A 57,671-nucleotide genomic window follows, 5' to 3' on the forward strand; every position below is an offset into this window, starting at 1 on the left:
TCGCCAACGACGACGGCGCCACCGATGACCGTATGGAGATTGCGGAGGATTCCGCTGCGGTACTGATCGATGTGCTGGCCAATGACGACGCCTTTGGCGCGGATGGCCCGGCGGCGGTGGGCTCCGTGGTGATCAGCAGCCAGGCGGGCAAAGGTGTTGCGGTCTGGGATGCGGTGGAAGGCCAGGTGAGCTACACCCCGAACCAGGGGGCGGAAGGCAACGACCAGTTCTCCTACACCATTACCGATGCGGACGGCGACCAGTCCACGGCGACGGTGTACCTGGATATTGCTGCAGACTCGGTGCCGACGGTGTCTGTGGTCGACAGCCAGGTGGACGAGGAAGGCCTGGCCGATGGCAGCAACCCGAACCCGGCGCTGCTGACCACGTCGGGCGACTTTGGCATCGCGACCGGCAACGACACGCTGCAGTCCCTGGTGATAGACGGCGTTGACGTGACCGCGGCGGACAATGTCACCGGCATCGACGTGGTGGGTGACTACGGCACCCTGAACGTGACGTTCGACGGCTCGACCTACCGCTGGGCCTACACCCTGGCGGACAATACCCTGGACCACCCGACCAACCCGGGCGACAGCACGGCGGAGGGTATCTTCGACGACTTCAACGTGGTGGTGACNGTATCTTCGACGACTTCAACGTGGTGGTGACCGACAGCGATGGCGATGCCACTGACGATGACGGCATCCAGGCGAGTGAGATCCTGTCGATTGCCATTCTCGATGACGGCCCCTCGGCCGTGGACGATGGCGCGTATTCGGTCGGTGAAGACACGGCCACCGACATCAGCTTTGCGTCCGTGCTGGCCAATGACACCGAGGGTGCTGACAAGGCCATCACGGTCAGCCTGGGCAGCACGGCGCCAAGCAACGGCAGCGTGCAGATCGTGGGCGACAAGTTCGTCTACACCCCGGACCCCGGTTACGCCGGTGGCGACAGCTTCAGCTATGTGATCACCGATGCGGACGGCGACTACTCCGAGGCGACGGTGACCTTGAACGTTGCTGCGGACTCGGTGCCAGCGGTGTCTGTGGTCGACAGCCAGGTGGACGAGGAAGGCCTGGCCGATGGCAGCAACCCGAATCCGGCGCTGCTGACCACGTCGGGCGACTTCAGCATCGCGACCGGCAATGACACGCTGCAGTCCCTGGTGATTGACGGCGTTGACGTGACAGCGGCGGACAATGTCACCGGCATCGATGTGGTGGGTGACTACGGCACCCTGAACGTGACGTTCGACGGCTCGACCTACCGCTGGGCCTACACCCTGGCGGACAATACCCTGGACCACCCGACCAACCCGGGCGACAGCACGGCGGAGGGTATCTTCGACGACTTCAACGTGGTGGTGACCGACAGCGATGGCGATGCCACTGACGATGACGGCATCCAGGCGAGTGAGATCCTGTCGATTGCCATTCTCGATGACGGCCCGACGGCGATAACCCCCGATGCAGCCAGCCTGGTTAATAAGGTTGATCCCATCGAGGGAGTTGCTGCCGGGGTGTCTTTAGATGGATTGCTTGGCGGGAACGACGCCGATATTGACGACAATTATGGTGCCGACCAGGGCGGCACGCTCAAGTTTGACTACAACGATGGGGATCCACTGTATGAACTGGGTGGATCGCAAGCGTTGCAGTCGGGCGGCCTGGATGTATTTGCAGATGTTTCGGCTGACGGCACTGTCCTCACTGGTTACACCGACGATGGTGGTGTCCGAACCGAGGTCTTTACCGTTACCCTGAATCTGGCCGAGCCAGGCGCGGATACATATGATTTTATGCTCTTACAGCCACTGGATGGGGAGGTTTCTTTCAATTCCGGTGATGAAGCATACGATTTCAAGGGTGGTAACGGACCCTATGGGTATTTCACCACCGAGAGCCTCAGCCCTGACATTTTGCTGACCCCGATTGAAAACGGCGTTTTGAGCGGCTCAATTAATGAGTCAGCCAATACTGTCGGTGTATCTGATGGTCAAAGTGTCGGCGACACTGAAGCAATTCGGGTAGATTTCCTGCTGGATATCGATGTCCTGAATAGCGATCCTGCGGCGACCGATGGCGGCCAGGGCTATTCATCCCTGGCCAACCAGGACCATACCTTTAATCGTGATGGCGTTGGTAACGCTCATCAACTGGTGAACGGGGCAGAAGCTACCTTTTCCAAGGTGACGGGCTCCACGACGGTGAAGATCAGCGCATACAACACCGCGGAATCTGATGCGAATCTGAATATCGATGGAGATCAATTACATCCCAATTCGCCGAGTGAACAACAGGCGATAGACGCGGTAGTGATTTCAAATGGCGGTGCCCCGGTTACGGTATATCGGTCTGACTATGCCGGAATCGCGTTAGTTGCCGCGTTTGGCGTAACGGTTGATTTCAGTGACCCTCATTCAGTGCTGGTCAACGGTATACCCCAGGGTGTTACTGTAGGGGTGATTTCAGGGGCTGAGGCTTCAACGCCGCTGTTCGATAGTGTCGAGTACGAATGGGTCAGTGGCTCTACCTTCAAGCTCGGCGATTTTGGGGCTCTTTTCCCGAGCTCTGCCGGGGAGGTCGATTTTGCACTCGATCTTGCCATTACCGACGCCGATGGCGATGCGCTGGCTTTGCCTGGCAGCCTTGTGATCAACGTGGCCGAGAACCCCGACCCGGCTATCCAGATGCTTGACAATGAGGTTAAGCAGAATATCCAGGCGGAGCCCTTGTTGGCGTCTACCGATGAGGACGTCGACGAGGTAGAGCAGTTGCTTGCTTCTGAGGGTGATGATGTATTTGTCTTCACGCTGGCTGAGCATGGCGGCGCCGATACCGATGTGTCCGTCACCGGCTTTGGTGATTCCGGGGAAGACGCCATCGATCTGCGCGACCTGCTGGTTGGCGAGGAGGCCGAGAGCGCGGACCTGACCAGCTACCTCAATGTGACCTTCGATGGGGCCGCTACGGTGATTGAGGTGAGTAGTGCCGGTGAGTTTGTCAATGGTAATACCACTGGCGTTACTGTGGACCAGACCATTACCCTGGAGGGCGTAGACCTGGTCGGCAGCGACGAACTGTCGATGGTTATTCAGAATATGTTGGAAAGCGGACAGTTGATTACCGACTGACCAAGTTTGGGAGTATGATCAATCCCTGTCATCGCGAGGTGGCGGGGATTTTTTTATGGAGGTAGGAAGTGCCTTATATCAAGCGTGACGACAAGGGGCTGGTCGTGGCCATGAGTGCAATCGCGGCCGATGGTTTTGAAGAAGAACTGCCCGGCGACTCGCCCGATATCGCCCGGTTCCTGGCCAGCCAGCAGGCGGCCAATTCACTGGATGCCACCGACCAGGACTTTGTCCGGGTACTCGAGGACCTGGTGGAGCTATTGATCGATAAAGGCATCATTCTATTTACTGAGCTGCCCGAGTCCGCCCAGCAGAAGATTATGCGCCGCCAGCAGTTGCGTGAGGAAATGGCCGGAAAGCTGGATTTGATTGGGGATGATTGAGGGGGCTTTGCCAAACACAAGATAAGTGGATCCCGGCTTGCCCCAGGGCACCCTCTCTTGCGCTTACAGCGCAATTCACCTTGTACCCCAGGGCACCCTCTCTTGCGCTTACAGCGCAATTCACCTTGTACCCCAGGGCACCTTCTCTTGCGCCTCTGGCGCAATTCACCTCGTTCGCGGGGATGAGCTGATAAAGGGAATGACGCTGGGGGAAAGAGTTACTCAGGGAGCGAAATGCCCGGCCCGGTCGCGCCATCGGCGCCCAGTTCCTGCAGGGTTTTCCATTCCTCTTCGCTGCGCACGCCTTCTGCATAGACCTTCACGCCAATCGAATGACCCACGGTACACAGGGTGCGCAGCAGGGTCTGGTTGGCGACGTTGTTGTCGATGTCGCGGACGAAGCTGGCGTCGACCTTCAGGTAGTCGACGCCGATGTCGCTGATATTGCCCAGCTCGGAAAGCTGGTGGCCCATGTGCTCGATGCCTATCTGGCACCCGGCGGACTTGACCCGGTTGCACAGCAGTTTGAAGGCGGGCAGGTGACGGAAGGCCATGGCCTCGGGAATCTCCAGCCACAGGTTTTTTGCCGCTTCACTTCTGGTGGTCAGGCGCTCGCTGATCCAGCTCAGGAAGCCGGGTTCAACCACCGCCGCCACCGACAGGTTTGCCGCGGTAGGGTGGCCGCTGCTTTCAATGGACTTGAGCGCCAGGTCGACGACCTCCTTGTCCAGCTCCAGCGACAGCTGCAGGCGGTTAATCCAGGGCAGGAACTGGCCGGCGGATAGCTTCTCACCCTTCCAGTTCAGGCGCGCGGGCGCCTCGTAGTGCAGCAACTCCCGCTTCAGGCCGATCACCGGGAAGTAATCCAGGGTAAAGTTGTGCTCGCGGAAAGACTGCACCAGCACGTTGCGCCACTGGTCCATTTGCTGGCGCACCGGTTGCATCTGGATGTCGCCATCGTAGGCGATGCTGATGGCTGAATCGCCCTCGCGCTCATTGGCCAGCAGGGCGCCGTCGATACGGGTCATGATGCTGCTGATGGTATCGCCGTGGCGGTAAATGGTGCTTGCCGTGGGCAGCAACACCTTACTGTCCATGCTGTGGCTGACCAGAACCTCGCGGATGCTGTCCTGCATTTGTTTGGCTGCGTCTTTAGGGTCAATGGCCCGCGGCGCCAGGATGGCGAAGTCGGAACCGTTCAGCCGCGATGCCGCCCAGCGGCTGTGCTGCATGACGATGCGGTTGAGTTCCTTGCCGATTTCTTTCAGCACCCCGTCCATATTGCCGCGGCCGTACAGCTGGTTCATTTGCGCCAGGCCGGCGATTCTCACCAGGCTCAGGCTGCCGGTCGCGTTGACATCGTCGCTTTCCAGTGCCGCCTCGACGGACTTCATGAAGGGTTCGCGGTTGTTGAGCCCGGTAATCTTGTCCACGTGGGCATCGCGCTGCCACTTCTGCAGGCGTTTGGCCTCGGCATTGAGCACATGCTTGATGCGCCCGGACATTTCGTTCATGGCGCTTACCACCTGCCTGAACTCCAGCGTGCTGGGTTCGGGAATGGTGATGAACTTGCGCTTGCCAATGGCCTGGGCCTGTTCGACCACGTCGTCCAGTGGTTTGAGGATGCGCTTGAGCACCTGGCCGCCGACGAATCCGGAGACCAGCATCGCTGCGAGGAAAATTAACAGCAATAACTGGGTGCTCTGCCACAGGCGCTCATAGGCAAACCGGGAGTGGCTGCGCAGGGTGAGTGTCCCCACCTGTTGCCAGCCGTCCTGCACGTTGGCGATACCGTCTTCCACGTTGATGGGGAACAGACTGATAAACCAGTCCGGTGCACCGTTGGTGGGCTGGTCGTCCTGGCGCAGAATCATCAGCTTGCCGTCCGGTGCACGCAACTCGATCAGTTCATAGAATCCGGTATCGAACTGGGCCGAGAGTGTCAGCTCCAGCAGCACTTCATCTGCCCCCTGCTGGCTCAATGACAGGGCCAGTGCCGCGGCGTTGTCGGCATTTTTCATCGAGATCTGCTGCTGCAGGTAGGACTTGGCGGATAGCGTGGTCACCAGAAAGCTGCCGCTGAATACCAGCAGCAGCAGCCCGATAATGGCCAGCCAGAGTTTCTTGTGTAGTGTCATTTCAGGCTCCGTTACTTATTCCGCTTAACCCATGCCCTCGGCAGCGGCGCGCTGCAGCAGGTCGCGCCAGCGGGACAGTTTAGCACCGGGGTTGGTGGTCGCTGGCGTTGCCGCGCCGCCCACCCACAGGCCCCGGCTGTTGAAACCGTAGACCGGCGTCAGGTCGGTGCGCTTGTTTGCCGGGTAGATGTCAGTGATCACATTGTCGAGAATTTCGGGCACGGCGGTGGGGGAGGGGTAGTAGGCCAGCACCATATGAGCGGCGTGGACCGGGCTGTTGGGCCCGCCCATTTGCGCCTTGACGTAGGTGATACGCAGCTTGTTGATGTCCATGCCGGCCAGCACCAGCATGGAGTACTTGGCGATGGCAAAGTCCTCGCAGTCCCCCATGCCCTTGCCCATGGTTTCCAGCGGCGTGGCCCAGTAGTCTTTCTGGCCCCAGGCCTCCGGGTCCTGCACCCAGCGAATACGGCGGTTGAAGAATTTGTTGGCGGTATCGAGTTGTTGTGCATCGGACATGTCACGCATGCTTTCGATAGTGGCGTACCACTCGTCCACCAGGTTGGCGGTATCCTGCCCATAGCGCTGCAGGGCCAGGGTATGCATGCGCTGCAGGTCGAGCTGGCCCCAGACCAGGGTTGTGCACGTGAGACACACGAATACCAGCAGGAAAATGTGCCGGAGGAATAGTGTCGTCTGCCCCTGCCCCGAGTCGGTAATCATTGTCATTTTTACTGCTGTTGAGCTGGCGCGTCTGGCGCCGCTGGTCGGTCCAGCGTCAATAGTAGACTACTTCCACCTGCACTGAGGGAACAATTATCCCGATTGGGCCACCAAGGTGGTCTGAACTGTGACTTGGTTCATAGTTTTCCTTGGAAAATCATGGATTAATCTACACATCGCTTATAGTAGGCACCGTGGAAATGCGGCCACATGGAACGTGAGTGTCGTTGCGCCTGTGGCGTGGCGAAATTAGAGGTAGGCCAACAAGGATTAGCACAATGGGACGGAAAAAAAATGGGCTGACTGCAATCGCGGCAGCCATGGGGATTTCAGCAACGCTTGCGCAGGCCCAGAGCCAGGCCCCGGTGGGTCTGGATACGGTTACAGACTTCAAATCGGCGGTAACCCAGGGTGTTCTCACCAACCCCCGAGTGGTTTCGCAATGGTATAACTTCGAAGCTACCCGCGAAGCTGAACGCGGTGCCCGTGGCGGCTATCTGCCAAGCGTGGACCTGTACTCTGAGTGGGGCCGGGAGGAGCGGGAGACTCCGCTGATCGATCTGGGGGATTATTCCCGCGACGCCACCCGGTTCACCATCACCCAGATGTTGTTCGACGGTTTCGCCACCCGTGACCAGGTCGCCAGTCTGGGCTATGCCAAGCTGTCACGCTACTACGATTTCAAGCGCGCCTCCGAGGAGATCGCCCTGGAAGCCGCTGTCGCCTACCTGGATACGGTAAAGTTCCAGAACCTGGTGAAATTCGCCGAGGATAACTACATCGTACACAAGAACGTGTACGATAAAATTGAAGAGCGCACCGGCGGCGGAGTCAGCCAGGGCGTGGACCTGGAGCAGGCGGCCGCCCGTGTCGCCCTCGCCGAGTCCAACCTGGTTACCGAGATTACCAACCTGCACGATGTGATGACCCGCTTCCACCGGGTAGTGGGTAGCCTGCCTGGCGAGAACCTGGCCATGCCCTCGGTGCCCGCCGGCGAGATTCCCGAGCTGCGGGAAACTGCCCTGGAAATGGCCTACCAGCGCAGCCCGGTGATCAATGCCGCCATCGAGAACCTGCGTTCCTCCCAGGAGTCCCTGAACGCCACCAATGCGCCGATGATGCCACGCCTGGACCTGCGCTACCGCAACGAGGTAGAGCATGATACCGACGGTATTGACGGTCGTTTCGACGAGGAGGCCATCGAAGTGGTGGTGTCCTACAACCTGTTCCGCGGCGGCTCCGACAGCGCCCGCAAGCGCGAGTACTACAACCTGTACAACGCGGCTATCGAGGAGCGCAAGCAGGCCTGCCTCAATGTGCGCCAGGAAGTGACTATTGCCTTCAACGATGTGGAAGCCCTGGAGCGCCAGGTGGAAGTGCTGCAACGCAACCTGATTGCCCAGGACAAGACCCGCCGCGCTTATCGTGACCAGTTCGATATCGGCCAGCGCACCCTGCTTGACCTGCTGGACTCACAAAACGAGTACTTCGACACCCAGCGGGCCCACACCAGTGCGGTAACTGACCTGGCAGCGGCCCAGGCGCGCACCCTGGCCAATATGGGGCTGCTGTTGGCGGCTATGGACATGGACGGGCTGAACGCGGAAAAAATCGCTGAACTGGATCTGGATTTCTCCCGAGACGGCGACGATGAGAACGCCCAGGCCCTGTGCCCCCAGGGCGCGCCCCTGCCGGCTTCGGTTGATCGCGACGCGCTGTTCGCACGCCTGAATGCCAGTGCGGACCCAGCCGCCAGTGCGGCCTCGGCGGCAGCGCTGGCTGGCCTCGCGGCGGGCAGCGATCGCTATCGCACCGTGGGCGAAGACATGGTGTCCCTGGAGGTAGACGTACAGTTCGAGTTTAACTCCTCGGTAATTTCATCAGCCTATGACGACGAAATTGCCCGGGCAGCTGAAGCCCTGCGCGATAATGCAGGTATCCGCGCCACTGTTGAGGGACATACCGACTCCAGCGGCGAAGACAACTACAACCAGTGGCTGTCAGAACGCCGGGCCAATGCCGTGCGGGATATGCTGATCAATGAACACGGCATTTCAGCTGACCAGCTGGTGGCCATCGGCCGCGGTGAGGGTTCCCCCATCGCCAGCAATGCCACCGCCGAGGGCCGCGCCCGGAACCGCCGGGTGGAACTGGTACTGGATGTGGCGCAGTAACACAGAATACGTCACCCCGGCCCCTCGCGGCCGGCCTGGCTCCTGGCCGTCATGGCCAGGCCTTGTCGCCAGTAGCAGCCGATGCGCCAGTGCTTTTTGCCAGGGCTGGCAGCAGAGTAAAAATCCTTCCGGCCATGGCTCCCATGGGGCGATAGCAAAGCAGGCTCAGGGCAGGGCGATCAAACCCCGGAAAGTGATCGCAGGTGCATGGACGTTCATGGAAGTTGCGCCGGGGACCTACTCCAGCGAGAAGGCGCAGGTCCTGCTGAGGTGGCTGTAGGGCAGGGAAGACTGTTCATGCCACGTATTGAAAGCGGTCTGTACCAGCCTCATCTCCCGCTGGCTGGTGGGGTTGTCCCCGATCTCAACACCGGCCCGGCGCAAACAGCGAACCACGTCCATGGTCAGCACAAAGGTATCCTTGCCCATATTGCGCAGCACCCGCTGGCCGGTCATGCCGCCCAGTCGGCTACCGCCTTTTTTCATGTGCTGGAACAGGCCGATCAGGTCCTCCTGCGGCCAGCGGGTGACAAACTTGCCAAAGCTGCCGTGATCCCTGCTCACGTCGAGAATGTACTGGGCGTTGGCCTGGATGCTGAGCACTTTCTGCCGGTTGCGGATGATGCGGGGGTTCCGGGCGAAGCGGTCGATCTGGTCGGGGCTGAGCATGAGGATTTTTTCCGGCGGGAAGCCGAAGAAAACGTCCTCAAAGTCGTCCCATTTGTTGTCCACCACCCGCCAGACAAAACCCGCCTGGAAGATACAGCGGGTCATCTCGGCCAGCCAGCGGTCATTTTTGCTACCCGCCAGCGCCCGGCTGCTGCGCACCTTCGGCAGCAGCCGTTGCAGGGCAGTCTCACCGCCCTTGCGTTCGCAGGCGCGTTGGTAGATGGCGTCAAAATTTTCCATGATGCGCAGTGTACGGGATAGGTCGCGGGGCAGCCAGATATGCGGCACGGGTTCCACGGACGCAGGAGGGAGATGACCGCGCCCCGCTACCGGGCAGCGCGGGATGGCAACCAGAATAGAGTGCCCGAGGTCATTCCCTGGCGGGGGCGCCAGAGGAGGACAGGCCCGCCTGTGGCCGGTCCGCCGGCAGCCGGTAAGCCAGCAACACGTTGCCCGGTAACTGGCCGAACATGGCATAGCCGGACTGCACGTAGAGCCAGTCCCCGGCCAGCACCTGCCCGTCCACGTCGATGGCGCCGCCGTGGCCGCTGACGCCGTTCACGGTATCCACCGCGACGGCGGTCGCGGTTTGCCAGAGCTGCTCACCGCTAATCACGTCATAAGCCCTGAGCACGCCGTTAAGCCCGCCGCTGAATACCAGCTCGGCGGTGGCGGTGGCCGCCGCCGACAGCCCGTAGTAGAACGAGCAGGCGTACTGTTCTTCCAGAGGCCGGTTCTTGCCGGCGCGCATGTTCTGCAGCCCGATCAGCGGTTTGTCCTCGTCCGCCAGGTAGCAACCCCGCTCCACGCCCTGGAACCAGAGCGGGTCGCCGCTGCGCACATCCAGGGCGTGAATGCCCGGGCGCGGGTCGTAGCCGGGGCGCGGCCGTTCCGGGTCGGCGGCGGGCACCAGCAGGCGCTCGCCAGACAGGGCCATGCCCCAGTGGATGCCGCCGTTGGTGGTGGTCTGGTGCAGGTCGGGGCCGATGGCGGCGTTGCTGACCCGGGTTTTCCACAGCAGCTGGCCGTCCATGTCCAGGGCCATGGCATCGCCGGATTTCTGTCCCACCAGCAACAGCTCGGTGCCGTCAGCGAGTTGGGCGTGAATCACCGAGGCGCCGATATCGAAATCGCCGCCGGCGTTTTCCGGGCAATTGCTGCCGCCGCTGAGGCAGGCCGCGTTCCAGATGTCGCCCGCCGTGGCCTGGAATACCCACAGCTGCTCACCGCTGTCCAGATCCAGGGCGACCACTGCGTCGGAGGTCTCGGTGGCGGGATGGGAGAGATTCTCCCCGGTGCCCACGTAGAGCCGGTTGCGGGCCACGTCGATGGTGGGGGTGCTCCACACCGAGGCGCCCGAGGGACCCAGCAGGGGTTTGTTGTCGCTGGTCGTGCCCCGGGGCACCGCGTCGTCGGTCGCGTGCCAGGTCCACAGGCGCTCGCCGCTGGCGGCGTCCAGGGCAATCACCCCGCCGTGGGATTCACAGCAAACGTGTTCGGGATTGCCCGCCGCGGCCACCTCGTAGGAGGAAATCGGCACAAACAGGCGGCCGTCGTGGTGGCTGATCGAGCCGGTGATGGTGGAGGTGCTGAACAGGCGCATGTCCGCGCTCCACCGGACCTCGAGGCTGTGGCGGTCAACCGCGTACACCACCGCCATGGAGTCGGCGAACACCAGGGTGTCCCGGTCTATGGCGGTAATTGCCGAGCGGATACCGCTGGCCACCTTGGTGTGCGCCAACAGGCAGCCGCGGGTGCGGTCCAGGGCGTAGAGGCGGCCGGTCTTGTCGCCGAAGTACAGGCTGTCGCCGATAATGGCCGGCTGTGAGCGCATGTCGGTGACCTTGGGGAAGGCCAGGGCCCAGGCCAGTTCCAGGCTGTCGACATTGTCGCGGGTGATGTTGCTGCGACCGGCATCGACAAAGCGCCGGTTGCCCTCCGCCTGGCCCCAGCTACTGACATAGATGGTCTGGTCGTCGCTGACCGGACGGTCGCAGCTGTTCGAGGCTATCCAGTTGAAGGCCTCGCTGTCGGAGCCAGAGAGGTAGATCGCCACCAGCCCGCGCTCTATGTCACTCAGGTGGGCAGCCATCGGCTGCATCTTGCCGAACTTCATTGCCACCATCACCGTGTCCAGGGAAAAGCCCGCCAGGGCCTCGCGGCCGGGGGCGTGCATCTGCGGGTTGTCGTGGCAGCTGGCGCAGTGCTCGTTGAAGAGTCTTTCGCCAAAGTAGGCCAGGGGCAGCTTGTCGGCGTGCTGTATGGCCAGTGACTCCAGGGTTTTCAGCGGCGAGTCCAGGGTGGCCACATAGGCGGCGGAGCCGGCAACCAGGATTGCCAGTGTGAGCAGGAACTTTTTCATGGCGCCTTACGGTTGTCGGGCAGGGCGAAGGCGTACAGGTAGTCGCCCGCCTCGCGGTTAAACATGAAGTGGCCGCCAGCGTTGATCACCAGGTACTGGCGGCCCCGGTAGGTGTAGGTCATCGGCGTCGCGGTGGCATCCACCGGCAGGGTATAGCGCCACAGGGTTTCGCCGCTGGCCAGGTCGAAGGCCCGCAGCTGGCGGTCCATGGTGGCGGCAATAAAAAACAGGCCCCCGGCGGTGGCAATGCCGCCGCCCAGGTTGGGCGTACCCCAGTCGATGTGGAAGGGCAGGGGGAAGGGGCCCAGCTCGTGCACCGAGCCCAGGGCCGTCTCCCACAGGATCTCGCCCGCCACCAGGTCCACCGCCACCAACTTGCCCCAGGGCGGGGCGTTGCAGGGAATGCCCAGGGGCGAGACCAGGGCATTGATTTCCACGGTATAGGGCGTGCCCTTCATGGGCACCACAAAGCGCTGGCCGTCCGTGGGGTGGTCCTTGCCGTCCTGGCTGGTGTCTATTTGTTCGTTGGGCACAAGTCGCCCGGTAAAGGGCGCAGCGTTGACGTTCAGCACCAGCACACCGCTGCCGGGTGTGATAGCCCCGCCGCCCCAGTTGGCACCGCCCAGGCTACCCGGGAACATCAGCGTGGTTTTTTCGCTCAGGGGGGTGAACAGGCCCAGGTTATCCAGCTCCGCCAGCTGCCGGGCGCAGTCGCCCCGGTCCCAGGGCGTCAGGCCCCAGGCCTGCTCCGGCATCAGGAAGGGGTCCAGCAGCGGCGGCGGGGCGATGGGTTTGGGCTGGGTGGGGGCGGATTTTTCGCCGCGGATTTGCGAGGACGGTACCGGCTGCTCGGTGATCTCCCACAGGGACTCGCCGCTGCGCCGGTCGAGCACAAACACAAAGCCCTGCTTGGTGGGCTGGGCCAGGGCGGGCACGGTTTCGCCGTCCTTCTGCCACTCGAACAGGATGGGCTGTGCCGGGGTATCGTAGTCCCACAGGTCGTGGCGGACATGCTGGAAGTGCCAGCGGACCTTGCCGGTGGCCAGCTCCAGGGCCACCACGCTGTTGGCGTAGCGGGTGTCATCGGGGCGGTTCACGCCATAGTAATCCGGTGACGGCGTGCCGGTGGGCAGGTAAACCAGCCCCAGCGACTGGTCTACCGAGATCGGCGCCCAGACGTTGGCGGCGCCGCTGCCGGCCTGGCCCTGCAGCGGGTCGAAACTCCAGCGCAGTTCGCCGCTCAGGCTGTCGAAGGCCTGGACGATGCCTTTTGGCGCTTCCGCCAGGCGAAAATCGATCACTGCCGAGCCGTTGATCACCAGCCCGTCCGCCACCACCGGCGGCGAGGAGTTGCTGATCTCGTCGGCCGCTTTGTCCCGCCCGAACTGGCTGACCTCGCCGTGGTTACCGAAGTCCCGGCACAACTCGCCAGTGATGGCGTCCAGCGCCAGCAGCCGGCGGTCGTAGGTGTTGGCGAATATCCGGTGACGGCAGCTTGCATCCTCGGCGACCCGGACTTCCTCGTAATAGGCCACACCGCGGCAGCGGAAGGGCCGCAGGCTGGCGGTGTCCACCTGCGGATCGTGGGACCAGCGCCGTTCTCCGCTGCCCGGGTCCAGGGCGATCACCTCACTGAAGGGGGTGCAGTACACCAGCGACTCGCCGGCCGCCGCTGGCAGCAGGATGGGCGTTGCCTGCGCGGAACTGTTTTTGAGCAGTTCCGCGGAGCGTTCAAGGTCGCCGCTGCGATGCACCCAGGCGACCTCCAGCTGGTCGACATTGTCGCGGTTGAGCTGGGCGGCGGCGGAATAGTGGCTGCCACCGGCGTCGCCGCCGTAGTGGCGCCAGTCCTGGCCCCAGGCGCTGCTCGCGTACAGCAGCGCGGCAATGGTCGCAATCCGGCGCACCGTCCTTATTCCTTTATCGGGGTAATGCGCAGCAGGGTGGGGGTCGCGCTTTCCGACTGCCAGGTGGGGAAGTGGGAATTGGAGGTATACACCGCGCCGTCTTCTTCCGAGATCTCGATATCGCGGGTGAAGAAGCGCTGTCGCGGCATCGGGTAAACCTTCCAGGACTCGCTGGCGATATCAAAACTGAGGATGGTATCCGACTGGTTGCCGTTCACCCACACCATGCCGCGGTCGCGGTCCACATTGAGGGCGTAGGGCAGTTCGTTGACCACCGGCAGCTCGTATTCGGTGAAGGTCTTGCGGCGCGGGTCGTACTTCACCAGCAGGCCGACCTGGAAGGCCACTACCCAGATATTGCCATCGGCGTCCGCCCGCAGGCGACGGGGGCCACTGTAGGGAAAGTCGATCATGGTGACCTCGCCGCTGTCCGGGTCGATATGGGCCAGGTCGTTGGCGTACAGCCGGGCCACCCACACGCCGCCGTCAGGGGCCACGTCGATACCGTAGGGCATGGGCAGGCCGGTGGACTCCCGGTCCGGGGAGGGCAGGGGGCGGTCCTCGGGGTCGAGGCTGAACAGCAGCGGCAGGAATTTGAAGAACAACCATTCCTTGATGCTGCGCGCGGGCAGGTCGAAGAGGGTGAACTCTTCTGTTTTGCGATCAAACATCGCTACCTGCGACGACAGCGCCATGGTGAACCAGACCCGGTCGGCGTCATCGGTGCGGATGGTGTGGGGATAGAGGCCGCCGGGCATCTGGTGAGTGATGAACTTCCTGGTCTCGATATCGAACTCCAGCAGGCTTTGCTGCATGGAGGGGGTGATAAAGATGTTGCCATCCTGCTTCGAGTAGGCGAAGGAGTGCACCCCCATATAGTTGTACATCTTGGGGAACACTTCAAAACGATTGCCGAGGATGCCGCCGAGGCGGGCGTCATCGGCGTGGGGCACCTTGTATACCGTGTACTCCCCGGTGTCGGTATCGATCTCGTAAATACGGTCGAACAGGTTGTCACCCACGTAAACGTAGCCGTTGGGGTGCAGCAGGAAGTCGTGCATTTGCGAGAAGCCGTCGCCGATCGGCCATTCGGTCATTTCAACCGCGGACAGGTGGCTTTCCCAGCGGCGCGGCTCGGGCACGGTTTCGGGGTTTTCGCGCAATTCCCGGTATTCCTGTTGCAACAATTCCGCCGTCGGGCGAATGTCATCGCTGGGCATGCGCGCGCCGTAGGTGTTCATGCGCTCGATGATGCTGACCCACTGCTCCACGGTGCGCTCGTTGCGCATGAATGGCGAGGCCTGCTGGTGGCAGAAGGCGCAGTTGAGCTGGAAGGTTTCCTTGAGTTCCCGGTCGCCACCAAAGTCGAGCTGTGACAGCCAGACGTTGGAGGGGTAGCTGGCAATGTACTGCTCCTGGTTCATCGGCGTCAGCTGCAGCGTGCCTTCGGCCACATCTGAATACAGGTCCTGGTAGCCCTGGGCGCGCACCCGGTAGAAAAACTCGCCCTCAGCGGCGATATCGACCACGCCCCGGGGGTCGGTAAAGCGGGTGATTGTCACCGCGGCGGTGTTGGTCACGCCGTGGGGGGCGTAGCCGTCGTCGCTAAGGTCTTCGGCAGGTACCTCCAGTGGTGTGCGGGTCACCATGGCCTGGGCAATGGGCTTGCCCTGCGGGTCGGTCACCAGCAGCGGCTCGGCCGCAGCGATGGCGGTGAAAAAAAACAGCAAAAGGGGCAGGTAGCGCATGATCGGGTCTCCTGTGGAGCGGCGGGATTATCCCAGCTCGATTTCTCAAGTCCATGTGCGTTGCGGCCACTTTTTTGTGCATAGTTGGGGTCAGGCGCAGTGGGTGCGCAGCAGCAGGCGCTGGAACACGATGGCGTTGTGGTCGCTGGGATCGCGCTCCGGTTCTTCTGCCATTTCGATGTTGGGGAAGCGCTGGTAAAGCTCCGACACGGTGAGGTATAGCTGGCGCCTGGCCAGTGCCGCGCCGATGCAGTAGCGCGGGCCGTAGCCGAACATCACATCGGGATCAAAGCGGCGGGTGACATCGAAGGTCTCGGGCTTGTCGTAGTAGTCCGGGTTGTGGTCCTTCAGGTGGGGCATCATCAGCACCATCACCCCCTCGCGCAGGTGCTGGCCCATGAACTCCATTTCTTCGGGCGCGTAGCGGGCGAAGCCCATTTTCGAGGAAACGCCCCAGCGGTTGATCTCGGAAAAGGCGTTGGCAAACGCCTCCGGTGACGCCAGGGCCGCTTCAATCTGGTCCTTGTGGCGCAGCAGGGAGTACACCGTCCACTGCTGGGCGACCAGGGTGGTGTCGGCGCCGGCGCCGATCAGCGCCAGGATCAGGGTGATGATGTCCCCTTCCTTAAAGCCTTCGTTCTCCGCCTCGATACGCAGCAGGGTGGAGAGAAAGTCATCCTGCTCAGGCGCCTGCCGGCGCTCGGCGATCACCTCCCTGATAATGTCGATGGCGCGGTTGCTGTCCTGGCGCGCCGCTTCCCGCTGTTCGTCGGATATGGTCGGGTTCCAGGTTTCGGTAAAGGTCAGGATGACCTGCTTGATCTGCGGCCAGTACTTCTCGGGAATGCCGACCATGCGGGTGATGGAGATAAACGGGATGTGGTTGGCGATTTCGGCGATATAGTCGAAGGTCTCGGGTGTCCCCAGGTTGTCGAACAGCTTTTTCACTTCCGGCTCGATTTTGGCCTGGATATTGTCCACCACGTTGCGGGAGAAGGCCGGCGCGGTGACCCGTCGCACCAGCCGGTGATGGCTCTGGTCCGCCAGCAGGCTGTGGCCGATCATGGCCCGCTCGAAGTTACTCCACTCATCCTCCGGGGGGCGCGGGGGAGCGAACTCCCAGTCATAGAAGTCAGAGGACAGGGGCTCCTCTTTCCAGCACTGCATGATGTCTTCTATGCGGGTCATGATCCAGGCCTGCCAGGGCTCGTACCAGACCAGCGGCCCGCGCTCGGCCAGCGCAAGGCACTGGGGCACCGGGTCGTTCATGTACTCCGCTGACTGGGGGTTGAAGATGTCCGCAACAGGGAGCAGGGCTTCCGTGATTTCGGCCATGATGATCTCCACGGTAGGTACCAGTGGCAAAAGTATACATCTGTATACATTTGCCGCAAGTGACAAATCGGTTAACAGCCCGGCAGCGTGGTAGCATGTGAGCTTCTGGTACAGGGGACATCGGGGGATCAATGGGCGGGATTCTGCGGAACCGGGGCGGTCGGGTGCTGTTGTTGCTGGCAGTGGCGACGATGCTGCCAGCGGTGGTGCTGGCAGCCGGGGTCAGCGAGAGCTTCAGTCGCACTTCCCTGACGCTGATCCTCATGATCACCCTGGCCGACGCCAGCGGCTACCTGTTCGAGCGCCTGGGTATGCCTGAACTGGTCGGCGAAATCTGCGCCGGCATCCTGCTCGGTAACCTCGCCCTGCTGGGCATCGATTTCAATTTTTCCGCGCTGCTGCGCAGCAGTGATTTCATGTCCTATGCGGCGGAACTGGCGCTGGTCTTGCTGTTATTCCTGGTCGGACTGGAATCGGACATGCGGGACCTGCTCAAGGTGGGGCGCAACGCCGCTGCCGTGGCCTGCGCCGGGGTGCTGCTGCCGGTAGCGCTGGGACTGGGCGCCGCGGTACTGCTGGGCATGAATGGCGGTATGCAGGGCTGGTTTGTCGGCGCTACCCTGGCAGCCACCTCGGTGGGTATCACCGCCAGGCTGCTGATCGCCCAGAACAAGCTCAAGTCCGCCTCCGGTGAGGTAATCCTGGGCGCGGCAGTGATAGATGACATTCTGGGCATCCTGTTGCTGGCGGTGCTGGCCAGTGTTGCCGCCAGTGGCGAGTTCGCCTGGGCAACGCTGCTGCTGATCGTGGCCAAGGCCCTGCTGTTCTTCGCCGCCGCGGTGCTTATCGGGCAGCGGTTGATGCCGGAGATCGTCCATATGGTCTCCGTTACCAAGCACGCCAGTATCTGGACCGGGTTTGCCTTCTGTCTGGCCCTGGCCTTTGCCGAACTGGCCTCGCAGGCGGGCCTGGCGCCGCTGATCGGCGCCTTTGTCGCCGGCCTGTTGCTGGACGATGTTAACTTCCGGGTCGGTGACACCCTGCAAAAGCATACCCTGGAAGAACTGATTCGCCCCATCACCGATATTTTTATCTGCATATTTTTCGTGTACATCGGCGCCCAGGTGCAGCTGCAGGTGCTGACCGACCCTGCGATCCTGCTGGCTATCGTGGTGCTGACGCTGGTTGCAGTGGTCTCCAAGGCCGCTGCCGGTTACCTGGTGACCGGGCCGGGATTCGACCGTTTGGGGGTGGGCCTGGGTATGGTGCCGCGGGGCGAGGTGGGGCTGGTGTTCGCGTCCTTCGCCTTTGCCCACGGTATCTTCACACCGACTGTTTACGCCACCCTGGTGATGGTGGTGCTGCTGACTACAGTGATTGGTCCGGCCCTGCTCAAGCCGCGGTTGGTGCGCTTTTAGCCGCGTTTCAGGTTTCGCCCAACATGGCCTTGAGGTGTGCCTCGACGCAACGGGCCAGGGCGTGCAGGTCGTAACCACCCTCCAGCGATGACACGATCCTTCCCCCAGCGCTCTGCCCGGCCTGTTCGCACAGTCGGCGGGTGATCCAGGCGAAATCCTCGTCCACCAGGTTGAAGTCCGCCAGCGGGTCCGCCTGGTGGCCGTCGAAGCCGGCGGAGATGAATATCAGCTGCGGGGCGAATTCGGCCAGCCGCGGCAGCCACAGTTCGCTCACCGCCGCCCGGTACTCCTCCCCCCCGCAGCCCGCCGGCAGGGGCAGGTTGATCACGTTGGCGGCGTCGCAGTCGTCGCCGCTGTGCGGGTAAAACGGGTGCTGGAAGCTGGAGCAGAACAGGACCCGCTGGTCGCCCTTGACGATGTTTTCGGTGCCGTTGCCGTGATGCACGTCGAAATCGATGATCGCCACCCGCTCCAGGCCGTGCTGGTTGAGGGCATGATAGGCGCCCACGGCGATACTGTTGAACAGGCAGAAGCCCATGGCCTTGTCCCGTTCGGCGTGGTGCCCGGGCGGGCGAACCCCGCAGAATACCTGGTTGAGTTCAGCGGCCATCACCAGGTCCACAGCCTGGATCACGGCTCCCGCCGCCAGGCGGGCCGCCTGCAGCGAGAAAGGATTCATGCTGGTGTCGCCGTCCAGTGACACGGTGCCGTGCTCCGGGGACTTGCGATAAACCGTGTCGACATAGGCGCTGTCGTGGGCGGCCAGCAGCTGGGACTTTTCCGCTGGTATGGCATCGTACTGGCGCAGCACCATATCCAGCCCGGTGGCGATCAGGCGGTCATTAATGGCCGTCAGCCGCGCCGGCTGTTCCGGGTGATAGCTGCCCATATCATGCAGCTGGCACTGGTGATGGGTGATGTAGCCGATGCTCATGGTTTGACTCCGGTTTTTAGCTGATCTTGCCCGCTGGGTGGATTACAAGCAACAATAGCAGTAGTGAATTGGCTTCCATACATAATGCTCGCAGAGTTTAGCCAGATACATGCGGGCGCCAGTACCGGTTTGAGGCAGCCTTTTCCCCGCCAGAAACGTGAGAGAGGCATTATGCGCTTGGCAGCAGTCAGCAGCTTGGTAGTAGTGATCCTTGGGGCGTATCCCCTTGCGCTCTTTGCCGAGCCGGTGCTGGAGCACGACTTTCAAACGACGGTCACGGCTGGAAAGCACACGGCGTTGAGGTTGGAAAACGTACAGGTTGGGACCCAGCTTGAGCTTCAGTTCAAGGTGGAAAAGCCCTTGCAGGTGTGGGTGCTCGATCTGGCCAACCTGGCGCGCTTTCCGGATGTCGCGCAGGCACTGCATTCCCAGCGCGTTGCGGACGAGGACAGCGTCACCCTGGTACCGCCAGCCAGCGATGACTACTATGTGCTTTTCGACAATCGCGACGGTCCTGACGAGGTCGACGTGGAGGTCGCGGTGCGCATCAGCCGTGCGGAATTAAGGCCGCTCGACCGCCCTGAGCTGCAGCGGGCCATGAACCGCATCGTTGCCTCCCTGAACAAAATCTTTATCTTCGACTCCATCGACGTGCAGCCCGCAGCCTGCGGGGTCGCCAACCTGCTAACAGTCGATAAGCGCATCTACCTCTGTCTGGAATATGTGAGCGCAATCGAAGCGGCGGTCGACGAGCGGGAGCAGGCCAAAGCGCTGTTGTTGTTTGCCCTGCTGCATGAATTTGCCCACGTGCTCCTGCGGCAGTGGGAGATGCCGTTTTATGACAACGAGGAAATTGCCGACCAGATGGCGACGGCCTTGACGACGATGATCGAACGGGACGATGCCGCCATGGCACAGGCGCGGTTTTTCGCCGCTGCAGCGGTGGCGCAACAGCAGAATCCGGGCAGTTTCGGGCATGGCCGGCATCCTCTCGCGGCGCAGCGGGCCCGTAACATCCAGCGTTGGAGCGAGGCAGGCGATGAGCACGCGAGGGCCTGGCAGCCATTCCTGGTGCCGCGCATGCAGAGCGCTTTCCTGCGCCAGCTCAGCGCCCGGACCGCCCCCTGGGTGCGGCCGGAACTGGTGGGTGAGGAATTGCGCCGGCGCGAGGAAGCGAATAAATAGTAGAGCGTTTACAGGTGCTTACAGGCTGGGTTAGACAGGAATTTGACATATAGAGAGAGCTTTACTAAAGGGTTAGGTTAAAGTTTGCTAAGGATTAGCGCAGCAAAACCGCGGCCAGCGGGTTTTGCGCAGGGAGTGTTACACATGACCGTTCCCAATTTGCCCGGCTTCGGCCGTCGGCGTGGGCCCTTCACCCTCTCCAGACTGACCCAGGCACTGCGCCGCGGCAGCGCACCTGATTTGAGCACGACCTCGCGGCGACCCCCGCCGCCCGCCAGGCGCCGCTACCAGGTCGAAACGCTGGAGCCACGGCTGTTGCTGAGCGCTGACCTGGTACCGGGTGCCGCCCAGGCGCTGGTGGACGGCCTCGACGGTCTCGCCAACTGGGCCGATGAACTCGATGATTTCGACGAGCTTGCCCAGCCGCTGCCGCTGATCGACACGCCGCTGGGCGACCTGCTGGACCTCGGGGGCTTCATCCAGGATAACCTGGTGGACCCGCTGGCGTCTGCCGCTGCGACCACCACGCAGGAAGTAGCGGATGCGCTTGAGAGCGCCCTGGATGCCTTGCTTGGCGCTGGCGACTACGTTACCGACATCACCGACCAGGTGAGTGACGAGTATCGCTTCACGGTCGATTTCAGCTACGAGCTGCCAGCTGAGGCTTTTGCCTTTGGCGTGGGCGAGGCCTTCGATGCCCTGGGCATCGGCTTTGAGAACACGGTGGACCTGGCCGGCAGTATCAACGTGGCCTTCGAGTTCGGTTTCCTCACCACCGGGGGGCTGGACCCCGCCGATGCCTTCTTCATCGACACCGACGGCGCCGCCATCAGCGTCGGCGGCACGATCGATGCGACGATCAACGCCGCCTTTGACCTCGGCTTTATCGACGCCCAGCTCGACAATGGGGAGGTGGACATGTCCGCCTTCCTCGACGTCAATCTGCCCGATGCCGGCAGCGACACGCTGCTGACCCTGGCCGAGCTGACCGATGCCGCTATCGACGACAGCGTGCTCACGGTCGATGGCGATAACAGTTTCAGTGCCTCGCTGCCGGTAACGGCAACGCTGGCCGGGCTCGCACCAGCGGACTCATCCGCGAACCTCATTATCTCCGGCATTGAAGGCGCCAATCTATTCGCAAACCCGGACTTCAGCATCTCTGTCAACAGTCCCGTGCTGGCCGACTTTACCAATATTCGCCCGGGTGATGTCGCCGGGGCGCTACAGAACCTGGGCTCACAGCTGGACGCCATCTCCAGTGTTCTCGATGTTGCCGGCGGTATCCCCTTCCTCAGCGATGGTATCAGTGACATCACCAGTTTCGCCGAGCTCTTCGACGAGTTGTCGCAGGAATTGTTTGACGTCGGCGTTAAAGCGGTGTCGCTGCTGGGTGATCTGGGCGACCTGAGTGGCAATCTCAGCTTTGACATCAGCGTCGATGAGGCGGACCCCCCTGTTACGATCACCATCGACTACAGCGGAATAACTGAAACTGCCGGGCTGTTGACCGCTCTCAATGGCGAGTTGAGCGGGCTGGGGATAGAAGCCGTTCTGGAAGATAGCCAGCTGCTGCTGCAGGCCACGGATGCTTCCATCGACAAGTTTGAACTGACCAGTGTGGACCCGGCCCTCGCCACGGTACTTGGTCTGGAAAACTCCATGTTCGGCCTGCCGCTGTTCCAGTTCGCGACGATCCAGGAGTTTATTGGTCTTCTTAACGAATCCGCACTGAAAGGTTCGGACTTCGTGGCGGCTTTTGATGCTGCCAGTAACAGCATCACCTTCAACATCGATATCGCCAAGAGCTTCCAGCAGGATGTGCTGATGAATTTCAGCGAATCGCTGGACCTGGGCGTCGGTGAGCTGGTGTTGTCCGGTGGCGCGGAGGCGAGTTTTGCGGTGACGGCTGCGCTTGATGTCGGTGCGGGCATTGATATTTCCACCTTCAGTGGCGAAACCTCCCTTGGCAAGCTCAATGGTGGCGCCGGTATCCGGGTGGCCGATGGCCCTGACTTCAATATCCTGCTGTCGGATGGCAGCATGGCGGATATCGATCTCAGTGTGCTTGATACCAGTGCTGACGGGGTGATCAATGGGGATGATAGTAAGACGGTTCAGAACCTGATCGATACCATACTGGGTGAGGAGTCGGATCCGCTGTTTGGTAAGCTCGAGATTGTGCCAGACGGCGCCCAGGGCAACCTGCTGTTCCGGGACATTAGCGGCGGTGGCGGGGACTTTGTGATCTCGGTGGCCGAAAACGAGGAAGAGGGTCCGCTCTCTCCGGCGTTGATTGATCTCGGCATACTCCTGTCTGCGGGCGGTAACGAGGATGGCGAGATCGTCGCCGGCATAATCATGCCCCGCTTCTTCATCCAGGAAGACAGTAGCAGCATCAGCGCGGCGGCGAGCATCAGCGCCGACGATATCGACCTGACCGGAGCGCTGGGCTTCCTGGAAATCGGGGTGGAAGACGGCTCGCTTACCGAAACCACGATTGATGCCAGTCTCGCGCTGCAGGATCCATTCTCCGACGGTCGTATCTTCCTCAATGAGCTGGCCCGCCAGGATATCGACGAGGGTGACGCCTTCCCGATCGCCGTAGACAGCGACAGCGTTAATTTCGCTGTTACTTCCGGGACGCTTTCCCTGCCACTGACATTCCCCGATGCGGATACCCTGGGCCTGGACCTTGATCTCCTCGAGGCCGTGCCGGAGCTTATCGTCACCTTCGAGGATACGGTCGCGGCGGCCGCGGGTGGCCTTAACGAACTGAGCCTCGCCCTGGACTTCGATTTTGACACCACGGCGATCGAGGAACTGCTGGCCAGCTTCGAGAACCTGTCCATCGGCCAGGTCATCGAGCTGGTGCTTGCGATAGGCGAATCCATTGCCGGGGACTTCGACCTTTTCAACTACGAGCTGCCGCTGGTCGACACCTCCATCAATGATATCCTGCAGCTGGCCCAGAACGGGCTGGACCAAATCCTTGACGGCGAACTGGCGCAAAAGATCAAGAACCTGAGAGGGGAACTGACCACCTTGCTGGACAGCAAGCTCGGTGACTTCGTCGACGGCCAGTTCCAGCTCACCCTGCCGGGGCTCTCGGCTTCCGAGGCCAACCAGGTGCTCGCCGCCCTGGACGCGGTCGGGCTGCAAGACGAGTTCTTTCATGCCACCAACAATCTGTTGAGTGCGATCGCCGAGCTGCCGGAGAATTTCGACCTGATCACCGCGCCCAACCCCACCGAGCTGATCGCGGCCTTCAACGCCTTCCTGCTGGTGGGCAAGCGCATTGCGGAGGAAGACCTGCCAGGCGTTGACGCTACGCTGGAGGATAGCTTCCAGGACCTGCTCGCCGGGTTCACCGACCAGGCGCGTGAGCTGGTACCGTCAACTGATACGGTGGTACAGCTGATATTCGAGGCCCTGGGCTTTGAATTGCCGGAGCTTGCCGATGTACTCAGCGAGCTCGATGAGGAGTCTATCCAGACCCTGCTGGTCGACACGGTTAGCGATGCGCTTTCCGCGGCAGGCAGCGGCATCAAGGCAGAACTCGAGGACTTCGAGGCTAACCTGCCTGCTGATGTGCCTTCCGTGCAGGACGCCATCGATGCCATCACCGAGGCGGAGCAGATCATCGGTCGCCTGGAAGGTCTGCTGGAGGACGTGTCCTCCCTGCAGCTGATGGACTTTGTGCGCCTGTTTGGTCTTTCCGATGACCTGCTGCAGAAGATCGAGATCGCGCGGGATATCGTCGACACGGCACTGAACGACCCTGACCTCGCCGCCGGCGCCCTGAAAGACCAGCTGCAGGCCCAGTACGACGCGCTGGTTGACGATGTACTGACGCCGGTTCGCGACGACGTGGTGGCCGCCGTGCAGAATGCCCTGGGCGGTGAACTGCTCAGCTTCCGCTTCGACGACAACAACAACCTGCTGATCAACCTGCATATCGCCGCGGACGAAACCCTGAGTGACAGCTTTGAGCTCGATTTCGACCTGACCGGGCCAGGCGATACCGACATTCCCCTCAATTTCGAGTCAGCCCTGGATGGCGAGTTGAATCTCGCGGGCTCGCTGGATCTGGGCTTTGGCCTCAATGTCAGCGGTGGAACGCCGCAGATTTTCCTGCAGACCGACAGCGCCGCTACCCTGGAATTGGGCCTTGATCTTGAAGGCTTTGCCGAGCTGTCGATCTTTGGCCTCAGCGCCAGCTTCGGCAATCCGGATTTCCCGGATCCGGAAGCCGCGTCCATTATCGTCGCAGATGCCGTCGAGCAGGACGACGGGATGGGTGGCACCGAAATCGTCGCCGGCGAGGATAATGCCAGTATAGGCCTGTCGCTTATCGACAACGATGGCGACGACGATGGCTTGATTCTGCTCGGGGATATCAACGCCGCTACCTTTGACCCCAGCGTCAACGGCTTTCTGGAGGCCAGCCTGCCAGTTTACACCAATGGCACCGGGGTTCTCGCGCCCAGCGGCCCGGTCGAGGTTGTGGCTACCGACGCGCCGGATCTCGACTTCGATGATCCGTTGTCATTCTCTATCGCCGTCAATGGCTTCGATCCCATCGCGGTCGATGTTCCGGCCTACGGTGGTGGTGACCCCGGGGATCCCTACCCCTCAGTAAACGCGCTGGCCGACGCCATCGATACCGCCATGGCGGCAGCAACCTTTACCGATCTCGGTATTTTTGGTGATGGCAATCTTGGCGAGATCTTTGACGCGCAGGTCGACGGGGGCCTGCTCAAGATCGCTGTCAAGGGCGGCCTGGACGAATCGCCGTCGACCATGGTGCTGTCAGGATCTGGCCTGACAACCCTCGGCTTCAATGGGGACCTCGAAAACCAGACCGAATTGGTCAATATCGGTTTCACGACCTCACTGACAGCGTTCAACAGCGAAGGATTCGACTTCGCCCTGGACGGCCTTAGCGACGAGGAGGTGAGCGCCATCATCGGCTCCTTCACCGAGCTGAACCTTGCCAATCTATTTGCGGCTATCGATACGATCCTGCAGGTTCTGGAAGACGCACTGGGCTCTGATTTCATTGATGGTCTCCCGGTGCTGGACGATGCCGCCGACGTAATCGGGAATGGCGTGAGCTTCCTGCAGGATGCCTTCGATGCAATGAAATCGGCGTTAGAGGAGGTTCCCGATGCAGTGGATGACCTGGGCGAGTGGGTCAATGAGCAGCTAGCAACCGCGATAACGAACGCCGTTGGCGCTGCCGAGGGTGCCGCTGGCGCAGGCGTAGACCTGCTACTCGATCTGGTGCCGGACATCCGCTTCACGCTGGATGGTTCGGATATCGACACGGCCGACTTCGATGCACAAGATCTGCTTTCCGACCCCAATCTCGGCGTCGAGATAGATTTTGGCTTCGACTATGGCAAGGATTTTGAAACCAGCTTCGATCTCGGACTGGATGCACTCATCTTCGAGGTCGAGACCGAGGGCGGTATCGCGGTCGATTTCGATGCCGGCCTGGACTTCACCCTCGGCCTGGGGCTGCTGACCGGCCCCTACCTGAAGTTCAGTGAAGACCCTGACACGGACGATATCTTCGCGAGCCTGAATGCCGGACTTGTCGACGGCACCAGCCTGACGGCCCGGCTGTTTTTCCTCGAGCTGAAGGCTACCGAACTGAGCGGCGAGCACGATGGCGTCACCTACGAGGGCGTCAACCTGAGTGGTGATATTGGCGTCGATCTGGGCACGGGCGAGACCGATATCAACGAGCTGATGTTCGATCTCAGTTCCGATCTCGAGGTGGATATCGACCTGCTGATAGAGGCCGGCATTGAGGCCGGTACCGATGGCACCCTGCCCAGTCTCGAAGTGAAAATGAATACGGACTGGGACTACGACCTGATCAGTGGGGAAGTGCCCGATCTGCCGATGCTGGAGTTCAACGACCTGTCGCTCGATGTCGGCGAGTTCTTCCAGAATACCTTCGGCCCGGTGCTGGAGCAGCTTGAGCCGTTCACCTCGGCCCTGGATCCGATCTTCGACATCCTGTACACGGAAGTGCCGGTGGTCTCCGACCTATCCAAACTGCTGGGCCAGGACCCGATCACCTTCCTCAGTGCCATCAAGTTGCTCGGCAGCGGTTTCGAATCGGTCGAGATCTTTCTCAATGTGGCGCAGACTGTGGATCAGGTTATCGGCATCGTCGACGACCTTGCAACTACGGGCAAGATCAACTTCGGCGACATGGACTTCGGTGGCATTGACCTCACCGAGGCCAGTGCCTCCAGCGCGCTGGACGCTGCATTGGGTTCGGTGACCGCCACATCTGAAAGCCTGCGTAACGCATTCACCTCCCAGCCTGGAACGGCGGAACTGGTGACCAAAGCCGAGGCCAGCGCCGGCTTTGATACCAGCGGCGGACTGGGCATCTCTTTCGACATCATTGAAAATCCCGCTTCCCTGTTTAACCTGCTGATTGGTGGAACGGCGGACCTGGTGACCTGGGATATCCCCAGGCTATCGGCACAATTCGATTTCGGCATGAGCTTTGGCCCGATCATCCCGCCGATCCCGCTGTTTGCAACCGTCAATCTCGGTGCCGAGCTGTTTGCTGACTTCGCGATCGGTTTCGACACCCGGGGCCTGGCCACGGGCTCCTTCTTCAACGGCTTCTACTTCAACGACCTGAATGAAGCCGGTGAGGATATCCTCGAACTCGGCCTGGGCGTCGAGGCCTCTGCCGGTGCAGAGCTGAACGTGGTAGTTGCCTCGGCCGGAGTGAATGGCGGCGTGCGCGCCGAGATAGGGGCCAACTGGAACGACCCGGACAGCGACGGCAAAGTCTATCTCGACGAGCTGGCGCGCAACTTCGCTCGCGGCGTGGAGTGCGTATTCGACCTGGAGGGCGCGCTCAGCGCCTTCTTCGATGCCTTTGTCAAGATCGGCTTCGACACGCCCTTCGGCTTTGTCACCATTTTCTCCGAAACGCTAAACCTGCTCGACGTGACGCTACTCGATTTCTCAGCGAGCTGTCCACCCCTGCCGCCACCCCTGCCGGGAACACTCGATGGTGACGATATCCTGCTCAATATCGGCGATCGGGCCGGTGACCGGCAGCCCGGCGCCACCGATGGCGAGGAAGAGATCTTTGTCCTCAGCGAGATGGACCGGGACGGCGATGGTGTGCTCACGACCCTCAAAGACATCAACGGCAACGGTGTGATCGAGCGCACCGAGCTCGAGGGGGTCGAGGACCTGGACGGCGATGGTGAGCTGTCGAGCAATGTCGTCGGCATCCTCGGCTTCGGCCAGTTCCAGCTGTTTACCGACGCGGCGCCCACTTACGAGGACAATACGGCAGCTGCGATCCGCGATATCACCATAGCCAACCTCAACCTCACCGGCACCCGGATCATTGGCAATGGCGGCGCGGAAGACGACAAGATCACCATCGATGAATCGGTGGTCTTTGGTGCCGATATCACCGGGGGGGATGGCAATGACGAGATCTTCGGCGGCTCCGGTAACGATAAGCTCGACGGCGATGCCGGCGAGGACATCCTCCGCGGTGGCCTCGGCGATGACGAAATCCATGGCGGCGCCGATGCCGATGATATCCGTGGCAACGCCGGCAGCGACAAACTGTACGGCGATGGCGGCGACGATGCGGTCTTCGGCGAGGACGGCATCAACCAGCAGCGCACTTTCGTCGAGGGCGAGCCGGAATATGATCTTATCGAGAAACTGAACGAAGCGCTGGATAATGCCGGTTTTGCGGCCTTCGGCGCACCGACCTACGACGACGAGATCGAGGGCAACGATGGCGCCGATGACCTGCGTGGCGACTTCGGTGTTGACATCGTCTACGGTGGCGAAGGCAACGACAACATCACCGGTGGCTGGGGCAACGACGAACTCACCGGTAACGATGAGACCGACCTCATCGAGGGCGGCCAGGGCAGTGACAAGATCTGGGGAGATAATCGCGGCGATGACAATGCCATCGGTAACGACGTACTCTTCGGTGAGGGCGCCGGCGTCGGGCCTGACGATACCGGCGATGACCTGATATTCGGTGGCCCGGGCAATGACACCATCCGCGATGCCTACGACAGCGAGGAGGCGGACCCGGAGGACAACGCCGAGGGGGGCAACGACAGCTTCTACGGCGGTGACGGCGATGACCTGCTGGTCACCGGCAGTGGCAACGACCGGGCCTTTGGCGGCGCCGGTGCCGACGAGATATTTTCCGGCGATGACAACGACTATGTCGAAGGGGGCGGCGGCGCGGACCTGATCCGCTCCGGTGCCGGTGCCGACCTGGTGATCGGCGGCTCCTCGCCGTATGCCGACAAGTACAATGACAACTTCGCAGCCGTGCCACTGAGCTATGCCGGTCCAGCGCAGAATGCCGGGGTCGATGGTGCGGAGGATGCCGACTTTGCCGGCACTGACGGTACCGACACCATCTTTGCCGGCAGCGGAGACGACATCGTGATCGGCGATAACGGCGCCTTCTACGCCGGTGGCGAGGTGAGCACCCGTACCCAGGACGTGGACCTCGATCGCGTCACCACCTTCTCCGATGGAGGCGAGGGCACGGATACGCTGCGCGGTGAGGATGGCGACGACATCCTGTTCGGCGGCGGCCTTGCCGACGAAATATTCGGCGATGCCCAGGGTGGCAATGGCAATGACATCGGCGTGGGCGACCAGGGCTACCTCACCAAAGATCAACTGGTGGCAGTACATTCGAGTGTCGCCGGCGCTTTCGGCAACGACACCCTCTACGGCCGCAGCGGCCTGGATATCCTCATCGGCGGTAGCGGCGGCGACTTTGCCTACGGCAATGCCGGGGCCGACCTGCTTGCCGGTGACAATGTTGCCATTGTTCTTGGCGGCCTGGGCTTCGTACCCACCGGTGCCAACGTGACCGTGCTCAAGGTCACCAGTACCGACAAGGACCAGGGTGGTAACGATACCCTGTACGGCAACACGGGTGCAGACCTTGCCATTGGCGGATTCGGCAGCGATGTCATCCGCGGCGGCAGCGAGGATGACATCCTCCTGGGCGACAACGGCGAGGTGGTGCTCGATGGCAGTGCCGGAGCGGGCAATGCTTTTGTCCTGGGGACCCCGGTTGACAGTGTGGCCACCACGGACACCAGTGAAACCACGGGCGATGTCGACACCATCGGCGGTGATGCCGGTAACGATATTGCGCTCGGTGGTGTGGCCGGTGACATTATCGGTGGCAACGCCGGTGACGATCTTCTCCTCGGTGATGGCGGCGAAGTGCTGTTCAGCGAGGGAGATGCCGATCTCTCCAGTCTAGACGCGGTGCGCACGAACCTGAGCCAGCCTGGCGGCGCCGATACCATTTCCGGCCACGATGGCGGCGATGTCATCATGGGCGGCCGCGACGGCGATACGCTCTACGGTGATGGCGCAATCACTGGCAGCAGCGATGGCGCCGACGTGGTGCTCGGTGACAACGGCGAACTGCTCCTCGGCGAGGGTCCAGGAGAGCGTCTCCTTCGTGGAGCCCCGTTCCAGACCTTGCGTACCACGGACACTGCCGCATCCAGCGGCGGCGCCGATACCATTGAAGGCAACGCGGCCAATGACATCCTCATGGGTGGCACTGCTGGCGACACCATTAACGGCAATGACGGCGATGACATCGCGCTCGGTGACAACGGTCGCCTCGAGTGGGGATATGACTTTAATGGCGATGCGTTCTTCGATGGAGAATCGGATGTAGATGGCCTGTCGACCCTCGACATCATCACAACCGAGTTGCCAGCGGCGCAGCCCGGTGGACGCGACACCATCCAGGGCGACGACGGCAGCGATATCGTTCTCGGTGGCACCGATGCCGATGCCCTCTGGGGCGATGAGGCGGACGGGGCCGGCACTGCGGGCAGCAACGATGACCTGATCTTTGGTGACCATGGGGCCGTTTATCCGCAGTTCAGTCAGCACCTTACGCTCAACTCCCGCAACTTCTTCGCTATCGACACCGGTGACGGCGACGGCGGCGAGGGCGACCAGGTCTGGGGCGAGGGTGGCGACGACATCATCCTCGGCCAGCAGGGCGACGACCGGCTGTTTGGTGGTAACAACAACGACGACCTCACCGGCGGCCACAACGTGGCCGGCGGAATCGATGAGCTCAGCGCTCCGGCGATTGTCACCACGGGCAGCGATGTCAGTGACATCATCGACGGCGGCAGCGGCGATGATGCCCTGGCCGGCGACAATGCGCTGATCTGGCGTAACGACGGCGATGTCGGCGAACGTTACCGGGCCCTCGAGGGTACACTGCTTTACGAGACTGAGACCGCGATCGATGATCCGGACTACGGCGACGCCGATGTGACTGGTACCGCCCGGGGTAATCCCGATGGCGGCCCGGGACGCACCATCACGCTGCTGGATCATGCCGATGGCACTGCAGCCGGCCTCTATGGCAACGATTACCTGGCTGGCAATGCCGATAACGACGAAATTTTCGGTCAGCTCGGTGACGATATCGTGCAGGGCGATGGCACCATCGGCGCCGATGACGGCGATCCCGACAGTGTCAGCACGGCGCTCAGTACCGCGGACTCCGGCGGCGCCACCGATGGCACCCTGTACTTCAATGTCTTCGAGGCAGCCACCGACGGTGATGACTACATCGAGGGCAACGGCGGTGAGGATCTACTCTTTGGCGGTCTCGGCCAGGATGACATCATCGGCGGCAGCTCGGATCTGTTCGGCTTGACGGACCCTGAAGACCGGCCTGACGGCTCCGACATTATCTATGGCGGCGCGGCCAACCCCGACCGCCTCGAACGCAATGCCACTACCGATCCTGCAGACCCGTTGATCGCGGAAGAAGACCGGCACGCCCGCGACTCGGACATGATCGTCGGCGATAACGGCTCGATTTATCGCATCGTGGGACTCAACGACACCGACGGCGGTGCTTACGAGGCCTTCAACTACGATGCCGAGGCGAGTGACCGCGGCGACCTGCGCATCGTGGTGCGCGGCATGACGCGCCTGGACTACGATCCCGAAGTGGCTGCGAATAACCGCGGTGACGCCGACAGGATCTGGGGTGAGAGCGGCGACGACTTCATCCACGCGATGTTCGGCCCGGACGTGGCCTACGGCGACGCGGAAAACGACGATATCTTCGGCGAGCAGGGCACGGACTGGCTCTCCGGTGGGACCGGCGAGGACGCGATTCTCGGCGATACCGGACTGATTGCCACCAGCCGCAACAGTGACGACTACGGCGAACCGCTCTACGGTATTGCACCACTCGGGAACCGCGATCTCGACCAGTACATCGACACTCCCGGGGACATTCAGCAGTCCATCATCAATCTCAGCGATGCGCTGAAGCGCACCGTCGACCTCACTCCCTTCGCGGTCGGCGAGGACGACATCATTTACGGCGGCCTGGGAGACGATTCGCTGCACGGCGGTGCCGGTGACGATGCCATCTCCGGGGCCGAGGCCATGGAGGGTGTCGCCGCGCAGGTGAATGGCACGGATTACCTGAGCGGTTACTCCACGCCGGCCAACCCCGGTGGTGTGCTCGGTTTCGACCCCGCCAGCGAGGAATTTGCGCTCTACGACGAGTTCAATCCGCGTACCAAGATCGTCGTTAACGGGAAGGAGTTCCTGCTTAACTTTGAGGCTTTCACCGATGCCAATGACCAGGTCGGCAGCATGGTCCACGACGGCAACGACGTGATCTTCGGTGACCTCGGCAATGACTGGCTGGTGGGCGGTACGGACCTGGATCGCCTCTACGGCGGTTACGGCTCGGACCTGCTGAACATCGACGACAACCATGACACCAACGGCGGTCTCAACGACGAGCCCGACGACCCGGCCTTCGCTGGGACCGACTACCAGCTCAGCGATTCCCGCGGCGCCGATATGGCCTACGGCGGTGCCGGCCGCGATGTGATGATCAACAACTCCGGCGCCGATCGCATGATCGACTGGGTCGGGGAGTTCAACAGCTACATCACGCCCTACGCGCCCTTTGGCCAGTTCAGCGTCAGCCGCAGTCTGCAACCGCAGCTGCAGGAGTATCTGCTGGATCTCTCCGAGAGCGACGGCGCCGATCCGACCCGCGCTGCGGATACCGGTTCCGATCCTGGCCGCAATGGCGAGCCCAAGGGCGAGCTGGGCATGGTGCTGCAGAAGGACTTCGACTGGCAGGAACAGACCGGCGCGCCGAATGATCCGCAGGCGGGTAACATCCCCGGCGGCAAGCGCGACGTTATGGAGGCGGAGGACTTCGATGGCGTGCAGGGCGGGCAGGCCACGGCCATGGCTGCGGAATCCGGCGACTGGAATATCGCCGGCGGGACCCTGCAGGGCAGTTCCATCGCCAGTGGCGATGCCATCAACTTCATGTTTGTCGGCGACCAGCTGCCCTCGTACTACGAGGTGACAGCCACCGTGAACGCGGACAAGGATCGCGCCGGCGTGAAATCGAACGGCTACGTGATTTTCGACTACCAGGGACCTGAGGACTTCAAGTTCGCCGGTATCGAGGTCGGCACCGACAAGCTGCAGATCGGCCAGCGCACGGCCGATGGCTGGATCATCGAGACCCAGGACAACATGCGCCTGAAGGCCAACAGCAACCACAACCTGCTGGTCGCCGTGAACGGTACCACGGTGACGCTGGTGGTCGATGGTCAGGAGTCCCTGAGCCACAGCTTCGGTGCCCGGGTGATAGATGGCGTATCCGTCGGTCTGAACTACGGCATGGTCGGTGTCGGGATGAACAATTCCAGCACCAGCTTCGACAATCTTGCGGTGCAAAAGCTGCCGCCGGATATCACCTATACCCAGTTGGAGGACTTCACAGACGGCCTGGCTGACGGATTCGCACCGGCTGTCGGTAGCTGGATTGTGGATAGCGAGAGCTACCACGGTGACCCCGCCGGTGAGGAGTATGCGCTGAGCAAATTCAGCCTGGATGTCGCGGCCTCGGCCTATCTCGAGATTGCCGCGGCGATCGCGGCAAGCGATGTGGCCGGTGTGGCCTTCGATCACTACGACGACGGCCGCTTCAAGTTCGCGGCCCTGGACATCAGCAGCCAGCAGGTGATCATCGGCCACTTCACCGCGAAGACGGGCTTTGTGATCGATGCCAGCACCGACTTCAGCTTCGGCGATGCCGGCGAGCACCGCCTGGAAGTCGGCTTGAGCGGCACCACCGTCAGCCTGCGAGTCGACGGTCAGGACGTGCTCGGGCATGTTTACAACGCGCTGCTCAACGACGGCGATATGGCCGCACTGGTGCTTGCAGGAACGGCAGACTTCAGCTCGGTCGCGGCGCTCACGGATGACCCCGCATACGGCGATCCGCTCAGGGCGGAGAGTACAGGCGAAGGCAGCGAGACGCTGGAAGAGCAGGTGCTCGCTTCCGTGGCCGAAAAGGCGCGTATCCAGTGGGCCAACAGCGGTCTCCTGGAGGAAGGCGATCTGGCCAGGCTCGAGGCCGTGGACATCACCCTCGCCGACCTGGAGGGCGAACTGCTCGGGCTGGAGCGTGACGGCACTATCTACATCGACAGCGATGCCGCCGGCAACGGCTGGGCCAGTGGCGAAGGGAAAGCGGGCATGGACCTGCTCACGGTGGTCAGTCATGAAATCGGTCACGCCCTAGGCTTCGCCCACGGTGAGCTGCCGGTAATGGACGACACCCTCAGCGTCGGGGAGCAGCATCTGCTCGCCACCCCGGAGGCAAGCGCGCGGTCCGCGTTCCTGGCCCTGGATGAACACGGGGACTTTGTGGCCTCTGACCTCGCGTCCAGCGCCGGCAAGGTGACCAAGGAAATTCTCGCCGGCAGGATGGTTGACTGGAGCATTGAGCAGAGGCCATGATAGTAAAAGAGGTCGAATAAGCGCAGCGCAAGAGGATTACTCGCGACAGACGAGGCGGTGGCAGTGGGCAGCCATCATCACCGCCAACTTCAAGCCAGCCAGATGGGGCCATGGATGAGCGATAAAAAAGAAAACGCGAACACTAACGACGGTACTGAAGCCAATGCCGGCACGGGGAGCAAGTCCGGCGGCAAGGGTGGACTGAAGGTTCACTGGGACGATAGCGACCTTGCTACCTCCTACGCCAATGTGGTGAACGCCGCGGCGACGCAGGAGGAGGTCACCATATTCTTCGGTACCAACCAGACCTGGAATGTTCGCACCGAAAACGAAATGACCATCAAGCTCTCGGAGCGGATCATTCTCAACCCGCTGGCCGCCAAGCGGCTTCTGCTGTTGCTGGGTGGTGTGCTCAAGGACTACGAGAGAAAATACGGGACCCTGGATATCAAGGGGGGTGTCAAGCCCGGAGAGTAGGCGTCTTCACAGGGCCCTGCGATTGCTGAGCCATGGCCACTAATCCCCAATCGGCGTCAAACAAGCGGGCCGGCGCTGCCGCCGATGGCGGTGCCGCTTACCTCGATCCGCTGTGCTGGAATCGGCTGCTGTCCGCTGACAAACTCAGGGACACGGCGGTCGTGTGGCTGGGCATGCAGTGCTCCCGCACTGCAGGCGTTCACAGTGGTGTCGTCGTGCTGGGTCCGCCTGGGGATGGCCCATTTGCGCCGGTGAGCACCTGGCCAGCCGGTGCCCGTCCAACGACAGCGCTGATGCAGGCCTCGGAACTGGCGATGGCCGAGCGCAAGAACGTGGCCCGGCAGTCCCCGGACGGCGATGCTGCAGCGAGCTACATTGCGGTCCCGCTCGAGCTGGACGGGATGCTTTACGGGGTGGTCGCTCTGGAGTGCGAGGCATCCAGCGACAGCGAACTTCTGTATCAGCTGCGCGACCTGCAGTGGGGTGTCAGCCACCTGCATGCCGCCGCGCTGCGCGAGCAGCCGGGTAAGCGCTCACGGGACGCAGAGCAACTGCGCCTGGTTCTCACCAATCTGGTGGCCTGTCTGGAGACCGGCGATGCCGCCGCGGCCCGCACGGTACTGCTGAACCGGCTGGTGGCGGAGATCGGCGCCGCCCGCGGCATGCTTGGCGAGGTGACGGAACAAACGTTACGCGTGGTGGCCATATCCGGGGCCGCTCAGGTCAACCTGAAGGCGAACCTGGTGCAGGCCGTCGCCGCTGCGATGCAGGAAGCGGTGGACCAGAACCGGGCGCTGCGCCTCCCGCTTCACGATGGCGATGACATGCTGATCCATCGCGCCCACGACGAACTTGCCCAGGCGGAAAGTTACCGCGCCATCTGCACTGTGCCTATCTATAACGAGGCACAGGTGACCGGCGCGCTTCTTTTCGAGCGCGAACAGCCCTTCGAGGACGAGGAGGTCTCGCTGCTGGAGCAGGTAGGCGCGGCCTGCGGGCCCATATTGCACCTCAAGCGCCTCAATGACCGCTCTCTGCTGGCCGTTTCCCGCGACCGCAGCCTGGGCTTCTTGCGGGCGCTTATCGGTCCGCGGCATGCCGTCCTCAAGGCGGTGATATTGATTTTATCAGTACTGGTTGCGGCCCTGGCGCTGATCGACGGCACGCACCGCGTCGCGGCGCCGGTGGTCCTCGAGGGCGCTGTGGAGCGAGTCGTGACTGCGCCCTATGCCGGTTACGTCAGTGGTGCCATCACCCGTCCCGGCGATGTGCTCGCCGAAGGCGACGAGATGGCGCGGCTGGAGGACCGGGACCTCCGGCTTGACCTGGCCAGACTGCTGAGCCAGCGTGAGCAACTGGAGCGACAGTACCTGGAAGCCATCGCGGAGCGCGAGCGGGCCGGCACGCAGATCATCAAGGCGCAGATCGCCCAGACGGATGCCCAGATCGAGTTGCTTAATGAGCGCGTGTCGCGCTCAGTGATTCGGGCCCCCTTCGCTGGCACCGTGGTCTCCGGTGACCTCAGCCGCTCCATCGGCGAGCCGGTAGAGCGTGGCCAGACGCTGTTCAAGGTGGCGCCGCTCGGGGACTACCGGGTGGCGTTGAGCGTGGACGAGCGGGACGTTACCTTCCTGCGAGAGGGACAGCGCGGTCGACTGGTGCTGGCGCCGAGGCCCGAGCTGGACCTCGACATTGAAGTGGCGCGGATCACCCCCGTGGCGGCGGCGGAAGAAGGGCTGAACGTTTTTCGCGTCGAGGCGAGGCTGTTGCAGCCGGCGCCGGACCTGCGGCCGGGGATGACCGGTACCGGCAAGATCGATATCGGCGAGCGCCGCCTGCTCTGGATCTGGACCCACCGCTTCACTGACTGGCTGCGCGTGGCGCTCTGGCGCTGGCTGCCGTGAGCAGCGGCGGCTCCGGATTGTTCAGCGGCTCCTGGCAGCAGATAAGCCAGCTGCAGCCACGCATTCCCTCGCACATCCGGATTCGCCGGCATCGCTATCGCGGCGATGACTGGTACGTAATCCAGGACCGGGCGACGGGCAAGACGCACCGCTTCACGCCCCAGGCCTACTCGATCATCGCCATGATGAACGGGCGTCGCACGGTCCACCAGCTGTGGGAGGAGGCGTTGGTGAACCTGGGAGCCGACGCGCCATCGCAGGACGAGATCATTCAGTTGCTCTACCAGCTGTATAGCGCCGATGCGCTGCAGACGGATGCGATTCCCGATACCGACGAATTGGTTCAGCGCCAGCGCCAGCAGCAGAAGCGGCAGACGCTGCAGCGCTGGCGCAGCCCGCTGGCCATCCGTATTCCCCTGTTTGATCCGGACCGGCTTATCGATCGGCTGATGCCGCTGCTAAACCCGCTGCTCGGGCGCGCGGGCTTCGCGATCTGGCTGCTGACCGTGCTCGCAGGCCTGACGCTTGCCGTGATGCATTGGGAAGAACTGACCCGGAATGTCACGGACCGGGTGCTGATGCCCTCGAATCTGGTGCTGCTGGGGGTAGTGTACCCGATAGTAAAGGCCTTCCATGAGTTCGGTCACGGCGTCATGGCGCGTAAATGGGGTGCGGAAGTACACGAGATGGGCGTCATGCTGCTGGTGTTCTTCCCCGTGCCTTACGTGGATGCCTCCGCGTCCGCTGCCTTTCCAGGGCGCTGGCAACGCATTGCCGTCAGCAGCGCCGGTATCTTTATTGAACTGTTCCTCGCTGCCGTGGCCCTGTTTCTCTGGCTTGCCATGGAGAGTGGCACGCTGTCTGCCATCGCCTACAACGTGATGCTCATTGGTGGTGTTTCCACGGTCCTGATCAATGGTAACCCGCTGCTTCGCTTTGACGGCTACTACATCCTGTCGGACCTCCTGGAGATACCCAACCTCGGAGCACGCGCCAACCAACAGGTCATTTATCTGCTACAGCGTTACCTGCTGCGTCTTGAATCAGCGCGGTCGCCGGTGACCGCGCGTGGCGAGACGTTCTGGCTGCCTTTCTATGCGGTCGCGTCATTCTGTTACCGCATGTTCATCATTATGGCTATCGCCCTTTTCGTCGCGGGCAAGTACTTCTTTGTCGGCGTGCTGCTCGCGCTCTGGGTGGTGACCTCAGTGTTGCTGCTGCCGCTGGTCAAGTCGCTATGGTATCTGCTTGCCAGCCCGCGTATCCGGGCCAATCGGGGCCGGGCGATTTTTGCCTCCATGCTCGCGCTGGCGCTTGTCGCCGCTCTGCTGTCGCTGCCCGTGCCGTCATGGACGCGCAGTGAAGGCATCGTCTGGTTGCCAGACGAGGCTTTCGTGCGCGTGCGGTCACCGGGTTACGTCAGCGAAGTATTGATAGAGAGTGGGCAGCGAGTGCGCGCCGGTGATGTGCTGGTCGAGAGCGGTGACGAAGAACTCGCCATGGAGATCACCCTGCTCGAGTCGCGCATTGAGGAACTGGAGATGCTCAAGCGGCAAAACCGTGTTCGGGATCTTGTCAAAGCGGACCTGGTGGGCAAGCAACTGGCCGCATTGCGGCAGGAGTTCGACTCTGCCCGCGAGCGCCGGGACTGGCTGACCATACGCAGTGAAGTTGACGGTCGCTTCTTCATACCGGCGCCTGAGGATCTGCCGGGTCGCTATCTCCGCCGTGGCGATATGATCGGTTATGTGATTCCGCAGGCCAGTCCCACGGTGCGCGCCGTGGTGTCGCAGGATCGTATCGGCCTGGTGCGTGAAGCCACCCGCGGGGTGAAGCTACTGCTGGCCAATGCGCCATCTACCGAAGTCCCCGCGACCATCATTCGCGAAGTGCCGGAGGCGACGACCGAGCTGCCCAGTCTCGCCCTCAGCGTCGCCGGCGGTGGCAGCGTCGTCATCGACCCCGAAGCGCGGGACCGGCCCCGCAGTTATCTGCCGCATTTTGTGTTCGACCTCGCGCCGCAACAGGCGGTGGACAATCGCTGGTACGGGCAGCGGGTTCACGTGCGCTTCGAGCATGGCCTGGAGCCACTGGCGCTGCAGCTTTATCGCTCGGCGCGGCAACTGTTTCTCAGTAAATTCAATGTATGATTACAGTGTCGTCATAGCCCGCCTCTTCCGTCCGCTGGCACTACCGCCGGCAACCGACGCCGGCCCGGTGGACCGGGCCTATCATCGATTCCAGCACTGGTCCCGCGTGCTGTCCTTTCGCCGCTCGCCGCTTCCCGGGAGGACCGTAACCGCAAGCGAAGGTGGCGATCCATCGTCGGCACGGCTATCGGTGGTGCCCGCCCTGAACCGGCTGCGCGGCATCGCCAGTACTGGCGCCGGCGACCTGTCGACCACCGGGGAGGCGCTTGCGCTGGTATGCAAGGCGGCACAGGATTACCTGGCCGACGGTGTCACCCGGGAGCATCAGCGGGCAGCGATGCTTTGCCTGCGCGGCGGTATTGCCAGTTTGCCGGCGGCATCGGATCGGCGCATTGCGCTGGCCCTCGGCGCCGCGACGGCAGCCGGGCTTGGAATACCCGTGACGGTACTCCTCGGAGACGAGCGGCAGTGCCGTGAATTCCATGCAGCCTTCGCCTTTTTCTTCGCTGGATTAAACCTGAAGCCAGGCCTGGTGACCTCGGACCTGCAGAAGGCAGAAAGGAGCAGGCAGTACAGCACCGAACTTGTCTGCACCACGCTGCGCCAGGCGGCCAACGATTACCTGCTGGACCAGTTACTGGACGGCGCCGGTCGCGACCTGTTGGCACGGCGGCTGGAGCCCCTGCTGCGGCCGGCGTCGGCCCACTCGCGGCTGGTCCATCAGCTGCCCGGATTGCTGCTGCTGGAAGACATCGACCAGCAGCTTATTGATCAGGCAGCGATGCCCATATCAATCTCTGGCGGCGACGGCCACCATTGGACCAGCTCCGTGCTGAAGCAGGCGTTCTACCTCAGCAAGGAAATGGTGGCGGAAAAGGACTATCTGCTGCCCCCGGACAGCGCCAGCCTCGAACTGACCGCGGAGGGCCGTGAGCGGCTGCGCGCCGCCGTTGCGGCGCTGCCTCGCTTGTGGCAGGCAGACCGCTTGCGCGAAGAACTGGTCACCGAGGCGCTGGTGGCCCGTGACCTGCTCATCGAGGGCGTGGATTTCGAGATCGAGGGGGGCGCTCTGGTGCTGCTGCGGGGGCAATTCGAAGCTGGGCGGCCGGGCCTCTCGCGCGAGCGACTGCAGTTTCTCAAGCTGTGGCACCGCGTCGATGACAGCCTGGACCCGGAGATGCTTGCACGTATCTATGTGCAGCGCTTTGTTACCCGCTACGGCCTTGTCGGCGGGGTTGCCGGTTACCTCGGATCGGTTGGTGGGCTGTTGTGGCGAGAGTACGGTTGCCCGGTGCTTCCGGTTTCATCGACCGAGCGCCTGAGCCCGCGCCACTTCCGGCTCTCGGTCGTTCCCCGCCAGGACCTGCGTGAGACAGGAGTGATGCATCGAATGGCGGAACTCACCGCGGCGGGCGATTCGGTACTGGTTCCGGTTCGCGGCCGGGCGCTATACCGGCGCCTCGCCGGCGTCCTGCAGGAAAGATGCCAGAGCCTGCAAGCCGAGGGGACCAACCCCGGGTTGCGGCGCTTTCGCTGTGGCGATGGTACGGTATTACTCGTACCGCAGCCGGACTGCTACGCCATGCTCAACGCCTCGGTCAGCGAGCGCGTGCCGCAAATTGATTGCGTACTTGTACCGGAGGAACCCGACAGCCTGCGTGCTCTCGCGCATTTTATCGAGGCGGTGAGCAGCGACCGGGAGCACGCGCTGGAAGTCCTGCTGTCGATGGATGACCAGGCGCTCCGTGACGGGATAGCCGGCCGCCTCCTCAGCGCGATGGTCACACCCGCGGAACTACCGTCGCCCAGCGAAAACCCATTGCTGCTGCGTTTGCTATGGTACGCTATTCGCCGTCGCGAGGCGGGGCTGCCCCGGGCGCTAAGAGACGCGGCGATGGCCGACGATCATATACACCGGTTGCTGGCTTTTGCCGGTTTCTCGAGATAGGAATAGCTTCATGAGATTTTTTAGCAACCCGAAGTGCTTGATTATTGTGTTGCTTGGCTTCAGCGCTAATGGATGGTCGCAGGATGGCGCTTACGACTGCCTGATTGAGCCCAGCGTCACCGTTGAGGTCGGTAGCTCTATTCGCGGCGTCGCCGAGAATGTACTGGTATCCCGCGGCGACAAAGTGCAACAGGGACAGATCCTGGTGCAGCTCGAATCCGGCGTACAGGCTGCATCAGTGGCCCTGGCCGAAGCCCGCAGCGAGAGCACAGCGGAAGTGGATGCCCGCCGCGAGAGCCTGGCACTGGCCCGGTCGGCATTGAAACGCATCGAAGAACTGCAACGCGATGGCAACGTGTCTCGGCAGGTATTTGACGAGGCGCGCAGCGAGGCGATTATCGCTGCAAGCGGACTGCAGCAGGCGGAGGAGAATCGCCTGTTGGCAGCGCTGGAACTGCAGCAGGCAAGCGAGGTGCTCGCATTGCGGACCATCAAAAGCTCGATAAGCGGTATTGTTGTAGACACCATGATCTCGCCGGGTGAACTGGTGACCGAGGACCGGCCGATCATTTCGCTGGCACAGATTGACCCGCTCTACGTCGAGGCGATTATCCCGGCGTCTGACTTCGGCCGTATCTCCGCTGGCAACCTCGCAACGGTTCTGCCCGCTCATCCGGTGGAGGGCGAGTATCAGGGTAAGGTCGTCATTGTCGACCAGGTTATCGACGCGGCCAGTAGCACGTTCGGAGTGCGCGTGGAGTTGCCTAATCCCGAGGGTAAAATCCCCGCCGGCCTGAATTGCGATGTCAGTTTTTCCAGCTCCGACCCTTGACCCGGTGGTCATTTAGAGAACGCTTCCCACCCACGCCTTCGGGCGCTTGACGATTTTCATTGCTCCTTGTTTACAACCGGAGCACAGGTTTGTGCTGCCTCCGTCTAAATCGCATGTAACTGGCCGCGGCTACCGGCTATTGCAGGCACCTGCAGAAAAAGCGTAAATGGTGGTGGCCGCTGAACTGGCTATCTATACTGGGTGTCTGGCGTAATTAATAATTGGTAGTCGACTGGTCCAGGCTGCGGAGCATTATGAGAAAGCACTACCTTGAAAGCATTTTCAGTCCAGAGTCGGTGGCGGTGGTCTGCGACCAGGCCTACTGCAATATCGGCCGGCAGGTGCTGGAAAACCTGCAGGGCAGCGGTTTTCCGGGACTCGTGCACGCGGTAATGCCCTGTTGCACCGTGGCGGATGCGGCAGGGCATACCCCGCTGCAGCAGGTCAGCGAGATCAGTGAGGCGCCGGAACTCGCGGTCATCGCCGCCAGGGCGGAGGAGCAGGCGGGTCTGCTGCGCCAGTGCGGGGAGCTTGGGGTCAACGCGGTGATCATCCTCTCCGGTGGCTTCAGCGAGACCCAGGTGCAGGGCCGGGCCCTGCAGCATGAATTGCTGGAAATCGCCCGCAACTATGACATCGACCTGGTCGGGCCGCGCTGCCTGGGCATTATCAGGCCCGCCAGCAAGCTGAATGTATCCTCTGCCCGCAGCCCGGTGGCACACGGCAAGGTGGCGCTGGTCACCCAGTCCGGGGCATTCTGTTCCGCCCTGCTGGACTGGGCGGATTCGGGCGGACACGGGTTTTCCGCGGTCGCCTCGCTGGGCTCGACCACCGATGTCGGCCTGGGTGACGTGCTCGACTACCTGGCCCAGGATCCCCACACGACCAGTATCCTGCTCTACGTGGAGCGTATCACCGATGCCCGGCTGTTCCTCAGTGGCCTGCGCGCCGCCGCCAGGCTCAAGCCGGTGGTAGTCATCAAATCGGGGCGCAATGAAAGTGGAGAGCGGGCGACCCTGTCGCATATACACGCACCCCTGGGCAGCGACGATGTTTTCGACGCAGCCATTCGCCGGGCCGGGGCGGTACGGGTCACTGTCGTGGGGCAGTTGTTCGCCGCAGCGACCATTCTCTCCTCCGGGGTCAGGACCCAGGGACCCAACCTGGCAGTGATTACCAACGGCGGCGGCCCGGGTGTGATGGCCGCCGACTGGGCCGGCAGCATCGGGGTCAAACTCGCCAGCCTGGCGCCGGATACCGTTGCCGAGCTGTCCCGCATCCTGCCGGGGCACTGGTCACACTGTGACCCGGTGGACATACTCGGCGATGCCGATGAAGCCCGCTACGGTGCTGCCACGCGGGCCGTGCTGGCGGATGACAATGTCGATGGCCTGCTGGTGTTATGCACCCCACAGGGTTTCACCGACCCCACCGCCTGTGCCGAGGCCGTGGTCGCCGCTGCCAGGGATACCCGCAAGCCCCTGCTGGCATCCTGGATGGGCGCGCGCCTGGTGAGCGAGGCGCGGGATATTCTGACCGCGGCGGGCGTGCCGCACTTTATTGCCCCGGAGGAAGGGGTGGACGCATTCAGTCACCTGGCCAGCTACAAGGCCAACCAGAGAGCCCTGCTACAGGTGCCGCGGCCCCTGTCGGAGTACGAGGACCCGGATATTTATGGCGCCACGCTGATTGTGGATCATGTGCTTGGGGAGCGGCGCAAGAGTCTGGGCAGCGCCGAAGCCAAGGCGGTGCTGCGCGCCTTTCACATTCCGGTGTTGCCCAGTATCGATGCCAGTACACCCGCCGAGGCGCAGGCCGCGGCGGACAAGCTGGGCTTGCCGGTGGCGATGAAGGTCAATTCGCCTGATATCAAGTACCGGGAGGATGTCGGTGGCGTGCGGCTCAATATCCGCGAGTCGGGCTCGGTGCCACTGGTGTTCGATGAGCTGTACCGCGACGTGGGTGAGCATTTCCCCTACGCCCGGCTGGCGGGGGTGACCGTAGAACCCATGGCCAGTCGCGGCCGTACCCGCGAGATTCGCGTGGCCATTACCCGCGACCCGGTGTTCGGCCCGGTTATCAGGCTGGGCGCTGCCGGGGCGTCTATGGAAGCCCTGCGGGGGGAAACCGCGGTAGCTCTGCCGCCGCTCAACGACTACCTGGGCAAGGAACTGATTGCGCGCAGTAACCTCGCCCGCTACCTCGGCCAGTACCGCACGTTTCCCGCCGTCGACACCGACAAATTGTCGGAAGTGCTACAGCGGGTATCGGAAATTGCCTGCGAGCTGCCTGACATTGACACCCTGGAGATAGACCCCCTGCTGGTGGATGAGCAAAGCGCGATTGCCGTCGGGGTGCACATTACCGTAGCTCCGGGTGCCAAAGGCGGTGAGCGCTACGCGCACATGGCAATCCATCCTTACCCCGCCAACCTGGAAAGCAAGCTGGTGCTGGCGGACGGCACCGAGTTGGAGATCAGGCCCATACGCCCGGAGGACGGCCGCAGCGAGGCGGACTTCGTCGCCAACCTGTCGGCGGAATCCAAGTATTTCCGCTTCATGCACGGCCTGGACCGGCTGACCCCGACCATGCTGGCCCGCTTCACCCAGATCGACTACGATCGGGAGATGGCTATTGTCGCGGTGGTCCCGGGGGCAGACGGCAGTGATTCATTCATCGGGGTGGCCCGCTACGTCACCAACCCGGATGGTGATTCCTGTGAATTCGCCCTGACTGTGGCCGATGCCTGGCAGGCCCGGGGCATCGGACCGCGCTTGATGCAACGGCTGATCGAGATCGCCGGCGAGCGCGGCCTCGATACCATGCTGGGGGAAGTGCTGGCGCAGAACTCGCGGATGCTGCGCATGTGCAAGCGGCTCGGCTTCAGTTCGATGCGTAATCCCGATGACCCGGAAGTGATCGTGGTCAGTCTTCCGCTGTAGGCCCGGAATCGCCGCTACAGCTTTCCCCCCGGCAGGTGGGGATGGCAATCAGGGTTGCGGCTCCCAAAGTCAGCAATAATGCCGTTGCCAGCCGTGCCCAGGGGTTGCTGAGTGCAAAGGCGATGGAGGCGCTGCCGGCAAGCAGCATCGATATTATCCCCACCCACTTCGCCCGCAGGCTGATACAGCGGCGCTCCTCCCAGTTGCGAATCATTGGCCCGAACAGCTCGCTGGCCAGCAGGCGCTGGTGCCAGCGCTCGGACGAGCGGGCGAAAAACCAGGCAGCGAGCAGCACGAAGGGCGTGGTGGGCAGTACCGGCAGTACCAGTCCGGCGAGGCCCAGGGCGAGAGCCAGGGCCCCCAGGGGTTTGTAAATGCTGCGGCGCAAGGTGAACTGACCCTCAAGAATTGTGGCGAATTCTGTCACAGGCAGGTGAAATTTTCGAGGCACTGTGCGACAGTATTTTCACTGCTGACATAACATAAAAAAAGGTAGTTGCCATGAGTGTCGCGTATCCGGTTATTTGTCGTCCACTGGCGCTGGCCATTGCCGTGGCGGGGCTGTCCGCGCCTCCTGTTCAGGCACAACTGGAAGAGGTGATCGTCACCGCCCAGAAGCGTGCCGAGTCGGTGCAGGATGTTCCCATCGCCATTACTGCTTTCGATACAGCAGCCATGGAAGCACGGCAAATCCTGGGGGCTGCAGACCTGCGTTATACCGCGCCCAATGTGAGTTTCAGCAATAGCAATTTCACCTCCAGTAATTTCCAGATCCGCGGTGTCGGCACCAACCTGGTGGCCGCTTCCGCCGATGCGGGGGTGGGTATTCACGTCAACGAGGTGCCTGTTTTCTCGCCGCGCCTGTTTGAGACCGAATACTACGATGTGGCCCAGGTGTCGGTGCTACGTGGCCCCCAGGGCACGCTTTATGGGCGCAATTCGACCGGCGGCGCGGTGAACATGGAAACCCGCACCGCCCACAGCGACGCCGTCGAGGGCAAGCTGGAGGGGCAGTATGGCAATTACGATCACAAGAAAGTGGTCGCTGCCCTGAACCTGCCGCTCACTGACCGGCTGGCGATGCGGGCGGCGGGCCTGTGGCTGCAGCGGGATGGCTTTACCGACAATCTCTACACTGGCAACGACATCGACGGTCGCGACCAGTATTCGCTGCGCCTGTCATTCAACTGGACGGGGGAAAACACCAGTGCCAATTTGATGCTCTCCTACTTCGACGAGGACAGCACCCGCAGCCGCAGCCAGAAGCAGTTGTGTAAAAACGACCCCAGCGGCCTGCTGGGCTGCCTGCCCGACGGTCTGGGGTTCGACAAGCCCAACCCCAGCTCCCAGCTGTCCAATATCCTCGCCTCCGACGCCTTGCTCGGGCCTTTGGGTATCTTTCCCTTCGGCAGCAACAGCACCAGCGAAGAGCCGCGCCACATGCGCAAGGTCAACGCCGACTTCGACCCGATTTACGAGGCGGACGAGACCCTGGTCATCCTGGATATTGAACACGAAATGGACAAGCACACCCTGGCGCTTGTCGCCGGCTACCAGGACACTACCATGTTCTCGCGCATGGACTACACCTGGAACGTGGGCGAACCACGGGAGGTGCCGCCGCTGCTGGCCGCACTTGCCCCGGAAACCTATGCCTACCTGTTCACCGAGGGGCTGCCCCTGTCGGAACCGTCCCGCAATGCCACCGGGTCGGTGGGCGGCCATATTTCCTACACCCCCCAGGGGCTGGAGTCCTTCGACCAGTCCAACCGCTACAGTGAGCAGTACTCCATCGAGGCGCGGATTCAATCGGACTACGATGGGCGGCTGAATTTTCTCGTCGGCGCGTTCTGGATGGATGTGGAGCTGGATGACCAGTTCTGGGTGATTGCCAACGGCTTCGATTACGTGGCGGCCGTGGCCGGCTCGGTGGGGGCGGAGGATGGCTTCGGCTGGGTCGGCCCCCAGTTCAATACCGATACCGAAGAATTCGCCATCGACTCACGCGCTCTCTTTGGTGAGCTTTACTACGCCTTCAGCGACGAGCTCAAGCTGACGGTGGGCGCCCGCTACAATGTTGACACCAAGGATATCCGCGACCGTCAGATACTGCTTAACAACGACCCCGACAGCGGGGCGCGGCTGCTGCAGCGCTACGGCGCCGATAAGCCCATTCCCGTGGACTACCGCGATGACAGCGAGGAGTGGCAGGAATGGACCGGCCGGGTGGTGCTGGATTGGGCGGTGAGCGCGGACACCCTGGCCTATGCCTCCTACTCCCGCGGCTACAAGGGCGGCGGTTTCAACCCCCCGTTTGACCCGGTGGACTTTCCCAGCCAGACCGCAACCTTTGATCCCGAGTTTGTCGATGCCTGGGAAGTGGGCATGAAAAACACCCTGCTGGACAATACCCTGCAGGCCAATTTCTCGGCGTTTTTCTACGACTACGAGGGCATGCAGACTTCCAAGATCGTCAACCGGACCTCATTCAACGAAAACACCGACGCCGAGATCTATGGCCTGGAGGCAGAATTCGTGTTCGCCCCCACGGCGTCCTGGCTGTTCAACGGCAGTGTCTCCTACCTGCACACCGAAGTAATGGGCCACCGCAGTATTGATCCCCGTGACCCCACCGCTGGCAGCGACGAGGTCACTCTTATCAAGGACACCACCACCGCGGTCAACTGTGTGGTGGGACTGAGTCCGGCGGAATTCGCGGCAGCGGACGTTGGCGGCCAGTTCAACAGCTGTAGCGCTTTGCGCGACCTCGGCCTGCCGGTCAGCGACGGGGTGCTGGCGGATCTGGATGGCAGGCAGTTGCTCAACTCACCCGAGTGGTCCCTGAGCCTGGGCGGGCAATACAGTGCCCGGCTTGCCGGGGATTATGAGCTGTCGCTGCGGGTGGATTATTACTGGCAGGATGAGATGTACACCCGGCTGTACAACCGGGAGGTGGACCGTATCGATGACTGGGATATCTGGAACGCCCAGGCCAACCTGCTGTCTCCCGATAACAGCTGGTACCTGCGGGCCTACGTCAAGAACATCGCCGATGAGGACAACTTTGTGGGCATGTACCTGAGCAGCGCCTCCTCGGGCCTGTTTACCAATGTGTTCACCATAGAACCGAGAACCTACGGTCTGGCAATCGGCTATAACTTCCAGTAAAACAGGGCTATGACCGAACGCCACGCTCCCGCCGCTGACCGCACTGCCCTGGTTCTCACCGGTGGCGGCGCCCGGGCCGCCTACCAGGTGGGTGTGCTGAAAGCGGCGGCCCAGGTGCTGCCCAAGCACGCCCACAACCCGTTTTCGATTATTACCGGCACCTCCGCCGGGGCAATCAACGCTGTCGCCCTCGGCGCGTCGGCCAATAATTTCCGGCTGGCGGTGAAAAAGGTGGAGTACATCTGGAGCAACCTGCGGGTGGAGCAGGTCTACCGCGCGGGCTATCGCAATCTTGCCGGCAGCGTCCTGCGCCTGTTGATCTCGCTGTTTCACCGCGGTACCGGCCTGGGCAAGCCGCTGTCTCTGCTCGATACGGCGCCGCTGGCCGAGCTGCTGCAGCGGGTGATTAATTTCGACCAGCTGCAAAGGCGCCTGGAGAGCGGCTTCCTGGATGCCATTGGTGTTACTGCCTCCAGTTACGACACCGGCGAGTCGGTCACCTTCTACCAGAGTGACCTCGACGGCAGCGTGCTGCCCTGCTGGCAGCGGGCGCGACGCCGCGGCGAACCCGCCCGCCTCGGGGTAGAGCACCTGCTGGCCTCTTCGGCGATCCCCACCATTCTGCCGGCCACCGCTATTGACGGCCATTACTACGGCGACGGCGCGCTGCGTCAGGTGTCACCCATCAGCCCGGCACTGCACCTGGGGGCGCGGCGATTGATGGTGGTCGGAGTGAGCGGCAACCGCGTGCTGCCGCCGGTTGAGCATATCGAACGCCAGTCTCCCTCGCTGGCAAAAATGGTCGGCCATGTGTTCAACAGTGCGTTTATTGACGCCCTGGAGAACGACATGGAGCACCTGGAGCGGATTAATGAACTGGTCGGCATGGTGCAGAATGAAAACCCGCATGGGGGCACTGCGGGCATGAAGTTCGTTGATTTCCTGGCCATTAACCCGTCGATTGAAATCGACCAGCTGGTCACCGATCACATTCACCACCTGCCGCGAGCCATGCGCACGCTGCTGAACATCACTGGTGCCACCCCGCAGGGCGGCGGTACCAGCCTGGCGAGTTACCTGTTGTTCGAGGGAAATTTCTGCCGCGCGCTGATTGATTGCGGCTATCGTGACGCCCTGGAGCAGCGCGACATGCTTGAGAGCTTTTTTCATCCGCCTTCCCGGGTTCGATACTAGCGCCTCCACCGTGCTAGTATCCCGGTTCCCTGTAGGACGAGTTGCCCCGTTTTGAAACGTTTTGTTATTACTTTTCTCCTGGTCCTGGTGGGCCTGTTCTCGCTGGAAATGCTCAACCCGGTGCAGGAGCACCTGGTGGTGCCGTTTACCGGTCTGCTGGCCAAAATCAGCGCGGCCCTGGTGGCGCCCTTTGACGACACCGTACTGGCCTATGGCAAGGTGCTGCAGTTTTCCGACACCGGCTTTGCAGTGTCTATCGAGGCCGGCTGTAACGGGGTTGAGGCAACCATTGTCCTGATCGCCGCGGTGGTCGCCTATCCGGGTAGCTGGAAGGCTCGCTGCACGGTTATCGGGCTGGGCTTTCTCGCCGTCCAGGCGCTCAATATCCTGCGCATCATTACCCTGTTCTACCTGGGTGACTGGGACCTGGATATTTTTACCTGGGTGCACCTGTACCTGTGGCCCTCGCTGATCATGCTCGACGTGCTGGTAGTATTCGTCCTCTACCTGCGCTACCTGTCCCGCAAGGAAGGGGAGATGTCCAATGCCGCTGCCGCGGGATAATAATTTTCGCCAGTTCCTGCTGTTCGCCTTTGCCCTGATTGTGCCCTGCTTTGCCCTGTGGACCCTTGCCGCGGGGCCCATTGCCATGCCGGCAGTGGGGCTGGCGGACATGATTCTGCAGGCCTGGTTTCCCGAGGTTGTCGACACGCTGGTATACCGCGGCGCGGACGCGGCCCTCCTCACCCAGTTCGGTGAGCTGAACGGCCGCCCGGTGGCACCGGAGTTGTCCGAGTACCAGCTGGGTTTCGCCATCAACCCGGGGGTGCTGACCTATTCCCTGCCATTTTATGCGACCCTGCATTTCGCCACCCAGAAAGAGTCCTACCTGACGGAATTCGTCACCGGCGCATTAGTCCTGTTTCCGCTGATAGTGCTTGGCCTGCTGAGCCTGTGTCTCAAGGAACTGATGTTGAACCTCGGTGCCCTGTTCATGGAACAGGAGGCGCTGGTGCCCAACGACAACTTTATCGCCCTGTTTTACCAGCTCAACGTGCTGATCGTGCCCACCGTGGCACCCATTCTGCTGTGGGCCTGGCAGAGCCGGGAGACGCCGCTGATGCGCGGCCTGTTGAACCTGCCGCCCAAACCGGAGAGTGAACAACAGACTTGAGAGGATTGCCCCCGGGCGCGCCGTTACTGGCTCCTTGCCCGGGAGCTGAAGGCCCGCCGCAGGTAGTAGTTCACCAATCCTGGCGGGTAACCGATGATGTCCACCAGGCGGCGGTAACACTCGGCCTCATCGGCGCCGCGTTGCTTCCACACTGGCACCCGCTTGATCATGGTCTCCACCCGTTCCCGGGGGGTGATGATCCAGGTGTCCTGGGGCGTCTCGCCAAACCAGAAGTCGGCGGGGCAGAGGTCCATGGCGGCGGGCTTCATGTACAGTACCGCCGTGAGCACCCTGGCGGCGCCGGCCTCGGTGACGTAATTGACCAGGAAGTCCATGGTGCCACCGCGATCGCCCAGGTCGTCGATCAACAGCACGGTCTGTCCATGGATCGGAATGGAAATACCGTGCTGCACCAGCGGGTTTTTGTAGCGCACGCCGGGGCCCTTGTAGAGCGAGACGCCAATAGTGCCGAACTGCATTTTCGGCACCCCGGGGTCGCGCCCCTCTACCAGGTGGTCGTACAGCAGCACGCCCGGCAACATCCCGCCCATGGTGACGATGAGGGCCCGGGTGATGGCCTCATTATGGTCCAGGTGCTGGCGCTGGTAGCGGTGAACCTGCTGGGCGACCTCAGACAACGCCAGCGCCTCCACCTGGTCCGGGATCAGCAGGAAATCCAGCTCGTCGTCGGGTATCCCCACGCCCTGCGGCTGGCGCCAGAACTCCATGTCGATCTGGTCGCGGGGGCAGTCAAGCTGTTGCTGGTAGTCTTTCATCGGCGGACGGCGGGTACCTGACTAGAAGAAAGCGAACTTGGCGAGAAAAATCAGCGCCAGGAACCAGGCGCCAACGCTGATATCGCCGCTGCGCCCGGCAATGATCTTGATCGCCACGTAGCTGATGAAGCCCACGGCGATCCCGTTGGCGATGGAAAACGACAGCGGGATCATGATGATGGTCAGCAGCGCCGGCACCAGTTCGGTGGCGTCATCGTAATTGAGGGTTTGCATCCCCGACATCATCAGCAGCGCCACGTAAATGAGCGCGCCCGCCGTGGCATAGGCCGGCACCATGCCCGCCAGCGGAGCAAAAAACATGGCCAGCAGAAACAGTATGCCCACGGTCACCGCGGTCAGCCCGGTACGGCCGCCGGCCGCTACGCCGGCCGCGCTTTCCACATAGCTGGTCACCGGGGCGCAGCCGAACAGGGCGCCGACCACGCTGGAAGAGCTGTCGGCCTGCAGGGCCTTGCCCATGTTCTCGATCTCCCCTTTTTTGTTGACCAGCCCGGCGCGACTGGCCACCCCCAGCAGGGTGCCGGCAGTATCGAACAGGTTGACGAAGAGGATGGCGATAATCACGCTGACCATGCCGACCTCGAAGGCCCCGGCGATATCCAGCTGCATGAAGGTGGGGGCGATGCTCGGTGGCGCCGACACCAGGCCCTGGTATTCCACCATGCCGGTGAGCAAGCCAAGCACGGTAATCATCAGTACCCCGGCCATGATCGCCCCCGGCACCTGGCGTACCGACAGGCCGGCGATGATGATAAAGCCCAGCGCGGCCAGCATCGGCTCCGGCTGTGCCAGGTCGCCCAGCGACAGCAGGGTGGCCGGGTTGTCGGTAATCAGGCCGCCGCTCTTGAGGCCGATAAAGCCAATGAACAGGCCCACGCCGGCGCCCATGGCGACCCGCAGGTCCCGGGGGATGCTGTTGAGCATCCACGCCCGCAGCCGGGTCACGCTCATGATCACGAACAGGATGCCGGCGATAAACACGGCACCCAGGGCGACCTGCCAGCTGTAGCCCATTTCGCCGACCACGGTGTAGGTAAAGAACGCGTTGAGCCCCATACCGGGCGCCAGGCCCACCGGCCAGTTGGCGTACAGCCCCATGAATACGCAGGCCAGGGCCGCGGCGAGGCAGGTGGCAGCGAAGCTCGCGCCCTGGTCCATGCCGGCGGAGGCCATCATCTGCGGGTTGACGAAGATGATATAGGCCATGGTGATAAAGGTGGTCAGTCCGGCCAGGAGCTCGCTGGAAACGCGGGTGTTGTGCGCCTCCAGCCTGAACAGGCGTTCCAGTAGTGCGTGCATGAAAATGCCGGTTTATTGTTAGTCAGGCGCTTATGGTCGCACAGACCCCCGGTCGGAGGAAGCGGCCAGCTGTTGCCTGCCAGGCAGCACTGTACCGGCGGGTAAACGCCAGCCTCAGGGCAGGCTGCCGGGAGCCTCGCGCAGGTACTGGAAGCGCGGCAGGGTTTCCCCATCAATGCTTACCGTCTCCTGCCACATGGCCAGCGGCCTGACCCACAGCGCGCCCTCGCCATAGAGAGGACGGTACACGGCCATCAACTCATCGGTCTCGGAGTGGGTCGCTATTTCCAGCAGGTGGTATTCGGCGCCCTTGTAGTGTCGGTAGATGCCGGGGGCTGGCAGTTGCATAGCGGAACTCCATTTAGCGGGCGCCGGCGGCGCTTAACATTTGTTAATGAGTATGTGGCATTCAAGCCTTAATCTTGCGCTTGAGCCTGGACAGCGACACAGCGTCGATACCCAGGTAAGAGGCGATATGGAACTGGGCAACCCGTTGCAGCAGGTCGGGTTCATTGTCCCGCAGCCACTGGTAGCGCTGTTCGGCGTTGCAGGTCAGCAGCAGGGCCTCGCGCTGCTCGTTGCGGATAAAGGCTTCGGCCAGCATCTGCTGGCTGGCACCGGCCACAACGGGATCATGCCGGGCGGCGTCGGTCATGGCCTGGTAGGAAAATGCCAGGGCCTCCACCGGTTCCAGGGCCTGGATTGAAAACGGGGCCGGAGTGGATGTCATGGCGGCGCTGACCGGGCCGCTAATCTGGCCGCCGCGGTAAAACGCCTTGTTGCGCTCCCGTCCGTCGGGAGTGGTGTAAAACAGGCGAACCAGCCCGGACAACAGCATGAACAGGGTGTCGCTTCTGGCGCCGGCCTGCACCAGGTAGTCGTCGACGGCGAAGTGTTTAGGGCTCATGGCCCGTAGCCAGGGGCTGTCCGGGTTTAGACCGGAAATCTGGTGTTGCTCCAGCCACGCCAGAGCCAGTCTGCTGGTGTTTTCTTGGATCATGGCTAGAGTATAAGCGAATCGATAACAGAGTGAGGTGAATTGAAATGAACGAAGCAGCCAATGACATTGTAATGAACATGGACTCCACCGAGGCGATAATGGGTGTTGAGCAAAGTGTCGAGGAGGTGCGCCAGGATCGCAAGAACAAGCTCGCGGCAGCGCTGCGCCTGTTCGGCAAATTTGGCTTTGATGAGGGCCTGGCCGGGCATATCACCGTGCGCGACCCGGAGCAGCTGGACCATTTCTGGGTCAATCCCATGGGGCGCTCCTTCAAGCAGATGCGGGTGTCCGACCTGTTGCTGGTCAGCCATACTGGCGAGGTTGTGGCCGGGGAGGGGCTGCTCAACGGCGCCGCGTTCACCATTCACTCACAGATACACATGAGCAACCCGGCCATCAATGCCGCCGCCCACTCGCACGCGGTGTACGGCAAGGCCTTCTCCGCCCTGGGCAAGACCCTGGCGCCGCTGACCCAGGACGCCTGTGCATTTTATGACGATCACGTGGTGTTCGATGATTTCTCCGGCGTGGTGCTGGATAACTCCGAGGGCGAACGTATTGCCGCCGCCCTGGGCAATCGCAAGGCGGCCATTCTCCAGAACCACGGGTTGCTGACGGTGGGAGAGACCATCGACGCCGCCGCCTGGTGGTACATCACCATGGAGCGCAGCTGCCAGGCGCAGCTATTGGCCGAAGCCGCCGGCAGCCCCCGGCTGATCGAGCACGAGGTGGCCCTGCACACCCGCGAAACCGTGGGTTCGCCGCTGGCCGGCTGGTTCAGCTTCAAGCCCCTGTACGAGGTCATCGTCGCTGAACAGCCGGAACTGCTGGACTAGACGGGCCGCGAATCCGGGGATTTTTCCCTTCCGCCGTTGACGCTGGCGGCGATAGTTGCTCCACTGCCTGTTAACCCGCGAGTCCTTGCTGGCTCGCGGGGCAATACGCGGTAACGACCCCAGCTGGAGCCTGTCATGCCTTACCGAATCAGCCGGCGCAAAGCCCTTGCCGGCCTGTCTGCCACTGCGGCCCTGCCCCTGGTCGGCTGTGCCGGCTTCGCCCGGCAAGCGGGTGACGCTACCGCCTTTGCCCACGGGGTAGCCAGCGGCGATCCCGACGCCCACAGCGTGGTGCTGTGGACCCGTATTACCACCGAGCGCCGCACCGCTTCCGGCAAGTGGATAGTGACCGAGGACCCGGAACACCGCCGGGTGGTCAAGCGCGGTGTGTTCGCCACCGATCGCTCCCGCGACATGACCGTCAAGCTGGTTATCGACGGTCTCGAACCGGGCAGGACCTACTACTACTCCTTCAAGTACAAGGGCAAGAACTCCCCCATAGGGCGAACCCGGACCCTGCCGGCGGGCCCCCTGGACAAAATCGGTATCGCCCTGGCGTCCTGCTCCAATTACCCCTTCGGCTACTTCAATGCTTACGAGACCATCGCCCTGGACCCGGGTGTCGACCTGGTACTGCACCTGGGGGATTATATCTACGAATATGGTCCGGACGGTTATGGTGGCCGCGCGGGGGCCGAACTTGGTCGTGAGCACCGGCCGCGCCGGGAGACCATCTCGCTCAAGGACTATCGCCGCCGCCACGCCCAGTACAAGGCGGATCCTCAGTCGCAGATGATGCACGCGGCGCACCCGCTGATTGCCATCTGGGATGATCATGAGTCCACCGACAATCCCTGGCGCGAGGGCGCCAACAATCACCAGCAGGACACCGAGGGTGACTGGCAAAGCCGGCGGGAGCGCTCACTGCAGGCCTACTACGAATGGATGCCGGTGCGTGAGCCGGTGGCGGGAACCGGGCGTGAGCAGTACTGGCGCCACTACAAATTCGGTGACCTCGCCAGCCTGGTCACCCTGGAAACCCGCCACACCGCGCGAGATGAGCAGCTGGATTACGACCGGTACCGGGACCTGCTGCAGACCCGCGAGGGCATAGGTGAATTCCAGCAACAGCTGAATGCCCCTGACCGGCGCTTGCTGGCACCGGAAATGGAAGCGTTTCTGGGGGCGGCTCTGCGCGACTCGGTTGCCGCCGGGCAGCCCTGGCGCATCATCGGCAACCAGGTGCCCATGGCGCGCAGCTATATTCCCGCGATCAGCGATGAGCAGCTGGCGCAACTGGCCCTCGATGAATCCCATCCGCTGTATGACGAGGCGCAGGCCTTCAGGGCCCTGGGCCCGGCGCAGCTGCCCATGTTCCTGGACGCCTGGGACGGTTACCCCTGGGCCCGGGAGCGCTTCTATGAGTTGAGCCGCGAGGCCGGTGCACAGGACCTGCTGGTGGTCACTGGCGACAGCCACGCCTTCTGGCAGAACCAGCTCTTCGATGCGTCGGGCAGGCCGATGGGGCTTGAACTGGGCACCACCGGTATCACCTCACCCGGCGCTTTTGCCAGCCTGGGCAGGGAGGGGGCGGCGATGATGGATGGCCTGGTTGCCGCCGGTAGTCCGGAAATCCTCTGGACCGAGGGACTGACCCGCGGCTATGTGCGCCTGACCCTGACCCCCACCGAGGCAAGCGTGGATTACGTCGGGGTGAGCACAGTGAAGGTGCGCGATTACAAGCCTGTTAATGTTCACCAGGCCCGCATACGCCGCGAGGGTGACCTCCTGCGCTATGTCTGAGCCCACAGCGGGTGGTGTCAGGTGATCCCTATAGTCACTTTCCGGGCCGGAGGCGTCACTGCGCCGGCCGCTGATTCGTGGCAGCATGCCCGTTGCCATAAAAACTGGGTCCAGCTAGAAGGGAGACGAATAATATGCAGGATTTCAAAAACAGGGTAGCGGTGGTCACCGGCGGTGCCGGCGGCATTGGCAAGGCGCTGGTCAAGGCGCTGCTCGATGAAGGGGCGAAGGTGGTCATTGCCGACGTGGAAGACGGCGCCCTGGAAGCTGCGGTAGAGGAATGTACTGGTGAGGGCCGGGTGGTCAGTGGCTTCAGGGTCGATGTACGCAAGCCAGAATCGCTGGAGGCCCTGGCTGACCAGGTCTACCAGCAGCACGGTGCCTGTCACCTGTTGTTCAACAACGCCGGAGTTGCCGCGCCGTCCTCCAATGTCTGGGAGACAACCCCCAACGACTGGGCCTGGGTATACAGCGTCAATGTGATGGGCGTGGCCCACGGCATCCAGGCCTTTGTGCCGCGGATGATTGCCGGCGGCGAAGAGGGCTATATCATCAACACCACTTCCGGTGACGGCGGTATTTCCAGCCTGCCCTACCAGTCGGTGTACGCATCGAGCAAGGCGGCGGTATGCGCCCTTACCGAGTGCCTGGCCTCGCAGCTGGAGAGCGAGGACACACGGCTCAGGGCGTCGCTGTTCTATCCCTCCGGTGGTGTGCTGGTCACCGGACTGTGGAACCCCGAGCGCAATCGCCCGGCGGAACTCAAGCGCGAGCGACCCGGCGCGCCGCCGCCGGATATCGAGGCCTTCAAGGAGGCGATGAAATTTGCCGGTGCGGAGATGCAGATTCAGGACCTCGATGAACTGGCCCGCTTCACCCTGGACGGCATCCGTGAGCAACGCTTTGTCATCATGAAGAACCTGGACGAGGCGGCGGACACCCTGCAGGCGCGCTCGGAGCGCTACCGCCGTGCCGAGTTGCCCATTGTGTTCGAGGAAATACCGCAAATGTAGGGACCTGGTTGTCACGCAGTGGCGGGGCGGTGGTATCGATCCCCGCCCTGCCATAGAATGGAAAAAATTCCGTTCGAGACTTGTCCATGATTTCCGAAGCAATGCAAAAAGCGCTGCACCAGCAGCTCAATGACGAATTCTATTCCGCCTACCTCTACCTTGCCATGTCCGCCTATTGCGCCCACATCGACTTCAATGGCGCCGCCAACTGGCTCAAGCAGCAGTACCAAGAAGAGCAGAACCACGCCACCCGAATTTACAACTACCTGATTGAGCAGGGCTCTCACGTGGTGCTGCGTGACATTGCCCAGCCGCCCAGCGAGTTCGGCAAGATTCTCGATGTGTTTAAGTCATCGCTGCAGCATGAGCAGGCGATGACCGCCAGGCTGAACAATCTCAGCGACCAGGCCCTGAAGGAGAAAGACCACGCCACCTACAACCTGCTGCAGTGGTTTGTGAACGAACAGGTGGAAGAAGAGGCCACCGTGGGCGAGATTATCTCCAAACTGAAGCTGGTGAAGGATGATGGCTACGGGCTGCTGATGATCGACAATGAACTGGGCGCCCGCAAGCCGCCACCGCCGGCACCGGCCCCTGCCGTTTGATGCCTTCAATCCTGCCCGGTTGATTCCCGCAATTTTTTCAGCAGGAAATGCAGCGCCTGGCCCCGGTTTTCCGCCCGCCAGGCCAGTACGGTCGAGGTCTCCTGTGGCGGTTCTTCCAGGGTGAGGGCAACCAGCCTGCCCTCGGCGATATCGCTGGCTACCCGTGCACCGGGCACATAGCCCACCCCCAGTCCGGCCCGATGTGCCTCCAGCTTTGCCTCCATGGTGGGCACGTAGATGGCGGTCTGCTGGTTGAGAATGCCCCGTGACAGCGGCGCCGAATTGCGCGAGGTGTCGTGGATAATGACCGCCCGGTGCCGGCTCACGGTCGCCAGCGGTATCGGTTGCGGCTCGTCGCACAGGGGGTGATTCGGGGCGGCCACGAACAGGTGCCTGACATGCCGCCAGGGTTCGCATTGCAGGCCCTTGTGCCCCGGGATATCACCCACCGCACCGATCGCAAGTTCTACCCGGTTTTCCACCAGGGCTTCCCAGGTCCCCGCCAGCACCTCGGTGCTGAT

At 62.3% G+C, this 57,671-nt stretch carries 35 protein-coding genes (1 of these 35 running past the window's edge); 21 read left to right on the forward strand and 14 right to left on the reverse strand.

From position 1 onward, the window contains the following. Window positions 1-32: 32 nt before the first annotated feature. From DWB85_RS19460 to DWB85_RS00015, 3 genes are all read left to right on the forward strand, one after another. On the forward strand, window positions 33-671 hold the full coding sequence (locus DWB85_RS19460) for an Ig-like domain-containing protein (RefSeq protein WP_476707467.1): 639 nt from the start codon (window positions 33-35) through the stop codon (window positions 669-671). Then, window positions 662-3,139, forward strand: a complete 2,478-nt coding sequence (locus DWB85_RS00010) for a type I secretion C-terminal target domain-containing protein (RefSeq protein WP_117951838.1) — start codon at window positions 662-664, stop codon at window positions 3,137-3,139. The genes DWB85_RS19460 and DWB85_RS00010 overlap by 10 nt, the downstream gene beginning before the upstream one ends. Before the next feature lie 68 nt (window positions 3,140-3,207). Next, window positions 3,208-3,522 (forward strand): hypothetical protein, encoded by a 315-nt coding sequence (locus DWB85_RS00015; RefSeq protein WP_117951841.1) that lies wholly within the window; start codon window positions 3,208-3,210, stop codon window positions 3,520-3,522. A 218-nt stretch (window positions 3,523-3,740) separates the two neighbouring features. On the opposite strand, the gene DWB85_RS00020 is transcribed toward DWB85_RS00015, so the two are convergent. Together DWB85_RS00020 and DWB85_RS00025 are read right to left on the reverse strand one after the other, a co-directional pair. After that, complete coding sequence (locus DWB85_RS00020; RefSeq protein ID WP_117951844.1) at window positions 3,741-5,660, reverse strand: bifunctional diguanylate cyclase/phosphodiesterase; 1,920 nt, start codon at window positions 5,658-5,660, stop codon at window positions 3,741-3,743. Window positions 5,661-5,684: 24 nt separating this feature from the next. After that, a complete protein-coding gene (locus DWB85_RS00025) occupies window positions 5,685-6,389 on the reverse strand; it encodes a transglutaminase-like cysteine peptidase (protein WP_239017175.1) in 705 nt (234 codons plus the stop codon). Window positions 6,390-6,661: 272 nt separating this feature from the next. On the opposite strand from DWB85_RS00025, the gene DWB85_RS00030 reads away from it, so the two are divergent. Continuing rightward, on the forward strand, window positions 6,662-8,557 hold the full coding sequence (locus DWB85_RS00030; protein ID WP_117951850.1) for a TolC family outer membrane protein: 1,896 nt from the start codon (window positions 6,662-6,664) through the stop codon (window positions 8,555-8,557). 237 nt (window positions 8,558-8,794) lie between these two features. Here the strand turns inward: DWB85_RS00030 and DWB85_RS00035 are convergent, their stop codons facing one another. The 5 genes from DWB85_RS00035 to DWB85_RS00055 form a co-directional block, all read right to left on the reverse strand. Beyond that, on the reverse strand, window positions 8,795-9,466 hold the full coding sequence (locus DWB85_RS00035) for a DNA-3-methyladenine glycosylase I (RefSeq protein ID WP_117952434.1): 672 nt from the start codon (window positions 9,464-9,466) through the stop codon (window positions 8,795-8,797). A gap of 130 nt (window positions 9,467-9,596) precedes the next feature. Beyond that, entirely contained in the window at window positions 9,597-11,588 is a 1,992-nt protein-coding gene (locus DWB85_RS00040; protein ID WP_117951853.1) for an outer membrane protein assembly factor BamB family protein, read from the reverse strand. Beyond that, window positions 11,585-13,495: a pyrroloquinoline quinone-dependent dehydrogenase gene (locus tag DWB85_RS00045; RefSeq protein ID WP_117951856.1), complete on the reverse strand. Its 1,911-nt coding sequence runs from the start codon at window positions 13,493-13,495 to the stop codon at window positions 11,585-11,587. Before DWB85_RS00045 ends, DWB85_RS00040 begins: the two co-directional genes overlap by 4 nt. 5 nt (window positions 13,496-13,500) lie before the next feature. After that, window positions 13,501-15,243 (reverse strand): Vgb family protein, encoded by a 1,743-nt coding sequence (locus DWB85_RS00050; RefSeq protein ID WP_117951859.1) that lies wholly within the window; start codon window positions 15,241-15,243, stop codon window positions 13,501-13,503. 90 nt (window positions 15,244-15,333) lie between these two features. Continuing rightward, a complete protein-coding gene (locus DWB85_RS00055) occupies window positions 15,334-16,578 on the reverse strand; it encodes a cytochrome P450 (protein ID WP_117952435.1) in 1,245 nt (414 codons plus the stop codon). 131 nt (window positions 16,579-16,709) lie between these two features. On the opposite strand from DWB85_RS00055, the gene DWB85_RS00060 reads away from it, so the two are divergent. After that, window positions 16,710-17,996 (forward strand): cation:proton antiporter, encoded by a 1,287-nt coding sequence (locus DWB85_RS00060; RefSeq protein ID WP_117951862.1) that lies wholly within the window; start codon window positions 16,710-16,712, stop codon window positions 17,994-17,996. A 7-nt stretch (window positions 17,997-18,003) separates the two neighbouring features. On the opposite strand, the gene DWB85_RS00065 is transcribed toward DWB85_RS00060, so the two are convergent. Then, complete coding sequence (locus DWB85_RS00065; protein ID WP_117951865.1) at window positions 18,004-18,930, reverse strand: histone deacetylase family protein; 927 nt, start codon at window positions 18,928-18,930, stop codon at window positions 18,004-18,006. Between the two features lie 303 nt (window positions 18,931-19,233). On the opposite strand from DWB85_RS00065, the gene DWB85_RS00070 reads away from it, so the two are divergent. The 8 genes from DWB85_RS00070 (at window position 19,234) to DWB85_RS00100 (ending at window position 44,261) form a co-directional block, all read left to right on the forward strand. Next, window positions 19,234-20,115 (forward strand): DUF4344 domain-containing metallopeptidase, encoded by an 882-nt coding sequence (locus tag DWB85_RS00070; RefSeq protein ID WP_162845936.1) that lies wholly within the window; start codon window positions 19,234-19,236, stop codon window positions 20,113-20,115. 144 nt (window positions 20,116-20,259) lie between these two features. Next, window positions 20,260-34,008 (forward strand): LEPR-XLL domain-containing protein, encoded by a 13,749-nt coding sequence (locus tag DWB85_RS00075; protein WP_117951871.1) that lies wholly within the window; start codon window positions 20,260-20,262, stop codon window positions 34,006-34,008. A gap of 114 nt (window positions 34,009-34,122) precedes the next feature. Next, window positions 34,123-34,485, forward strand: a complete 363-nt coding sequence (locus tag DWB85_RS00080) for a DUF3467 domain-containing protein (protein WP_117951874.1) — start codon at window positions 34,123-34,125, stop codon at window positions 34,483-34,485. Window positions 34,486-34,517: 32 nt separating this feature from the next. Beyond that, complete coding sequence (locus DWB85_RS00085) at window positions 34,518-36,389, forward strand: GAF domain-containing protein (protein WP_117951876.1); 1,872 nt, start codon at window positions 34,518-34,520, stop codon at window positions 36,387-36,389. Then, window positions 36,386-38,539 carry a site-2 protease family protein gene (locus tag DWB85_RS19465; protein WP_162845937.1) on the forward strand — a complete coding sequence of 718 codons (2,154 nt, stop codon included), beginning with the start codon at window positions 36,386-36,388 and terminating at the stop codon, window positions 38,537-38,539. The genes DWB85_RS00085 and DWB85_RS19465 overlap by 4 nt, the downstream gene beginning before the upstream one ends. After that, window positions 38,532-40,487: a hypothetical protein gene (locus DWB85_RS00090; protein ID WP_162845938.1), complete on the forward strand. Its 1,956-nt coding sequence runs from the start codon at window positions 38,532-38,534 to the stop codon at window positions 40,485-40,487. Before DWB85_RS19465 ends, DWB85_RS00090 begins: the two co-directional genes overlap by 8 nt. A 10-nt stretch (window positions 40,488-40,497) precedes the next feature. After that, on the forward strand, window positions 40,498-41,319 hold the full coding sequence (locus tag DWB85_RS00095) for an efflux RND transporter periplasmic adaptor subunit (RefSeq protein WP_117951882.1): 822 nt from the start codon (window positions 40,498-40,500) through the stop codon (window positions 41,317-41,319). A gap of 254 nt (window positions 41,320-41,573) precedes the next feature. Next, on the forward strand, window positions 41,574-44,261 hold the full coding sequence (locus DWB85_RS00100; RefSeq protein WP_117951885.1) for a bifunctional acetate--CoA ligase family protein/GNAT family N-acetyltransferase: 2,688 nt from the start codon (window positions 41,574-41,576) through the stop codon (window positions 44,259-44,261). Here DWB85_RS00100 and DWB85_RS00105 read toward each other — a convergent pair. Beyond that, window positions 44,245-44,649 (reverse strand): YbaN family protein, encoded by a 405-nt coding sequence (locus DWB85_RS00105; protein WP_162845939.1) that lies wholly within the window; start codon window positions 44,647-44,649, stop codon window positions 44,245-44,247. The genes DWB85_RS00100 and DWB85_RS00105 overlap by 17 nt on opposite strands. Before the next feature lie 113 nt (window positions 44,650-44,762). On the opposite strand from DWB85_RS00105, the gene DWB85_RS00110 reads away from it, so the two are divergent. The 4 genes from DWB85_RS00110 to DWB85_RS00125 are packed head-to-tail and all read left to right on the forward strand — an operon-like array spanning window position 44,763 to window position 49,797. Beyond that, window positions 44,763-47,429, forward strand: a complete 2,667-nt coding sequence (locus tag DWB85_RS00110; RefSeq protein ID WP_117951891.1) for a TonB-dependent receptor — start codon at window positions 44,763-44,765, stop codon at window positions 47,427-47,429. 9 nt (window positions 47,430-47,438) lie between these two features. Further along, complete coding sequence (locus tag DWB85_RS00115) at window positions 47,439-48,623, forward strand: patatin-like phospholipase family protein (RefSeq protein ID WP_117951894.1); 1,185 nt, start codon at window positions 47,439-47,441, stop codon at window positions 48,621-48,623. A gap of 51 nt (window positions 48,624-48,674) precedes the next feature. Further along, on the forward strand, window positions 48,675-49,187 hold the full coding sequence (gene xrtH / locus DWB85_RS00120) for an exosortase H (protein ID WP_117951897.1): 513 nt from the start codon (window positions 48,675-48,677) through the stop codon (window positions 49,185-49,187). Next, window positions 49,168-49,797, forward strand: coding sequence for an exosortase H-associated membrane protein (locus DWB85_RS00125; protein ID WP_117951900.1), 630 nt, complete (start codon window positions 49,168-49,170; stop codon window positions 49,795-49,797). The genes xrtH and DWB85_RS00125 overlap by 20 nt, the downstream gene beginning before the upstream one ends. A gap of 23 nt (window positions 49,798-49,820) precedes the next feature. Here DWB85_RS00125 and DWB85_RS00130 read toward each other — a convergent pair whose 3' ends face one another. From DWB85_RS00130 to DWB85_RS00145, 4 genes are all read right to left on the reverse strand, one after another. Continuing rightward, complete coding sequence (locus DWB85_RS00130) at window positions 49,821-50,573, reverse strand: phosphoribosyltransferase (RefSeq protein WP_117951903.1); 753 nt, start codon at window positions 50,571-50,573, stop codon at window positions 49,821-49,823. A gap of 21 nt (window positions 50,574-50,594) precedes the next feature. After that, a complete protein-coding gene (locus DWB85_RS00135) occupies window positions 50,595-51,893 on the reverse strand; it encodes an NCS2 family permease (RefSeq protein WP_117951906.1) in 1,299 nt (432 codons plus the stop codon). 114 nt (window positions 51,894-52,007) lie between these two features. Next, complete coding sequence (locus tag DWB85_RS00140) at window positions 52,008-52,241, reverse strand: DUF1653 domain-containing protein (protein ID WP_117951909.1); 234 nt, start codon at window positions 52,239-52,241, stop codon at window positions 52,008-52,010. Window positions 52,242-52,302: 61 nt separating this feature from the next. Continuing rightward, window positions 52,303-52,800: a Crp/Fnr family transcriptional regulator gene (locus DWB85_RS00145; protein WP_162845940.1), complete on the reverse strand. Its 498-nt coding sequence runs from the start codon at window positions 52,798-52,800 to the stop codon at window positions 52,303-52,305. A gap of 137 nt (window positions 52,801-52,937) precedes the next feature. Between DWB85_RS00145 and DWB85_RS00150 the strand changes: the two genes are divergently transcribed. From DWB85_RS00150 to DWB85_RS00165, 4 genes are all read left to right on the forward strand, one after another. Continuing rightward, the gene (locus DWB85_RS00150; protein WP_117951915.1) at window positions 52,938-53,729 is read left to right on the forward strand and encodes a class II aldolase/adducin family protein; all 792 of its coding nucleotides are present in this window, start codon (window positions 52,938-52,940) and stop codon (window positions 53,727-53,729) included. Between the two features lie 135 nt (window positions 53,730-53,864). Continuing rightward, window positions 53,865-55,532 (forward strand): alkaline phosphatase D family protein, encoded by a 1,668-nt coding sequence (locus tag DWB85_RS00155; protein ID WP_117951917.1) that lies wholly within the window; start codon window positions 53,865-53,867, stop codon window positions 55,530-55,532. A 134-nt stretch (window positions 55,533-55,666) separates the two neighbouring features. Next, the gene (locus tag DWB85_RS00160; protein WP_117951921.1) at window positions 55,667-56,545 is read left to right on the forward strand and encodes an SDR family NAD(P)-dependent oxidoreductase; all 879 of its coding nucleotides are present in this window, start codon (window positions 55,667-55,669) and stop codon (window positions 56,543-56,545) included. 86 nt (window positions 56,546-56,631) lie between these two features. Continuing rightward, window positions 56,632-57,150, forward strand: a complete 519-nt coding sequence (locus tag DWB85_RS00165) for a ferritin (RefSeq protein WP_117951924.1) — start codon at window positions 56,632-56,634, stop codon at window positions 57,148-57,150. A gap of 5 nt (window positions 57,151-57,155) precedes the next feature. Here the strand turns inward: DWB85_RS00165 and DWB85_RS00170 are convergent, their stop codons facing one another. Further along, window positions 57,156-57,671: the 3' portion of a LysR substrate-binding domain-containing protein gene (locus DWB85_RS00170; protein WP_162845941.1), read on the reverse strand. 381 nt of this gene lie beyond the right edge of the window; only the last 516 of its 897 coding nucleotides appear in the window; its start codon lies off the right edge, out of view; it ends in the stop codon at window positions 57,156-57,158.

The organism is Seongchinamella sediminis (assembly GCF_003457605.1).
Taxonomy (GTDB): Bacteria; Pseudomonadota; Gammaproteobacteria; order Pseudomonadales; family Halieaceae; genus Halioglobus; species Halioglobus sediminis.

What these genes read in the sequence shown, in the direction of transcription:
- DWB85_RS00055 (WP_117952435.1), bottom strand. Translation starts at nt 16,578, where the DNA reads ATGGCCGAAATCACGGAAGCCCTGCTCCCTGTTGCGGACATCTTCAAC.
- DWB85_RS00025 (WP_239017175.1), bottom strand. Translation starts at nt 6,389, where the DNA reads ATGACAATGATTACCGACTCGGGGCAGGGGCAGACGACACTATTCCTC.
- DWB85_RS00130 (WP_117951903.1), bottom strand. Translation starts at nt 50,573, where the DNA reads ATGAAAGACTACCAGCAACAGCTTGACTGCCCCCGCGACCAGATCGAC.
- DWB85_RS00150 (WP_117951915.1), top strand. Translation starts at nt 52,938, where the DNA reads ATGAACGAAGCAGCCAATGACATTGTAATGAACATGGACTCCACCGAG.
- DWB85_RS00030 (WP_117951850.1), top strand. Translation starts at nt 6,662, where the DNA reads ATGGGACGGAAAAAAAATGGGCTGACTGCAATCGCGGCAGCCATGGGG.
- DWB85_RS00145 (WP_162845940.1), bottom strand. Translation starts at nt 52,800, where the DNA reads ATGAGCCCTAAACACTTCGCCGTCGACGACTACCTGGTGCAGGCCGGC.
- DWB85_RS00100 (WP_117951885.1), top strand. Translation starts at nt 41,574, where the DNA reads ATGAGAAAGCACTACCTTGAAAGCATTTTCAGTCCAGAGTCGGTGGCG.
- DWB85_RS00140 (WP_117951909.1), bottom strand. Translation starts at nt 52,241, where the DNA reads ATGCAACTGCCAGCCCCCGGCATCTACCGACACTACAAGGGCGCCGAA.
- DWB85_RS00115 (WP_117951894.1), top strand. Translation starts at nt 47,439, where the DNA reads ATGACCGAACGCCACGCTCCCGCCGCTGACCGCACTGCCCTGGTTCTC.
- DWB85_RS00050 (WP_117951859.1), bottom strand. Translation starts at nt 15,243, where the DNA reads ATGCGCTACCTGCCCCTTTTGCTGTTTTTTTTCACCGCCATCGCTGCG.
- DWB85_RS00110 (WP_117951891.1), top strand. Translation starts at nt 44,763, where the DNA reads ATGAGTGTCGCGTATCCGGTTATTTGTCGTCCACTGGCGCTGGCCATT.
- DWB85_RS00085 (WP_117951876.1), top strand. Translation starts at nt 34,518, where the DNA reads ATGGCCACTAATCCCCAATCGGCGTCAAACAAGCGGGCCGGCGCTGCC.
- DWB85_RS00065 (WP_117951865.1), bottom strand. Translation starts at nt 18,930, where the DNA reads ATGAGCATCGGCTACATCACCCATCACCAGTGCCAGCTGCATGATATG.
- DWB85_RS00035 (WP_117952434.1), bottom strand. Translation starts at nt 9,466, where the DNA reads ATGGAAAATTTTGACGCCATCTACCAACGCGCCTGCGAACGCAAGGGC.
- DWB85_RS00090 (WP_162845938.1), top strand. Translation starts at nt 38,532, where the DNA reads ATGTATGATTACAGTGTCGTCATAGCCCGCCTCTTCCGTCCGCTGGCA.
- DWB85_RS00020 (WP_117951844.1), bottom strand. Translation starts at nt 5,660, where the DNA reads ATGACACTACACAAGAAACTCTGGCTGGCCATTATCGGGCTGCTGCTG.
- DWB85_RS00165 (WP_117951924.1), top strand. Translation starts at nt 56,632, where the DNA reads ATGATTTCCGAAGCAATGCAAAAAGCGCTGCACCAGCAGCTCAATGAC.
- DWB85_RS00095 (WP_117951882.1), top strand. Translation starts at nt 40,498, where the DNA reads ATGAGATTTTTTAGCAACCCGAAGTGCTTGATTATTGTGTTGCTTGGC.
- DWB85_RS00080 (WP_117951874.1), top strand. Translation starts at nt 34,123, where the DNA reads ATGAGCGATAAAAAAGAAAACGCGAACACTAACGACGGTACTGAAGCC.
- DWB85_RS00135 (WP_117951906.1), bottom strand. Translation starts at nt 51,893, where the DNA reads ATGCACGCACTACTGGAACGCCTGTTCAGGCTGGAGGCGCACAACACC.
- DWB85_RS00160 (WP_117951921.1), top strand. Translation starts at nt 55,667, where the DNA reads ATGCAGGATTTCAAAAACAGGGTAGCGGTGGTCACCGGCGGTGCCGGC.
- DWB85_RS00125 (WP_117951900.1), top strand. Translation starts at nt 49,168, where the DNA reads ATGCCGCTGCCGCGGGATAATAATTTTCGCCAGTTCCTGCTGTTCGCC.
- DWB85_RS00155 (WP_117951917.1), top strand. Translation starts at nt 53,865, where the DNA reads ATGCCTTACCGAATCAGCCGGCGCAAAGCCCTTGCCGGCCTGTCTGCC.
- DWB85_RS00040 (WP_117951853.1), bottom strand. Translation starts at nt 11,588, where the DNA reads ATGAAAAAGTTCCTGCTCACACTGGCAATCCTGGTTGCCGGCTCCGCC.
- DWB85_RS00075 (WP_117951871.1), top strand. Translation starts at nt 20,260, where the DNA reads ATGACCGTTCCCAATTTGCCCGGCTTCGGCCGTCGGCGTGGGCCCTTC.
- DWB85_RS00060 (WP_117951862.1), top strand. Translation starts at nt 16,710, where the DNA reads ATGGGCGGGATTCTGCGGAACCGGGGCGGTCGGGTGCTGTTGTTGCTG.